The sequence below is a fragment of the Escherichia sp. TW09308 genome (genome assembly GCF_000208565.1).
GTDB lineage: Bacteria > Pseudomonadota > Gammaproteobacteria > Enterobacterales > Enterobacteriaceae > Escherichia > Escherichia marmotae.
Genome location: NZ_AEME01000001.1, coordinates 2,874,823 through 2,932,493 on the forward strand (window position 1 = coordinate 2,874,823; position 57,671 = coordinate 2,932,493).

The following is a 57,671-nucleotide window of genomic DNA, read 5'->3' on the forward strand; positions in this document are numbered from 1 at the left end:
GCCGCGGCAGCAAAACCGAGGAAGAGATGGCGGATTAAATAGCGACTGAAAACATTCATCGGGAAAATTTCTGCAGCAAAGAGAAGTCGCGAGCAACCAGCATCAACAGACCTATTAGCATGAGTCCGGGCACTAACCACAAACCAGGAATGAGGGGAATCGCGCCGTTAGCCACCAGGGTGCGGCAGACGTCGCCGCCATAAAAAATGGCAATAAACAGTAATGTCAGTGGCAGTAACGTAGAAAATCGCCCCTGCCGCGGTTTTACCCGGCTTAAAGAAATAGCCAGCAGTGCCATCAACAACGCCGTCAGGCCACGGCTTTGTCGCCATTGCAGCTCGGCATGATCGGCAGGAAAGACAGAGTGTGCCAGTTCCGTGACCGATTTCGCTTTGCGTTTGACGTTAGGGCTTTGATCCAGCGGATTCAGATGTAATTGCAGATTACGGTAAAGCTGTTCGTTGTCATCACGGCCCTGATGATCGAGAAGATAGGCAGTTCCGTTATGCAACATAACGGTAGGTTTCTCGGGTGATGGGTCGACCACATCGACCGAACGGGCGCGGAAAATACGTGTTCGATTGGCGGTAGAAGTATAAATCAGCGCATCGGTCAGGCGGTTATTATCTTGATCAACCGTCTGAGAGAGGATCATTCGTCCGTTATCGTTAGTGTTAAATTTCTTTGCCCGCAACTGGCGAACATCCAGCTCCGACTGCGACTGTTGCTCCAGTTGATAAATCTGCGCATAAGCCCACGGCCTGCCATACATCGACAACAGAGTGACAAAAATACTTAGCGGTATCGCCAGGTAAAGAACGGCTTTGTACAAACGCGCCGGACTGCCTCCCGCCGCAGAGATAGCGGTAATTTCTGAATCGGTATACATCTGCCCAAGCGTCACGCCAACCGACACATACAGGCCAACCGGTAATAACATCTCCAGTGCAATCAGCACCTTGTAGAAAACGATATCCAGTACAACATCAAGCGCTAAGGTTCCATTTGCCGCTTCGGTCAGATAACGCTGTGCGGAGTAGCTGGCAAAAATAAAGATCAGAAAACCGATGATAATCAGCACCAGACGGCGCGTACCACGCATGATGTAGTGCTCAACCAACTTCATCTCACTAACGCCCTCAATCCTTTGAATTTTTTATTCATTGATCAGCTTATGTGCCAACGCAATAACATGATCTACTTCTTCCGGCACCAGGCTACCGTCCTTTGCCCACTGGATTTGCCCGTATTTATTCAGCACCAGAATGGTTGAACTCTGCTCCGGCAGTTGCCAGGCAAGACGTCCCAGACCATTGGCGTCAATAACAAATTGCGCCCACGGATAGCGGCGTTTATTTTTTTCAATTTTACCTGCCACGAAATAACCGGTGCCAAAGATGGCATCATCGGTGTTCACTATGGTGGTGGGCTGAAAACGATCCTGAGGGAAATTTGCTATTTCTACTGCTTTGATTAGCAATGAGTTCTTTTTCTTTGCCGACTTTCGCCCGGCAATATACTGGATAATACGAACTTTTCCCGCCAGTTGCGTGCTATTCCACTTTTGGTAGTGAATCTCTTCGTTATTAAGCAGCAACTCACCGCCTTCCTGGATATAAACAGGGGGAACCGGTTTTCCTGTGACGAAATTGTGTGCCTGCGCACCAGGTAATAAGAGCATGATAATCAGTGCGACAATCAAACGAGATAACATCATTACCCCGGTTATAGCGGAAAACGCGAAATCAGCAGTTCTAAACGCTGACGAATATCGCTATCGAGTGCCACTGGTGCATCATACGACTGGCGATTTTCCATATCGTCCGCCACCATGTCGTCGTGCTTATCTCCCATCAGGCCATTAATGGCTGCGAGAAAGCGGGAAATCTGCAACGCCTCTTTATTTTCAGGATCAAGCGATCTTAACGTGTCGTAATAAGAAACCTGCTGGCTGATGATTTTTCGCACATCATGAAATTCCCTGCCTGTAAGCTGTGGTTTGGCAACAATCTCCTTCAGAATGTGCATTTGCTTCTGGCGATAAGCGATAAAGCCGTTCACGCTTTCTAACTGGCTATGGCGTAATAAATAACTCACCAGCCACCATACAAGAGGGCTTAAATAAATACGTAACAAGTTTCCGTAATACGACACGATATTTTTCTTACCGTTACGAAAACCGTCCTGAAAACGCCCAAGAAAAACCGTCGTTTTGCCGAATAAGAATCCCGCCCGGTGTTTTTTTAAATACAACCGTTGGGCAAAACGTAGATGCTTGTAGCGCGCTCGCATGTATTTAAACTGTTTGCGCTCGTCTGTCGTCAGCTCATCGCCTTTGGCTTGTTTGCGGATTAAATGCAGTAACTCCTGACGATTAACACCATTCAGCCAGAATTGCAGACATAACGCATAGTTATCCTGAATGATTTCAGCAGTACAACGCAAAGCAATTGTCGATGGTAAACTGACCCACTCATCAATAACATCATCTTCCTCAACCGCAACAAATAAACGCTCGCTCGCCTCAAGCGGGAAATATTTTCTCATCATCAGGATTTCTCTCCGGCTGCGTTATAACGCAATGAATGGCGCTGAAAAAACGCCTTTAAGGTCGGAATTAATGAGAGCGCCACATCCAGACATTGACCGCCGAAATAGGCAAACGCCGCTCCCAGCACGCCAAACAGATGGCAGAACATGAACAGCAACACGATGTAGCCGATTGAAGCGATGGTTTGCGCCACGAGAAAAGCGCGTTGTTTCCCCGCCATCAGCAGCAATGATTCCTGCGGGAAACCCAGCATCGAAATAACAATCGCGCCCAACATGACCTGAATCAGGTCATATGCTTCGAGATATTTAACGCCAAATACCAGCGAAATAAGTGGTTTACCAACGATCAACACCGCAAGCGCAACCAGAATGCCGATCCCGCCCGCCAGCAAGCCGGACTTCACGCCTAACAACCACGGTCTGGTGGTTCGAGGATCTAAACGCATCACTTCAGGGTAAAAGCTCTTACCCAGCAAACTGGCGGGCGTTCCGGCAGCGTCAAAGAATGTCATAGCGATTTTAAATAATCCGGCGGCCGCTGGCCCTAACACGATCCCCACCAGCACCGTGCTGCACGAGTTACGCGCCGACCAGATGGAGTGAGCAATGTTGGTTGACCAGACAAAACTCCACGCGCCTTTAATGTGTCTGGCAGACTCAAACAGATTTAATTTGAAGGCGTTATGGATATTTCTACGACGCAGTTCACGCGCAGCAAACCACCAGTACATCGTGCCACCAACCAGATTCGAGGCGTACCAGGCGATCACGAAGCCCGCAAAACCAAAGTCAAAATACCAGGCAATGACGCTTCCCGCCGCACGCAGAAAAGGTTTCGTCGCCTGCTGCACCGCGATTAAGTCGAAGCGATCCACTGCGCGCAAAATGCCGGTCGGCGTGGAGGAAGCCATTGAGGGGATAAGCGTGCAATAGAGCGCCGCCAGCCAAAAACTTTGCTCATCCAGACCTAACGAGTGAGAAAGAAATGGCAGCAAGGCAATGCCGCCGACAATCGCCACCGCACCACTGACGATATCCAGCGAAAAGGAAAAAGAGACAACATTGCGAAATTGTTGGGGATTATTATTGGTTAAGGCTGGCGTGCCATACTGCACTACCAACTGCCATGTCTGAAACTTAATAAAATCACTGATCGACTTGGCATACGATTGCACAATCACCAGTACGCCAAACATGGCTGGCGTCATCCCTTTCCCTGCGCATGAAAGCGCCAGTAAACCCAGCAAAGCGCTCACGACATTGCTGGAGCCTAACCAGGCGCTATTGCGAATAATGGTGCGAAATGCGCCATCTGCAAACCAATGTTTGATGTTAAAACCCGCCAATTCAGCCAGACCTTATCGTTGAAAATGAAAAACAGCCCGCCAGCCTTAAGTTAAACGTCGGCGGTCAGAAACGATGGCAACCAGAGAAACCGCTTTCTGTGCCTGTTCCAGCACTTCGCTGTAGGGCGCTCTGGAATCAATCTCAAGAATTTTTGTGCCGTTATAGCCAATCTTCGACATGACACCGATTTTGTCCTGCAACTCGGCATAGTCATGGTCAGGCTTGCGGGAGATAGCAGTATCAATATCAATACCCAGACGAATGATTAATTCCGGGCGGTATTGCGCCATTTGTTGGTATAACTGCCGCTCACGCTGCGCCAGGAACATGTTGATTTTCCCGGCCGCACGTTCGACGCCAATCCCAGGACCGTCATAATAGAAACCGGAAATTTCAGCCTGCGGAAAGCGATCGCTGACCACCAGAACACCACTTTGCGCCAGTCGCTGAACTTTGCGCAGATTTGCCATTCTTCGCAGCGAAAAGCCGTACATAATCGCCGCCGCCCAAAGCGCCGGAGATTGGGTTTTCATACTTTGGGTTTTGGAGGATTTTGCCGCCAGTCTCCGCTCCAGCCAGACACCAACAAACGGTAAGCGTTTAATTTTGTCGCCGTCTTCGCCCGAGAGCAGCCCCAGATAGCGGCGCTCGGTTTGCCAGTGCTGTTGCAGTGATTTCACCAGATCGGTGGTCAGCGTGGATTTCCCCGTGCCATCACACCCGACCACCGCAATCAGCCCTGGAATGTAGTTGGGCTGCGGCGCAGTTGTACTATTAGCAGTTTGCGTGTGTAGTGCATCCATTCGTTAAATTATCCCTTATCCATTTTGGTGATCAGGAAAGCGCGGCGTGAATTGAGCGTAGTGACACTTGCAGGACTTCATCGGCGGGTTGCCGCCCATCCAGTTCAAGGATCTTTGCGCCATTGAACGTCAGTTGTGGCGTGACGGCGATTTTTTCCTGTAACGCCGCCAGTTGATGGTCGGGCTTACGCGAAAACGCCGTCTGTTCATCAATAGCAAGACGAATCAATAACACAGGTAAATAAGACGCCATCCACTGGTATAGTTTCAGTTCGCGCTGCCTTAACATTTTTATCCAGCCGTTACCGCCAGTAGTTTTTGCCAGTTGCGGGCCATCAAAGCGAAAACCCGGCACTTCAACCTGCGGGTAGCGATCTGTAATGAGCAGATAGCCTTGCTGGCTTTTGCGCAACATTTTGCGAAACTTGTACGCCCGCCAGCAAGAAAGCAAATAAATAACCAGCGCGGTAATATTACCGGGCGGCGTTGAAGGCTTTTCATGCACATGTGCCGCTTTGCCTCGCAAATAACGGCCAAAAGGTGTACCAATAATGGGGAGCTGTGAAATCCACTCACCAATTCGCCCGGACGATTGCCCGAGATAAATGTGTTCTGTTGGCATTTTTGCTGCCAGTTCATTCACCAGGCTTGCCGTGAGGGTCGATTTACCCGAACCATCACATCCCACAATGGCAATAACGCGCACTGGCGTGGAATTAATTATTGACATATTACGTTGATTCACGAAAAACCCGGCAGCAAATAATGTATTGAATATTACGTGGTCCGTGCTCAGAATATCCGTTCAACCTTATTGTGACAATGGTTAATTGTGGTATTACCCTGAATTACGCTTTCATAAAAACATATTAACCAAATAAATATTTTGGGTGGATATTTAAATTTAAGGATATATTCATGCAATCAATAACCTCTCCGTTAATTGCCGTTATCGGCAGTGATGGTTCAGGCAAGTCAACGGTGTGTGAACATCTCATTACCGTTGTCGAAAAATATGGTGCCGCAGAAAGAGTTCATCTCGGGAAACAAGCAGGGAATGTGGGGCGAGCAGTAGTCAAATTGCCCTTAATGGGGAAATCACTTAATAAATCTATTGAACGCAATAAAGTGAAAACGGCGAAAAAATTACCGGGTCCCGTTCCGGCGCTGGTAATTACAGCATTTGTCGCCCGTCGCTTACTACGCTTTCGCCATATGCTTGCCTGTCGTCGTCGCGGGTTAATTGTTTTAACCGACCGTTATCCGCAAGACCAAATTCCTGGCGCTTACGATGGTACGGTATTCCCGCCTAACGTTGAAGGCGGTCGTTTTGTCTCATGGCTGGCAAGTCAGGAACGTAAGGCGTTTCACTGGATGGCGAGCCATAAGCCTGATCTGGTCATCAAACTCAATGTCGATCTGGACGTTGCCTGCGCGCGTAAACCCGACCACAAAAGGGAATCGCTGGAAAGGAAGATAGTCATAACGCCGCAGTTAACCTTTGGCGGTGCACAACTGGTTGATATCGATGCCAATCAGCCGCTGGAGCAGGTGCTGATTGATGCGGAAAAAGCGATTAGGGATTTTATGACGGCACGAGGTTATCACTAGTCAGAAGTGATAATGCCCGATCGCAGGGAGCGGGCATTATCAGGAAGGTTAAATAAGCTGCAATGCTATCCAGTACAGACTACCAGACAGAAAAATTGCCGCCGGTAAGGTAAACACCCATGCCATCAGGATACTGGTTACCGTTTTACGCTGTAACCCACCGCCATCCACTACCATCGTCCCCGCCACCGCAGAAGAGAGTACGTGCGTTGTGGAAACAGGCATACCGATGTAACTGGCAAGACCGATAGACACTGCCGCCGTCATTTGCGCCGCCATGCCTTGCGCATACGTCATGCCACGCTTACCAATTTTCTCACCGATGGTCATCGCCACACGACGCCAGCCAATCATGGTGCCGATACCGAGCGCCAGTGCTACCGCCATGATAATCCACACCGGAGCGTACTCAATGGTGCTTAACATATCGCTGCGCAGTTTTTTCAGCAGGTTCTGGTCTTCTTTGCTAACGCCTGGCAGTTTCGCCAGTTTCGCGGAAGTATCAGAGATGCAAAGCATAATGCGCCGCAACTGACTGCGTTGACTTACGTTTAACGGCTCGTAGCTTTCCATATTGCCCGGCAGCATCGTTTTGACACGAGCAATCGCATCAAAAGTATTTGCTGGATGACAGTGGAACTCCGTCGCTTGCGTGCCTTCAGTTGATGCCGCAGGCAACGGGGGTTCCATCGCAATCAATTTCTGCGGCAGTTCCGGATGCTGTTGCAGATAGTGTTCGAAGTTGGTCACTGCATCGCGAGTACGGGTAATTTCATAGCCGGAAGCATTCATATTGACGACAAACCCGGCGGGCGCAATCCCCACCAGAACCAGCATCACCAGGCCGATCCCTTTCTGTCCGTCGTTCGCGCCGTGCGAAAACGCTACGCCCGCAGCGGAAACAATCAGTGCAATGCGCGTCCAGAATGGCGGCTTACGTTTACCTTTTTTCTTTTTGCGATCTTCAGGAATGCGGTGAATACGGTCACGCTTTTTCGTTCCGCTCCAGAAACGGCGCAGCAGGAAAATCAACCCTCCCGCAATGACAAGACCGACGATAGGGGAGACAATCAGCGAGGAGAAAATCTTGGTCACTTCACGCAGGTTTAACGCATCCATCACCGATGAGCCGGTTAACAGCGCGTTGGTTAAACCAATGCCGATAATAGCGCCAATCAAGGTGTGCGAACTGGAGGCCGGTAAACCAAAGAACCATGTTCCCAGATTCCAGATAATCGCCGCCAGCAGCATGGAAAAGACCATCGCCAGACCATGAGTTGACCCCATATTCAGCAACAAATCGGTTGGCAACATATGGACGATGGCATAGGCGACGCTAAGTCCGCCAAGCAATACACCAAAAAAGTTAAAAAATGCTGCCATCACCACAGCAAGTTGTGGCTGCATGGCACGGGTATAAATAACGGTTGCGACCGCATTCGCTGTGTCATGAAAACCATTAATTGCTTCATAGAACAACACAAACGCCAGAGCAAGTAATAACAAAAGCCCCGTATATACATCAAGGCCAACAAATAAATTTAGCATATATTAGATTACGCCATTTTGAATTTACGAACGAACGCATTATCAGTGACTTTAATGGCATGGGCAAAGTGAAATATCGCTTTTTAGTGATAAAAACAATGTTATTTCTTTAGGATCAGGGAATAAGTCACCATTCAGAAATCACGGAAAGAATTCATGACAAAGAATTTCAACCCCTAATATATTTATATTATGAATTTATTAATCTAAATAAATCCACCCGATAAATGTTTTGATTATTACACAAACAATTTTCCGCACTGGTTATTTCCATAATCAGTGCGGTTTATGGCAAAGTTTATTACTCTTTCACCACAATTAACGGTTCAATATCACTCTCTTTCTTGATGACCAGTGATTCATCTCCGCGCAAGCAAGTCCCACCGTAGTTACCGCCAACAGTAAAGGTACATACCTGAATGTATTTACCGTCCACTTTTGGCAGACACCACAACTGCTGGTAAATGTTTTTCTGCTCGGCAAATTTACCGCTGGTTTTGTCCAACACCTCTTCATGATGGCTGACGAGGTCGATATTGCTGCCACAGCGACCGGCAATCGGCTTCACGGCGTAACCGGTTTTCACCAGCTCATCATTAACGGTGAAATCGGTATCCAGCAGGTAGCGATGGTGCGGGAACAACGACCAGAGGATCGGCAGAATCGCTTTGTTGCCAGGGATCACCGTCCACAGCGGCTCAAAGACCAGTACTTCCGGACGCAGCAGAACGTCTATCAGGCGCACTTCATTTTGCGGATGGCCGGTACGGATCGGCACCGCAGCAAACTCACGGTCGCTGACTTCGCGAATCTGATCAAACGCGGTTTCCCATGCCCAGGTTTTCCACACGCAGTTAACCAGTCGCCCTTCCCCATCAATCAGTTGCCCGGCAGCATCCCAGCGCAGCTCGTCTAACCCGCGCAAGATACGCGTTTCAAAGCCCGCCTGTTGCAGCGCCTGCTCCATAAACTGCGCGTGATAGTTCTCCTCGATATCTTTGTCCTGCATGATATGGACAAACGGACGTGCACGACTGTGTTTCCAGGCACCAGCCAGTTCGTTAATCAGCCCTTCAGCCGGATTGAAGCCGTTGCCTTTATAGCCTTGCTCCGCCCAACGTTCGAGGATCAAGCCCGCTTCAGTATGACAGGAGGCAGAATCGGCGTTGTATTCGTAGACTTTCAGGCCACGCTCATCCATGCAGAAATCCATACGACCGGTGATCATATGGTGACGGCGACGCTGCCAGGAGAGACGCAAACGCGGCCAGAGGATTTTCGGAATGTCGAACAGCGCCAGCAGATTGTCATCTTTCAGCACCTTGTCGGTGGCGTGGAGATACATCAGGTGCAGTTCGTTGGTGGCTTTAATCAGCTCCTGCTCGGCACTCTCGGTAATGGTGTAATAATGATACGGATCCTGATTGATCACTTGACCGTTCGCCTGCACGTAGGCGTTTTGTAGCGGATCTTTTTCATCCAGCCATTTGCCGTCAAACTGGCCTTTGTTTTCCAGCCGCGCCCCGCTGATTTTCAACAAATCACCTGCAATTTCCGGCTGCGGTAAACTGTGTTCGGTATCTTCTGTCTGGATCATCCAGCCCAGGATGGTGGTGTCATCGAAGGTGTCTTTCAGGGTATAGCAGCCGTTTTCGACCACCATTTCCAGCTCACGCGTCCACTGTTGCCCTTGCGGCAATGGAGAATGAATCACGTTCTGTTCCGCAATACGGACTTTATTGCCGCGTAATTGGGTAATGATGGCGACATGGCCGGTGTCTTTAAATTCACCGCCCTTATCCCAAATAAGAAGCGCTCCTGCGACCGGCGCACGCGGCGAGCCGTTAGGAAATGCCTGCAATGGCAGGATGTTGTCGTTAACCACTTCACGCAGGAAGCGCAATGAGAAAATCTCCCACGCCATGCCCACATCGGTGAAGACCACACCGTAATTCAAAAAGAGAAAACGGCGAGCAAATTCAACACATTGCCATTTGTGGCCCATATATTCATCGTCGATATAGCTACGGAATACGGCGTCATCTTCGTATTCCTGCGGATCGAGAGAACTGTAATCTGAAGAGTAGATTGCTACACCACCGGGGGCGTAGCCCAATAATGTCCCGAACGGGGCATCCTGGCTGGTCGTTCCTTTGCTCATCACTTTACCTTTAACAATACAACCTAAGCAGTTGGCGTAATTGTTGTGCTCTGATTACCTGCTCAGCGACATTAACCGGACAGAGGTCTGACTTATCATACACCTCAACGCAGCGGCTGGTGCAAAGGGTTAAAAAATTCACAATCTGTACAGCAAGCGAGCTGCTACACTGCTTCAACACTACCACTCAGAAGGCAATTCAGTATGACAGACAATACTTATCAGCCCGCGAAAGTCTGGACGTGGGATAAATCTGCTGGCGGCGCGTTCGCCAATATCAATCGCCCGGTTTCTGGTCCGACGCATGAAAAAACGCTGCCTGTTGGCAAGCACCCGTTGCAACTTTATTCGCTGGGTACGCCAAACGGTCAGAAAGTAACGATTATGCTCGAAGAGCTGCTGGCGCTGGGCGTCACCGGCGCAGAGTACGATGCCTGGCTGATTCGCATTGGCGATGGCGATCAATTCTCCAGCGCTTTTGTCGAAGTGAACCCGAACTCGAAAATCCCGGCACTGCGCGATCATACGCATAATCCGCCGATCCGCGTGTTTGAGTCAGGTTCGATTCTGCTTTATCTGGCGGAGAAATTTGGCTACTTCCTGCCGCAGGATCTGGCGAAGCGCACTGAAACGTTGAACTGGCTGTTCTGGTTACAGGGTGCTGCGCCGTTCCTCGGTGGTGGTTTTGGTCACTTTTACCATTACGCGCCGGTGAAAATTGAGTACGCCATTAACCGCTTTACTATGGAAGCCAAGCGTCTGCTCGACGTGCTGGATAAGCAACTGGCGCAGCATAAGTTTGTGGCGGGCGATGAGTACACCATTGCTGATATGGCAATCTGGCCGTGGTTTGGCAACGTGGTGTTAGGCGGCGTGTATGATGCCGCAGAGTTTCTTGATGCGGGTAGTTATAAACACGTGCAACGCTGGGCGAAAGAAGTGGGTGAACGTCCGGCGGTGAAGCGTGGGCGTATTGTTAACCGCACCAACGGACCGCTGAATGAGCAGTTGCATGAGCGCCATGACGCCAGTGATTTCGAGACAAATACAGAAGATAAGCGTCAGGGGTAATGGTTAGCGTTCGTCGCAGCAAGCCCTCCAGACCGATGTAGGCCGGATAAGGCGTTCACGCCGCATCCGGCAATCAGGCAATCAGGCAATCAGGCAATCAGGCAATCAGGCAATCAGGCACAATGCCTGATGCGACGCTCGCGCGTCTTATCAGGCCTACGAAAGCATCCGACTTTAATTATCACGCGCTGGTAATGTCGTAATCCATATTGCGCAGCGCGTCTAATGTGGCTTTGGCTTCATCTTCATCGATGATGCTCATGGCAAACCCGACGTGCACCAGCACCCACTGACCCAGCAAATCAGCCGGATTGCCTTCGCAAATCAGGGCGATATTCACGTCGCGCTTGATACCACAAACTTCGACCTGCGCAAGTTGGTGAATATCTTCACCGACGGCCAGCACCTGGCCAGGAACGCCAATACACATTGTTAACTCCGGTTATTCAACTTCAATACTTTTGACGATCAGCGAATCGCCGGTATCGACACGCAACCGCTCGCCATGACAGAGCGGACACTGCGCATCGTGCTGATGAATCTCCACTACCTGGCTGCAATCCCAGCACCAGGCCTGGGCGGGTTTATAGACGATATGTAAATCGCACCCTTGCGCCACCGTTCCCTGGCAGACAATTTCAAAACTAAAACGAACCGCGCTCTCCTCAACGCAGGAGAGCGCGCCAATTTCCAGCCACACGGCGGTGACGCGCTTAACATCGTGCTGCTCCGCCTGCCGTTGGATAATTTCAACGGCGCTCTGGCAAAGCGACAACTCATGCATTTTCATCACTCCTGCGGCCAAACAGCAGGGCGCGACGCCCTGCGTGTGGCACATCCGGATTCGTGACTGGCAGCGAAAGGATCATTCGCGCGCAGTCATCCGTCAGGCGTTTGCCCTCTTCAATCGACATGCTGTGCGAAAGCGGCGACATCAGCGAGCAAGAGAGGTATTGCGAAACACCGTCCAGTTCGCCAACGGTAAAGGTCATAGTGCCATAAGGCAGTTGCAGACCGATCTTCTCACTCACTTTGCGCAGCGGCCAGAGTTGATCCGGGCCGGGGAAGATCACTGCACTCAGCATCCACGGGGTGATCACACACCCCGTCCACTGACCTTCGAACAGCGTAAAATCGGAAACATACACCGGCATGGAAGGATGCAGAAACGAGAGGTCGTGCATCGAACGCCGGGCAATTTCTTCAAACGCTGCCTGTACTTGCGCCTTTGGGGAGGTCTGGAAACCAGCAATCTCCTCAGTCATGTGCTGCCTCCCGCGGGATGGCTTCCACGCCTGATTCGCGCAGCGCAGCCAGAACCCGCTCAAGCGCAGGTTCAATCATTGCTTCGACCGTCGGCGTTAAACCGATGTGTGGCTCCAGCGATTCCGGGATCACGCCGACCAGAGTCAGCTTTTTCGGAAACTCGCCGGTGAAGCGCAGGGCCGACAATACGTCGGCCAGGCCAAGCTGATGCGGAGAGATTTTGTTGGTAAACAACGCCGGAACTTCTTCGTCCCGCAGGATCATCATCGTTCCCGGCGCGTTCTTTTTCGACACAATGGCATCGGCAATGATCAGATGATCGCGATTTGCCATGTCGCCAAGCAGTTCCATTCCCGCCGTGCCGCCATCGAGGATCTCAACATAATCCGGCAGAATGTATCGTTGCTCTAACGCTTCAACAATCCGCACGCCGATGGCTTCATCGGTCAGCAAAATATTGCCGACCCCTAAGACTAAAATACGCATTACAGAACCTTCACTGAAACCACTTCGTTGCCGTCGGCATCCACTACGTGAACCGCACAGGCCATGCACGGGTCGAAGGAGTGAATGGTACGCACCACTTCCAGCGGTTTATTCGGATCGGCAATCGGTGTACCCACCAGCGACTGTTCATACGGACCGACGTCATCATTGAAGTTACGCGGGCCAGAGTTCCAGGTGGATGGAACGACCGCCTGGTAGTTGCTGATGATACCGTCTTTAATCACCATCCAATGGGAGAGCATACCGCGCGGCGCTTCAAGGAAGCCAACGCCTTTGAACTCGCCCGTTGCCGGAATGTTCGGCTTCACGAACGTGGTGTGGTCGCCTTTGCCGATATTAGTGATCAGTGCACTGTATTGATTTTGCAGGATATCCTGCAATTCGCAGCAGTGAACGGTACGACCAATAATACGCCCCAGCGTGGAGTGCAGTTGCGCCACTTCCAGCGTGTTGCCCGTCAGTTTCTGATAAATCGCAACGATTTCATTCAGTTTGTTCTGGGTAGACTCGCGTCCTGCCGCCAGTTTCACCAGCATGTTCGCCAGCGGCCCCACTTCTACCGTTTTGCCGTAGAAAGTCGGTGATTTCACCCAGGAGTATTTACCGTCGTCAGACCAACCGTCGTAAGCCGGAATGGTTGTGCCTTCCCACGGTGCCTGCGGTGCTTCGTCTTTATACCAGGAGTGTTTCGCGCTTTCCTGAATCCCTTTGATCAGGTATTCATCGGAATGGGAAGTAATCGGACGATACGAGGACAAATCCGCGTTTTCGATATATCCGCCAGGGAACAGGAAGCTACCGTTTTTGCTGTCGGTCGGGAATTCCGGCACACTCAGGTAGTTCACCGCACCTTTACCGCGCTCCAGCCATTCCGGATAAAACGCCGCGATAACGGCAGTATCAACCTTATAAACCTGCTCAACAAAGTCGCTCAGCTTGTCGATGAAGGACTTGATGTACATCAGGCGCTCAAGGTTCAGTACGCCCAGACCGTCGAGGTTGATCGGGTTAGCGACCCCACCTACCGCCAGGTTCTGAATGTGCGGCGTTTTACCGCCCAGCAGCGCCACCACTCGGTTTGCGTCACGCTGGCACTCCAGCGCCTGTAAGTAGTGAGCTACCGCAATCAGGTTCACTTCCGGCGGCAGTTTCATTGCCGGATGTCCCCAGTAGCCATTGGCGAAAATACCCAACTGACCGCTGGCAACCAGATCTTTGATCTTGTTCTGAACTTTGGTGAACTCTTCCGGGCTGTTCAGGTGCCAGGTCGAAACACCTTTCAACATTTCAGAAGCTTTAGTCGGATCAGCTTGCAGTGCAGAAGTGATGTCCACCCAGTCCAGCGCCGAAAGCTGATAGAAATGGACGATATGGTCATGCGTGGTATGCGCAGCCAGAATAATGTTACGGATGTATTGCGCGTTAACCGGAACGTCAATGTTCAGCGCACTCTCTGCCGCACGAACAGAAGAGAGCGCGTGAGTGGTGGTACATACGCCACAGATACGTTGCACAATCATCCAGGCATCGCGCGGATCGCGGTTTTTCACGATCTCTTCCATGCCGCGCCACATGGTTCCGGAAGCCCATGCTTTCGAAACGACGCCATTTTCGATTTCGCAATCGATGCGTAAATGCCCTTCAATACGGGTTACCGGATCAATAGTAATTCTCTGGCTCATGCTTTGCTCGCCTCATGACGATTATGATCGTTTTGTTTTAAAGGAGGAAGTATCGGCAGTAGACGAATGAGTACGATGTAAGCGCAAATCTCAATAGCCACAAAACCAATAGAAATCAACAGTTCTTCCCACGTCGGGAAGTAGGCGTAACCGCCGCCCGGGTTGAATGCCACCAGCGAATAGGTCAGACGCCAGGTTGCACAACCTAACAGTGCGCTCAGTGCCGACAGGAACAGCATACGTGAATCATTACGCAGCTTCGCCACACGCAGAACGACCAGCGGGAAGAGCATCAGCAGGACTTCAATCCAGAACATGACGGAGTAGAAGTCACCGGCAAACGCTAACGACAGCTTGTCGCGATAGATTAACTCGCCAAAGCGCAGCACGATGAAAATCGCCAGCAGCACGCTGATGGTGTTGGTCAACTTGACGAACAGGCTCTTCTCATCCGGCCCGTTGCCACGCAGACCCGCCTGCACCAACGAACCTTCAAAGATGACTATCGAGAAGCCCATGATGAACGCCGTCAGCAGCGAGAACAGCGGCAACATTTCATAGCTCTGCCACAGCGGATGCACTTTGTAGCCCGCCGAGATCATCAGTGATCCCATGGAAGACTGGTGCATAGTCGGCAGCAGCGCGCCAAGCGCGATGATAAAGAACATCACCTTGTTCAAACGCTTGAGCGATACCTTCCAGCCCAGACGTTCAAACAATGCAGGAGCAAACTCCAGAGCCATCACACCGATGTAGATGGTCATACAAACCGCCGTCTCGAACAGTACCGAGTTCACGTTGAAGTGACCCGGAATGTAGAAGTACGGCAGGTTCCAGTAACGACCGACGTCGATGGTAATCGACAAGCCACCCAGTGAGTAACCGAACAAACTTGCCAACAGCGCCGGACGCACCAGCGGATGGTATTGTCCACGGTTAAAGACGTATACCGCCCACGCCAGCGCCCAGCCGCCACAGGCGAAACCGGTGCCGATCAGCAGGTCAAACGCAATCCACACGCCCCACGGGAAACCGCCATTCAGGTCGGAGACAGAGCCCAGACCGAACACCAGACGCTTCACAATCAGGAGCATACAAATGACGATTAACGGTCCAAAAATCATGACCGGTTTACTGATGATTTTGCCGCCCAGCGGTTGTGGATCATGACTCATGATCGTCTCCTCCGTCGTGATGGTCGTTTTTGGTGTTGCGACGAACCAGCACGGTTAAGCCCGCCAGCACAGCCAGTGGTAGCATCATGCCTTTATACAGGGTGTGTTGAATATTTTCGGAACGCGCGCCGGTAGAAAGATCGTCCAGCTTCGGCAAGTCGAGATTTTCATAAGGAACCCCCGTCAGTACCAGAACCTGAGTACCGCCGCCCTCTTTCTCGCCGTACAGATGCGGATAATATTTCGGCACTGTGTGCAGGTAAGTGTCGCCAGATTTCAACGTCTGACGCGGATAGTGGTATTCGCTGCCAGGCTTCAGCGCCAGGCGTTTTTTCGCCTCAGCCATCAGCTCTTCACGCGTACCAAAAATCACCGCGCCCGCCGGACACACTTCTACGCAGCCAGGTAGACCGCCTTTATCGAGACGCTCCACACCTTTCTGGTTACACAGCTCACACTTATGCAGCGCACCAAACGGGTTGTTGTAGTCGTACTTCGGCACATTGTACGGGCAGGCGACCATGCAGTAACGGCAGCCGGTGCACACGTCTTTGTCGTAATGGACAATGCCGGTTTTCGGATCTTTTTTCAGCGCAGAAACCGGGCACACGGAGACACAGTTCGGATCGACGCAGTGCATACACTGTTTCTTAATGTACGCATAGCCATTCTCTTCCTGGTCTTTGTTGACGCCAGTGCCGCTGGTCCACACCTGGATGATGTTATTGGTGTACGGCGACAGTTTGTCGTTGTTCGACCACGTCTGTTCCCCTTGCGGGTTACGTTCCGGGAAGTTGATATCCTGACACTTAGTCACACAAGCCTGGCAGCCTACGCACAAGGTCGAGTCATACAACATTCCCAGCGATCCCGGAATTGGCGGGCGGTTTTCAGCAGCCGCATGGCTGACAGACGGCAATGCGCCCGTCAGCAATGCCCCGCAGGAGGCTGCTTTAATAAAATTACGTCTGTTCACGGTTATTCTCCCCGTGAGTCAGCGTTATCTTTCTTTTGCTGACGACCCAGTTCACGCACCGCCATCACGCTGACACCGGCAACCAGCCCAACCACACCGCCAAGCAAACCGATAGCGCCCGCAGAAACGTTGCCGCCCTCTTTAGCGTTAACGTCCGGTTTCTGTGAACGCGGCGTCTGGTTTTCGACGTTGGCAAGCTGATGGATGCCTTTATGGAAGCCGATACCTTCTTCGTTACAGCCGTAGCACGGGTGACCAATCGCCACCGGCCATACACCGCCAACGTCGCAGAATTGCAGTGTGGAGCAGTTACCGTAAGTTTCCGGTCCTTTACAGCCGAGGTGGTACAGGCACCAGCCTTCGCGATGGCCATCATCACCAAACTCTTTGGCGAAACGACCAGCATCGAAGTGCGGGCGACGTTCGCAATGTTCGTGAATCAGACGCCCATAGGCGAAGGTCGGACGGTTTTTGTTATCCAGCTTCGGCGGTTTACCGTAAGTGATGATGTGCGCAACGGTCGCAAGGAAGTTGTGCGGGTTCGGCGGGCAGCCTGGAATGTTGATAACGGTTTTGCCCGGCAGAACTTCTTGCAGGCTGACCGCACCGGTTGGGTTAACCCCAGCAGCGGCGACACCGCCCCACGCGGAACAGGAACCGATAGCGATAATTGCGGCAGCACCTTCTGCCGCTTTGCGGATGTGATCCACAATCGGCTCACCGGCGACCATGCAGTAAATACCGTTATCTTTTAATGGGATGGAACCATCCACAACCAACACATACTGCCCTTTGTATTTCTCGAGCGCGTTATGTTTGTTCTCTTCAACCTGATGGCCGAAAGCGGCGGAGAGCACTTCGTGATATTCCAGAGAGATAGTCTCCAGCACGAGGTTTTCTACCGTTGGATGCGTTGCACGAAGCAGAGATTCCGTACAACCAGTACATTCCTGCGCGCCAATCCAGATAACCGGCGGGCGCTGCGGGTTAGTGACCGATTCGGCCATCTCTGCGGCGGCTTTGCTACTCAACCCCATGGTGGCGGCTAATGCTGCACAAAGCTTCATGAAATCACGGCGATTAATGCCGTGAGAATGGATGAGGGTGTTATCTCCAGTCATTTATAGTTATTCCGTTGCGAAGACCTGGCATATATTTTGCCTCAACCGCAAAATCGATAATGCGATCGATGCGCCATTTACCACACATTTATTATGGTTATCATTGTAATGATACTGCGGCGGGGCGCTAAAACGAAGGGGAAGGAGCATTAGTGTAATTAATTAAAGCAAGATAATACGTATGTTTGATCAATTTTCGAGGCGATAACCAGCCATAAAAAAGCGCAAAGTAGAACAGGAATTATTCTCACGAAAGAAATCCATTACCATCTCTTTATCCAGCCCATAACGCCGCGTCAGAATGCCTGCTTCCCAGGCGCTAAGCTGACGATCGCCGGTCTTTTCATACATCCGGTGCGAGTAGCCTAATACAAAACCGCGTTTATAATCGGCGCAGAATTTCGTCACATTAACCGCACTGTCGGCATGTGTTGCTTTTAATCCCGCCATTAAGCCTTTACCAAAATGGTTATTCATAATTTATCTCCAATCGCCATATATGAATCTATATAGCGATATTTTAGGCAAAGTACGACTTTTACGCACGCTATTTTTTCCTGTATGTGAAAGACGTTATCCAGTAAGAGATAAACGCATCAAGAGAGATATTTGTCGAACCATTTCAGCGTTCTTTGCCAGGCAAGATCGGCGGCAGATTTGTCATAACGGGGAGTGGAATCATTATGGAATCCGTGATTAACCCCCGGATAAATATACGCCTCATAGACCTTATTATTCGCTTTCAACGCTGCCTCATAAGCGGGCCAGCCTTCGTTAATTCGCGTGTCCAGTTCGGCGTAGTGGAGCAGTAAAGGCGCTTCAATTTTCGCCACATCGGCGGCCAGAGCCTGGCGACCATAAAACGGCACCGCGCAGGCCAGTTCCGGATATGCCACCGCTGCCGCGTTCGATACCCCACCGCCATAGCAAAATCCGGTTATACCTACCTTGCCAGTGGCTTGCGGATAGCGTTGCATAAACTCAATCGCGGCAAAGAAGTCATTCATCAGTTTGGTTGGATCGACCTGCTGTTGCAGCTCGCGGCCTTTGTCATCGTTCCCGGGATAGCCGCCAACGGAACTTAAACCGTCAGGAGCGAGGGCAATATATCCTGCCTTCGCCACTCGCCGCGCCACATCTTCGATATACGGATTCAGCCCGCGATTCTCATGCACCACCACTACGGCTGGCGTTTTGCTGTTCATCTTCGCAGGTTTCACCAGATAGCCGCGCACCTCACCATGACCATTTGGCGAAGGATACGTGATGTACTCCGCAACAATATCCGGATCGGTAAACTCCACCTGGGTCGCCCATGCGTAATTTGGCCTGAGCAAATCAAACAATGCTAATGCCGTCATCCCGCCCACTGCATACTTCGCCGCAATATTGAGGAACTCACGTTTCGATATTTTCCCGTGAGCGTAATAGTCGTAGTAGTCCAGCAACTCTTGTGGGAAATCTTTAGCGGTCAGACGCGGCATCGTCTCACTCCTCAACTGGTGTTTTTTTAAGCAAAGCATAAGCACGTGTTTTTGCCCAGTTTTTCGTCACACTGTGAGCGATGCTACGGGATCTCCCCTGGCAAATCGCTAGACTAGAAACATCGTTTCGAAATTGAACAGTGGAAAGGAGATGTCATGGTCTGGTTAGCGAATCCCGAGCGTTACGAGCAGATGCAGTACCGCTATTGCGGAAAAAGCGGTTTACGCCTGCCCGCGTTATCGCTCGGTTTGTGGCACAATTTTGGTCACGTCAACGCGCTGGAGTCACAGCGTGCGATCCTGCGTAAAGCCTTTGATTTGGGCATTACGCACTTTGATTTAGCCAACAACTACGGCCCGCCTCCTGGCAGTGCGGAAGAGAACTTTGGCCGTCTGCTGCGGGAAGATTTTGCCGCTTATCGTGACGAGTTAATCATCTCCACCAAAGCTGGCTACGATATGTGGCCCGGCCCGTATGGCTCTGGCGGGTCGCGTAAATACCTGCTCGCCAGCCTCGACCAAAGCCTGAAACGTATGGGGCTGGAGTATGTCGATATCTTTTACTCTCATCGCGTCGATGAAAATACGCCGATGGAAGAAACCGCGTCGGCGCTGGCCCATGCGGTGCAAAGTGGTAAGGCTCTGTATGTCGGGATATCGTCTTACTCGCCAGAGCGAACGCAAAAAATGGTCGAGTTGCTACACGAGTGGAAAATTCCGCTGCTAATTCACCAACCTTCGTACAATTTACTGAACCGCTGGGTGGATAAAAGCGGTCTGCTGGATACCCTGGAAAATAACGGTGTGGGCTGCATTGCCTTCACTCCGCTCGCCCAGGGATTGTTAACCGGAAAATATCTCAACGGTATTCCTGAAGATTCTCGGATGCATCGTGAAGGGCACAAAGTTCGCGGCCTGACGCCGAAAATGCTTACCAACGCCAACCTCAACAGTCTGCGTTTATTAAATGAAATGGCACAGCAGCGTGGTCAATCTATGGCTCAAATGGCATTAAGCTGGTTGCTGAAAGATGATCGAGTGACGTCGGTATTGATTGGTGCCAGCCGTCCGGAGCAACTGGAGGAGAACGTACAGGCGCTAAATAATCTGCTGTTTAGTGCCGAAGAACTGGCGCAGATTGACCAACATATCGCTGATGGCGAGCTAAATCTGTGGCAGGCGTCTTCCGATAAATAACGTGTTAATACCGGGCGCGAGAACCGCGCCCGAATAAGATCAGTGATTATGACGGGTGAGTCGGTCAAGATAGCCCATCACAAATGCAGAGAGCACAAACGTCAGATGGATAATGACGTACCACATCAGTTTGTTATCCGGGACATTTTTCGCATCCATAAAGACGCGCAGTAAGTGAATGGAAGAGATTGCCACAATCGACGCCGCCACTTTATTTTTCAGCGACGTAGCATCCATTTTCCCCAGCCAGTTCAGCTTCTCTTTGTTCTCGGAGATATCTAACTGCGAGACAAAATTCTCATAACCGGAAAACATTACCATCACCAGCAAACCGCCAACCAGCGTCATATCTACCAGCGACAGTAACACGAGGATCAAATCAGATTCCGCTATCGAGAAGATATTCGGCAATACGTGAATAATCTCCTGAAAGAACTTCAGCGCCAGGGCAACCAGCGCCAGCGAAAGGCCAAAGTACACGGGGGCAAGCAGCCAGCGAGAAGCATACATTGCATTTTCAAGAAAACGTTCCATACATTCCTGTCGTGTAGTTAAAACGGGCAACAGTATATCGTAATTGAGTAAACAGCACGCAACAGCCAATCAACATATACGTTAATCCTTTGTCGAATAAATCCGACGTTTAGGGATCTTCCTGGTTACCTTATTAACCAGGAAGCGATTCCATTGTTGCCGAAAGGCTCCGGTATCATAACCACTTCGTCAATCCAGGCGTATCAGCCAAGCCCACACTTGCTGGATTATGCTGCAACGAAAACGGCGATTCTTAACTACAGCCGTGGTCTGGCGAAACAGGTCGCGGAGAAAGGGCTACGTCACTGCGGAAGTGCACGGCGTGTGCGGCGGTGAGCATTTAGGCTGAAAAAATGCCCGGTTGTGAGAAGCGACCGGGCATCATTGTGCTTTTAACTCTTGCCTGATGCGGCGAAAACACCTCATCAGGCCTGCAAACTCATGAAAATTCAAAACGTTGCAATAGATTTTGTAGGCCGGATAAGACGCGCCAGCGTCGCATCAGGCATTGAGCACCGAATGTCGGATGCGGCGTGAACGCCTTATCCGGCCTACAAATTCATGCAAATTCAATATATTGCGATAGAGTCTGTAGGCCTGATAAGCGCAGCGCATCAGGCAATTCTGCGTTACTTCGCTTTGGCAGTTTCTTCGCCAACCAGACCTATCTTCAGGTAACCCGCCTGATGCAGCGTATCCATTACCTTCATCAACGTCTCGTAATCGACGGTTTTGTCCGCGCGGAAGAAGATGGTGGTATCTTTCTTACCTTCGGTTAACGCATTCAGTGCCGTAACCATCGTTTCATCGGTGACAGGATCGTTACCGATGAACATCGAGTTATCCGCCTTCACCGACAGATAAACCGGTTTTTCCGGGCGCGGCTGCGGCGTGCTGGTAGAAGCAGGCAAGTTCACCTTCACATCTACCGTCGCTAACGGTGCCGCCACCATAAAGATAATCAGCAGAACCAACATCACGTCGATAAACGGCGTCACGTTGATGTCGTGCATTTCGCCGTTATCGTCGAGGTTTTCGTTAAGATGCATTGCCATCGGACATTATCCTGCGCGTAATTTTTGTGCGACACGAACCGGATGCGCAGCGGCGCTGGCTTCCAGATCCAGATCACGGCTTTGCAGCAACAGCACCTGCGCTGCGACATCACCGAGCATCGCTTTAAAGCCGCCAATCTGACGTGCGAATACGTTATAGATAACAACCGCCGGAATTGCTGCCACCAGACCGATTGCCGTTGCCAGCAGCGCTTCTGCGATGCCCGGTGCAACAACTGCCAGGTTGGTAGTCTGCGTTTGCGCAATACCGATAAAGCTGTTCATGATGCCCCAGACTGTACCAAACAGCCCCACAAACGGCGAAATCGCGCCGATGGTTGCAAGGTAGCCGTTACCGCGCCCCATTTGACGCCCCACTGCGGCGACCCGACGTTCAAGACGGAAACTGGTGCGCTCTTTAATACCGTCGTTATCGTCGCTGCCTTCTGACAGTTCCAGCTCGTTCTGCGCTTCATTGAGCAAATGCAGACTTAAGCTTTTGCTACCAAAATCAGCGGCGATATCGTTGGCCTGGTTTAAGGAGCGAGCTTCAGCCAGCAGTTGCTGTTCACGCTTCAGGCGACGCTTCTGGTTGAAGAACTCAACGCTCTTGCTGAAGAAGATTGCCCAGGTGACTACGGAGGCCAGAATCAGCCCAATCATCACGCACTTAACGACAATATCGGCGTGCTGATACATACCCCAGACGGAAAGATCCGTCTGCATTAAATTATTACCCACTGTGTATCTCCAGGACGCAAGTCACAAAATCTGCGCACAATAATATCAAAACGACGTCGAATTGATAGTCGTTCTCATTACTATTTGCATACTGCCGTACCTTTGCTTTCTTTTCTTTGCGTTTACGCAGTAAAAAAGCCACCAGCACAACATTTGCGAAAATTTTCTGCTTTATGCCAATTCTTCAGGATGCGCCCACTATTATTCATGCTAGTTTAGACATCCAGACGTATAAAAACAGGAATCCCAACATGGCAAACAAACAACTTGATACTCAACTGGTCAATGCAGGACGCAGCAAAAAATATACCCTTGGCGCGGTAAATAGCGTGATTCAGCGCGCCTCTTCGCTGGTCTTTGATAGTGTGGAAGCAAAAAAACACGCGACGCGTAATCGTGCCAATGGTGAATTATTCTATGGCCGCCGCGGAACGTTAACGCACTTCTCATTGCAAGAAGCGATGTGTGAACTGGAAGGTGGCGCAGGCTGCGTGCTGTTTCCTTGCGGGGCGGCAGCCGTTGCCAATTCCATTCTCGCCTTTGTCGAACAAGGCGATCATGTGTTGATGACCAACACAGCCTACGAACCGAGTCAGGATTTTTGTAGCAAAATCCTCAGCAAATTGGGCGTAACGACATCGTGGTTTGATCCGCTGATTGGCGCGAATATCGTTAAACATCTGCAGCCAAATACCAAAGTGGTGTTTCTGGAATCGCCAGGTTCCATCACTATGGAAGTGCATGATGTTCCGGCGATTGTCGCCGCCGTGCGCAGCGTGGTGCCAGATGCCATCATTATGATTGATAACACCTGGGCTGCCGGAGTGCTGTTCAAAGCCCTCGATTTTGGTATCGATATTTCCATTCAGGCCGCCACCAAATATCTTGTGGGTCACTCAGATGCGATGATCGGCACCGCGGTGTGCAATGCCCGTTGTTGGGAGCAACTGCGGGAGAACTCTTATCTGATGGGGCAGATGGTCGATGCCGATACCGCCTATATGACCAGCCGTGGCTTGCGCACTTTAGGCGTGCGTCTGCGTCAGCATCATGAAAGCAGTCTGAAAGTTGCGGAATGGCTGGCAGCGCATCCGCTGGTTGAGCGGGTTAACCACCCTGCTCTGCCGGAAAGTAAAGGCCATGAGTTCTGGAAACGAGACTTTACAGGTAGCAGCGGACTATTTTCCTTTGTGCTGAAGAAAAAACTCAACGACGAAGAACTGGCGAACTATCTGGATAACTTCAGTTTATTTAGCATGGCCTACTCGTGGGGCGGCTATGAATCGTTGATCCTTGCGAATCAGCCGGAACATATCGCAGCCATCCGCCCACAAGGAAAGATTGATTTCAGCGGCACGTTGATTCGCCTGCATATTGGTCTGGAAAACGTCGACGATCTGATTGCCGATCTGGACGCGGGCTTTGCACGAATTGTGTAACATTGCCAAATTTGGACAATTTTGCAGACATTTAATTGTGATTAGTCTTAAATTGTTGCGTCCGGGATCAAGGCGTCCCGGACGATTCAGGAGTACAATAGGCAAATAAAGGCTTAAACGCTGTTCCACAGGAAAGTCCATGGCTGTTATTCAAGACATTATCGCTGCGCTCTGGCAACACGACTTTGCCGCGCTGGCGGACCCTCATATTGTTAGCGTTGTTTACTTTGTCATGTTTGCCACGCTGTTTTTAGAAAACGGCCTGTTGCCCGCCTCGTTTTTGCCAGGCGACAGCTTGTTAATACTGGCTGGCGCACTGATTGCCCAGGGGGTTATGGATTTTCTGCCAACAATCGCGATTCTGACTGCCGCAGCCAGTCTGGGCTGCTGGTTAAGTTATATTCAGGGACGTTGGTTAGGTAATACCAAAACGGTGAAAGGCTGGCTGGCGCAGCTTCCGGCTAAATATCATCAACGCGCCACCTGTATGTTTGACCGCCACGGTTTGCTGGCTCTGCTGGCTGGGCGTTTTCTCGCATTTGTCCGCACGCTGCTGCCAACAATGGCGGGGATTTCCGGTCTGCCAAACCGTCGCTTCCAGTTTTTCAACTGGCTAAGTGGACTGCTGTGGGTCAGCGTGGTGACCAGTTTTGGTTACGCCTTAAGCATGATCCCGTTCGTTAAACGCCATGAAGATCAGGTGATGACGTTTCTGATGATCCTGCCAATTGCCCTGTTAACCGCAGGCCTGTTAGGCACGCTGTTTGTGGTAATTAAAAAAAAATACGGTAACGCCTGACATTTTCCTCTGTTCCCGGCAGCAATGCCGGGAACGCATTTAACTCCCCTGCATCGCCCGCATTCTTGCTGCATCTTCACCCGGCGTCACACCGAAGTAACGTTTAAATTCGCGGCTGAACTGTGATGCACTTTCATAACCTACACGCATCGCTGCCGCACTGGCTTTCATGCCATCGTGGATGATCATCATTCGCGCCTTATGCAGCCGGTAGTTCTTCAAATACTGCAAAGGCGAGGTGCTGGTGACAGATTTAAAATTATGATGGAAGGCAGAAACACTCATATTGGCTTCTGCCGCGAGTTGCTCGACGCTTAGATTTTCGGTGTACTTATTCTCAATACGTTTCAGCACGCGGCTAATCAGACTGAAATGCGTCTGGCGACTGACCAGCGCCAGTAATGCTCCGCCGCAAGGTCCGGTCAGCACGTAGTAAAGAATTTCGCGGATGATCTGCTTGCCGAGAATGCGCGCATCCAGCGGTCGCTCCATCACATCCAGTAACCGCTCCGCCGCACATAAAATCTCTTCTGACAGCGTGGCGGAGTTTATGCCGCTGGCTGCCATCGACGGTTGAAAATGTTCATCCTCGCCAATGTCCATCAACAGTTCCTGTAACTGCAAAATATCAACATTGAGACGTAAGCCCGCTAATGGCACCTCCGGCGTAGCGTAAGTTTCGCACTCAAAGGGTAATGGCACCGTCAGTAGCAGATATTCATTGGCATCATAACGAAACACTCGTTCATTGATATAACCGATTTTATGCCCGGAAAAGAGAATTATGATGCCTGGCTCGTACATTACCGGCGTACGTGCCCCGGGATTCTCACCAAACAGCAAGCGCACATCAGGCAACAGTTCTGACAAACTATTTTCTTTATTTTTCAGATTATTAATTTTATCCGTCAGCAGTCGGCAAATCTCTTCACGTTTCATATCGTGTAATTTCTTAGGATTAATGCGGCAATTTGATTGTGCGCAATTTTGTACTATTTCTCCAGCACTCTGGAGAAATAGGCAAGACATTGGCAGAAATGAGCATTGAGAGCCACGGCGCTGGCGACCACAATGACAAACATCAGGCAGACTGATCTCTGCCCTCATATTGGCCCAGCAAAGAGAGCAAGTAATGAACAACTTTAATCTGCATACCCCAACCCGCATTCTGTTTGGTAAAGGCGCTATCGCCGGTTTACGCGAGCAAATCCCTCACGATGCCCGCATATTGATTACTTACGGCGGCGGTAGCGTTAAAAAAACCGGCGTTCTGGATCAAGTACTGGATTCCCTGAAAGGCATGGACGTGCTGGAGTTTGGCGGTATCGAACCAAACCCGACTTATGAAACGCTGATGAACGCCGTGAAACTGGTTCGCGAACAGAAAGTGACTTTCCTGCTGGCGGTTGGTGGCGGTTCCGTACTGGACGGCACCAAGTTTATCGCCGCAGCAGCAAATTATCCTGAGAATGTCGATCCGTGGCACATCCTGCAAACGGGTGGTAAAGAGATTAAAAGTGCCATCCCAATGGGCTGCGTGCTGACGCTGCCAGCGACCGGTTCAGAATCCAACGCAGGTGCGGTGATCTCTCGCAAAACCACCGGTGACAAACAGGCGTTTCATTCTGCCCACGTTCAGCCGGTATTTGCCGTGCTCGATCCGGTTTATACCTACACCCTGCCGCCGCGCCAGGTGGCTAATGGCGTAGTGGACGCCTTTGTACACACCGTAGAACAGTATGTTACCAAACCGGTTGATGCCAAAATTCAGGATCGCTTCGCAGAAGGTATTTTGCTGACGCTTCTCGAAGATGGCCCGAAAGCCCTGAAAGAGCCAGAAAACTACGATGTGCGCGCGAACGTCATGTGGGCAGCGACTCAGGCACTGAACGGTTTGATTGGCGCGGGCGTACCGCAGGACTGGGCAACGCATATGCTGGGCCACGAACTGACTGCTATGCACGGCCTGGATCACGCGCAAACGCTGGCTATCGTCCTGCCTGCGCTATGGAATGAAAAACGCGACACCAAGCGCGCGAAACTGCTGCAATACGCTGAACGTGTCTGGAACATCACCGAAGGTTCCGATGACGAGCGTATTGACGCCGCAATTGCCGCTACCCGCAACTTCTTCGAGCAATTAGGCGTGCCGACGCGCCTGTCCGACTACGGTCTGGACGGCAGTTCTATCCCGGCATTACTGAAGAAGCTGGAAGAACACGGCATGACCCAACTGGGCGAAAATCATGATATTACGCTGGATGTCAGCCGTCGCATTTACGAAGCAGCCCGTTAAGCTTTTTCCTCCTCAAACTTTCGTTTTTGGGTATTTCGTCCAGACTTAAGTTCACAACACCTCACCGGAGCCTGCTCCGGTGAGTTCATATAAGGAGGAACATATGACTAATCCAACCGTTATTAAGCTACAGGATGGCAATGTCATGCCCCAGTTGGGACTGGGCGTCTGGCAAGCAAGTAATGAGGAGGTAATCACCGCGATTCAAAAAGCCCTGGAAGTGGGATATCGCTCGATTGATACCGCCGCGGCCTATAAAAACGAAGAAGGCGTCGGCAAGGCACTGAAAAATGCCGCACTTGCCAGAGAAGAGTTGTTCATCACTACCAAACTGTGGAACGACGACCACAAGCGTCCCCGTGAAGCCCTGCTGGACAGCCTGAAAAAACTCCAGCTTGATTATATCGATCTCTACTTAATGCACTGGCCCGTTCCCGCTATCGACCATTATGTCGAAGCATGGAAGGGAATGATCGAGCTGCAAAAAGAGGGGTTAATCAAAAGCATCGGCGTCTGTAACTTCCAGATCCACCATTTGCAACGTCTGATTGATGAAACTGGCGTGCCCCCCGTGATTAATCAGATCGAACTTCATCCGCTGATGCAGCAACGCCAGCTTCACGCCTGGAACGCTACGCACAAAATTCAGACCGAATCCTGGAGCCCGTTAGCGCAAGGCGGAAAAGGTGTCTTTGACCAGAAAATCATTCGCGATCTGGCGGATAAATACGGCAAAACTCCAGCACAGATTGTCATCCGCTGGCATCTGGATAACGGCCTGGTGGTGATCCCAAAATCAGTCACACCTTCACGCATTGCCGAAAACTTTAATGTCTGGGATTTCCGTCTCGACAAAGACGAACTTGGTGAAATCGCGAAACTCGATCAAGGTAAACGCCTCGGTCCCGATCCCGACCAGTTCGGCGGCTAACGCACAAATTCTCCCGGTGGCGGTAATGTTCCGCTACCGGACTTTTCAGAAATCATTTATTCCCCTCGCCTCCCGCCCGTTGTTACTCTCCTCCGTTCAGAAATGCCACATTTAAGGACATGATCATGCGGAGCTGGAAGCTCTTAAAGCAACAAAGCATCTACAATATGGATAAACGCGACGGTGAGGTAAAAAACAGATGAGACAAATACTTCTTCTGTTTTTGGCTGTTTTTGCAAGCTTCACGACTCAGGCACAATCACCATCGCTAACCGCTGAACAAACAGTTCGCCTGATTTATCAAAACTATAAATCGGATGCCAGTGCGCCTTATTTCGGTGCAACAGGAGAGCAGGCAATAACATCTGAACGCATACAAAAGGTGCTAACCCTGAATGATAATCTCACTCTACCGGGCAATATTGGCTGGCTGGATTACGATCCGATTTGTGACTGTCAGGATTTTGGCGATCTGGTGTTAGAAAGCGTAGCGATTACCCAAATAGACGCCGACCACGCGGATGCCGTTGTGCGCTTTCGTGCCTTCAAAGACGATAAAGAAAAGACCACGCAAACGCTGAAAATGGTGGCCGAAAATGATCGCTGGGTCATTGACGATATTGCCAGCAATCATGGTAGCGTCTGGCAGGCAGTTAATAGCGAGAATGAAAAAATCCTGGCAACGCTGGCATCGCTGCAAAAAGAACAGCCAGAAGCTTTTGTCAGTGAACTATTTGAGCATATTGCCGATTATAGCTGGCCCTGGACGTGGGTTGTTTCCGACACTTATCGTCAGGCCGTTAATGCCTTCTATAAAACTACCTTCAAAACTGACAGCAACCCCGATGAAGATATGCAAATCGAGCGGCAATTTATTTACGATAATCCGATCTGTTTTGGCGAAGAAACGCTATTTTCTCGCATTAATGAAATCCGTGTACTGGAGAAAACCGCTGATTCCGCCCGCATCCATGTTCGTATTGCGCTGACCAATGGCAACAGCGAAGAGCAGGATTTGGTTTTACAGCGGCGCGAAGGGCTGTGGGAAATTGCAGATTTCATCCGTCCGAATAGCGGAAGTTTGCTTAAACAGATTGAAGCGAAGACTGCGGCCAGATTAAAGCAGTGAGTTGAATAGGAATAATAAATAAAAGGGAACACTATATGAAAACGATTTTCACCGTGGGAGCTGTTGTTCTGGCGACCAGCTTACTAAGTAGCTGCGTCAATGAACAAAAGGTCAGTCAACTGGCGGGTAATGTACAAACATTAAATGCCAAAATCGCCCGACTTGAGCAGGATATAAAAGCATTACGCCCGCAGATCTACGCCGCCAAATCCGAAGCTAACAGAGCCAATACACGCCTTGATGCGCAAGACTATTTTGATTGCCTGCGCTGCTTGCGTATGTATGCGGAATGATAAAAATATCCCCGGTAGCAATTCTGCTACCGGGGATAATTAACTTAACGACCAACAGCCACTTTTGGGCGTTTCTTCGCCCCTGCATTCACCGGGCGAGATTGCGCGGGTGGCGCTTTCTTTGCTCCGGCAGGTGTCTGGCGCTGGGTCGCCATTGGCGTATGTTTGGTCAACGCCGGACGGGGTATTGCGGTTCTGGCGACGGGCCTCGCGCATCTCTTCAATGGTTGGCGCAGGCACTAAGCAATCGCGACGACTGCCAATCAGATGCTTTTTACCCATCGCTTCCAGCGCCTGGCGGATTAACGGCCAGTTTGCCGGATCGTGGTAACGCAATAACGCTTTATGCAAACGTCGCTGCTTGTCGCCCTTCGGTACGAAGACGTCTTCGCTCTTATAACCAATCTTCGCCAGCGGGTTTTTGCCGGTGTAATACATGGTGGTCGAGTTAGCCAACGGCGACGGATAGAAGTTCTGCACCTGGTCGAGACGGAAGCGGTGTTTTTTCAGCCACAGCGCCAGGTTCACCATATCTTCATCACGCGTACCGGGGTGTGCGGAGATGAAATACGGGATCAGATACTGCTCTTTGCCTGCCTGTTTCGAGTAGGTGTCGAACAGCTCTTTAAAGCGGTCATAGCTACCCATGCCCGGCTTCATCATCTTCGACAGTGGCCCTTCTTCGGTATGTTCCGGCGCAATCTTCAGATAACCACCGACGTGATGGGTCGCCAGCTCTTTGATGTAGCGCGGATCTTCTACGGCGATGTCATAGCGCACGCCGGAGGCGATCAGGATCTTTTTAATGCCTTTCAGATCGCGGGCACGGCGATAGAGATTGATCGTCGGCTCGTGGTTAGTGTCCATATGCGGACAAATATCCGGATACACGCACGACAAGCGGCGGCAGGTCTGCTCGGCGCGTGGCGATTTGCAGCGCAACATATACATGTTGGCCGTTGGCCCGCCGAGATCGGAAATCACGCCCGTAAAGCCCGGAACGGTATCGCGGATCGCTTCAATCTCATTAATGATCGAGTCTTCCGAACGGCTCTGAATAATGCGCCCTTCATGCTCGGTAATAGAACAGAAAGAACAGCCGCCAAAGCAGCCACGCATAATATTGACCGAGAAACGGATCATTTCGTAAGCCGGAATACGGGCATTACCGTAAGCCGGATGCGGCACGCGCTTGTACGGCAACGCAAAGACGCTGTCCATCTCTTCGGTAGAAAGCGGAATGGCTGGCGGGTTGATCCACACATAGCGGTCGCCATGTTTTTGCATCAGCGCACGAGCGCAGCCTGGGTTGGTTTCGTGGTGCAGAATACGCGAAGCATGTGCGTACAGCACTTTATCGCCCTTCACTTTCTCGAATGAAGGCAACAACACGTAGGTTTTTTCCCACGGTTTCGGACGCGGCGGCTGCACAGTAACGGCTTTCGCTTCCTGTTTTTTCGGTGTCACCGGTTTGTTATCCGCGCACGGCAAATCTTCGCCATACGGATGCGGGATCGGGTCAATTTTCCCGGGAGTGTCGAGACGAGTAGAATCCACGCCACTCCAGCCAGGTAGCGCTTCTTTCACGATAATCGCGGTATTACGTACATCGCGGATTTCACTAATCGGCTCGCCCATCGCCAGACGATGCGCCACTTCCACCAGCGGACGCTCACCGTTACCAAACATCAGCATGTCGGCTTTGGAATCTACCAGCACCGAACGGCGCACGGTGTCAGACCAGTAATCATAATGCGCGGTACGACGCAGGCTGGCCTCGATACCACCGAGGATCACCGGTACATCTTTCCATGCTTCTTTACAACGCTGGGTATAAACCAGTGTCGCGCGATCCGGACGCTTACCCGCGACATTATCCGGGGTGTAGGCATCGTCATGGCGTAAACGACGATCGGCAGTGTAACGGTTGATCATCGAGTCCATGTTGCCTGCAGTCACGCCGAAAAACAGATTCGGTTTGCCCAGACGCATAAAATCATCTTTGCTGCTCCAGTCCGGCTGGGCGATGATCCCGACACGAAAGCCTTGCGCTTCCAGCATACGACCGCAAATCGCCATCCCGAAGCTCGGGTGATCAACATACGCGTCGCCAGTAACCAAAATGATGTCGCAGCTATCCCAGCCAAGTTGATCCATCTCTTCACGAGACATCGGCAAAAACGGTGCCGGTCCAAAACAGGCGGCCCAGTACTGCGGCCAGGAGAACAGGTCGCGATCCGGTTGGATCAGGGAGATAGAGCTCATTTTGCTTCCAGAAATGGTAAAAAAATAATCAAAGGTCGGGGATTATAAGCCGGAACGAAAGAGAAATCGAAAGGTATTCCATACTCGCCCTCCTCGGGCGAGTATGGAGATTAAGGTACCGGATTAACCAACAGTTGCCCGATGGAACCGCGATCCGCCATTTCCAGCGTCTGGCTATTAAAGTAGAACGGGAAATGCGCCCAGGAAGGCTGACCGAAATAGACAAGCAGTTCCACTTGCCCATCAACCCATACGGTGTCTTTCCAGCCTCTGTCTTCCGGGAATGGCATCGCGCCGTTCACGTTACGGATCTGGAACATCACGCCTTCAATATGGAATGATTGCGGCTCATCTGCCCGCACCGTCCAGCGTTCCCACGTACCTTGCTGCGCGGTGACATCAATACGATTGACGTCCCACAACTGCCCGTTGATGCCAGGATCGTCACCCAGGCTAATATCACGGCTGCGAATCGGAGAGCCGGCCATTATTTCGGTCGGTAACAAACGCATCGGCAGGCTGTCTGTCACCAGCGGCAGAAGACCGGTCGGGCGCAGCGTCAGCACCAGCGTGGAAACCAGAATGCTGGATGGCTCAAAGAAGCCACGAATACGATCAACAATGCTCGCCGCTTCACCACAGGTGATCGACACTTCATCACCGTTGCTCATATCCACCAGAATCTCACGACGCTCGCCCGGTGCCAGCGAAAGCTGTTTCACCGACACGGGTGCAGGCACGGAACCCCTGGTCGCCAGAAATCACGTGCAACGGACGTCCGTCACTCATCTGTAATTGATAACGACGGGAGTTCGACGCGTTCAATAAACGCAGGCGCACCCAACCGCGCGAAACTTCAACATACGGGCTTTGTACGCCATTGACCAGTAGCGTATCGCCAACAAAACCGCCGCTTCCCGGCTCGTTGTATTCCGGCGTGCCAAAGTTATCCAGCCGTTTATCCTGGATAATGACCGGAAAATCATCCACTCCATAATGATTAGGGATTGGCAGCGACTTGCTGACTTCATCTTCCACCAGCCACATCCCGGCAAGGCCGTTATAAACCTGCTGTGCCGTGCGGTTCGGTGTGTTGGCGTGATACCACAGGGTCGCGGCGCTCTGACGAATTGGCAGCACAGGTGCCCAGTCAGCATTTGGCGACATCATGCGTGCAGGCCCCCCCATCAGCGGGCCTGGCACCTGTAGCCCGGCGACTGTCATTGAGACATTTTCTGTCAGTCGGTTGCTGTAAATCAGCTTAACATCATCGCCCTTCCAGACGCGGATAGTCGGCCCAAGGTAGCGACCATTGATACCCCAAACCGACGCGCGCGTTCCTGGCGTAAATGACCAGTGCGCACGTTGTACTGTCATAAACAGCGGTTGCCCACGGCGAGATTCAAGCAGCGGCGGAACGGGCAGCGGTTGCTGTTGCCCGGCTGCGCTTGCCTTCAGGGGGACTGCTCCTGCACACAGTGCAATCCCCGATGCCTGAATGAACTGACGCCGACTGAGTGACATATTTGCTCCATGTAAAACTGGCTAAAGTAATACCGTGCAGGAAAACATTCCCGCAAAAACAGACTGCCGACTTAAACTTTTCCGGCGGCTTCGCGCTCTGCGACTTCTTTATCGAGCTCGGCTATTTTTTGTTCCATTATCGAACGACAATGGGCAGCCAGCTCGCGAACCTGATCTTTACCATATTGACTGACGTCAATTGGCGGCAGCATTTCTACGATCACTAAACCATTATTCAGTCGGTTAAGATTAATCTTATTCGAAGTTGTGGAAACACACACGGGAATAATGGGGACGCCTGCCGCAATCGCCGCATGAAATGCCCCTGTTTTAAACGGCAGCAGGCCACGACCACGGCTGCGCGTTCCTTCCGGGAACATCCAGATGGAAATACGGCGTTTTTTGAAGTGATTCACCACTTCCGCGATAGTGCCGTGCGCTTTAGTACGATTGTTTCTGTCGATCAATAAGTTGCCAGTTAACCAGTACAACTGACCAAAAAAGGGGATCCACAGCAAACTCTTTTTACCCACAGTGACTGTCGGTGGCTGCACGATATTCGATGCCGTCACCATGTCATAGTTGTTCTGGTGGTTAGCGATATAGATAGCATTACCATAACTTTCAGCATCAGCGGGTTTGCGACACTCAACTTTAAGGCCGAACAGCGGCGCAAGACGACCAAACATATGCCCAAAGGTGGCCACATGCTTCGGATTTCTCGGGCTGAACAGACAGTAAATGGAGCCGAAAACACAGACTAACAAGCTGTAAATCACGGTAATAATAAGACGAAAGATATATAGCATAACACCCTCTGAAGATCTGAGAGACTGGCATTGTACGTCACCTGAAATCAGGTTAGGGCATTGTTAAAAGCCGCTCTCTGGAAAAGCGTATTGTTAATCGCAACGCATGAATAAACAACGGTTTCAAGGGAATTTTTATCGTTTCCTGGGGCTGATTACGCTGCCGGATGACGACTTAACGTTCCATCCGGCAGTCCTTGCAAACGGGAGAAAGCCCCCTCCGGCATATTACTCTTCGCTATCGCTGCTGCTGGCGCGGAGAGGCGAATCAATCTCGACACGGTCGATACGCTGCAAACCACGCATCAAGGTGCCGCGACGGCCACGCTCACCGGTAACTTTCAGCAATTCTTCCGGGCGCAGTTTGATTTTGCGTTTCCCGACATGAATGGTCAGGGTACTTTGCGGCGGCAGTACATACAGGTGTGCCAAACCATCCTCGCCCCGCGCGGCTTCTGCCGACGGAATGTTGATGATCTTGTTGCCTTTACCCTTCGACAGTTGCGGAAGCTCGCTTACCGGGAACATCAACATGCGGCCTGCCTGAGTGATTGCCAGCAACATATCAGAAGCATCTTCAATGACTACCGGCGGCATGACATGCGCATTTTCCGGTAAAGTGATCAATGCCTTACCTGCACGATTACGCGCCACCAGATCGTTAAAGGTGCAGACAAAACCGTAACCCGCATCGGAAGCCATCAACAGTTTCTGATCGTCGCTTTCCATCAGCATATGGTCAACGGTAGCACCTGGCGGCAACGTCAGTTTGCCAGTAAGCGGTTCGCCCTGACCACGCGCCGACGGCAGCGTAATTGGGTCGATGGCATAGCTGCGTCCGGTAGAATCAACAAACACCACTGGCTGGTTGCTCTTGCCTTTCACCGCAGCTTTAAAGCTGTCACCCGCTTTGTAGTTCAAACCTGGGGCGTCAATGTCGTGGCCTTTAGCGCTACGCACCCAGCCCATCTGCGACAGCACGATGGTAACGGGTTCAGACGGCAGCATGTCGTGCTCACTCATTGCTTTCGCTTCTTCGCGTTCCTGCAACGGTGAACGGCGATCGTCACCATATGCTTGCGCATCGGCCTGCAACTCTTTCTTCAGCAGATTATTCATCTTGCGCTCGGAAGCCAGAATGCTCTGCAACTGGTCACGCTCTTTTTCCAGCTCGTTCTGCTCACCGCGAATCTTCATCTCTTCCAGTTTGGCGAGATGACGCAGTTTCAATTCGAGGATCGCTTCCGCCTGGGTTTCCGTGAGGCCAAAACGCGACATCAGCGCCGGTTTCGGTTCATCTTCATTACGAATGATCTCAATCACTTCGTCGATATTGAGAAACGCCACCAGCAAACCTTCCAGGATATGCAGGCGCTTGAGGACTTTCTCCAGACGATAGTTCAAACGGCGGCGCACGGTATCGCGACGGAATACCAGCCATTCGGAGAGGATTTCCAGCAGGTTTTTCACCGCCGGACGCCCATCCAGACCGATCATATTAAGGTTAATGCGATAGCTCTTTTCCAGATCGGTGGTGGCGAAGAGGTGATTCATCACCTGATCCATATCCACGCGATTAGAGCGCGGCACAATCACCAGACGGGTCGGGTTCTCGTGGTCGGATTCATCGCGTAGATCGTCAACCATTGGCAGCTTTTTGTTACGCATTTGCGCAGCAATTTGCTCCAGTACGCGCGCACCAGAAACCTGATGCGGTAAGGCACTGATGACCACCGCGCCATCTTCTTTCTTCCACACTGCGCGCATACGCACAGAACCACGACCATTTTCGTAGATTTTGCGGATCTCCGCCCGGGAGGTGATGATTTCCGCTTCGGTCGGGTAATCCGGCCCCTGCACAATATCCAGTAACTGATCGAGCGTGGTTTTCGGCTGGTCGATTAAGGCGATTGCTGCCTGTGCGACTTCGCGCAGGTTATGTGGCGGAATGTCCGTTGCCATCCCGACAGCAATACCGGTGGTGCCGTTAAGCAAAATATTCGGCAGGCGGGCAGGCAGCATTTTCGGCTCCTGCAAGGTGCCGTCGAAGTTTGGCACCCAATCCGCCGTCCCCTGCCCCAGCTCGCTCAATAACAGCTCGGAATATTTCGACAGACGGGATTCGGTGTAACGCATTGCCGCGAACGATTTCGGATCGTCCGGCGCGCCCCAGTTCCCCTGACCATCAACCAGCGGATAACGGTAAGAAAACGGCTGCGCCATCAGAACCATCGCTTCATAGCAGGCGCTGTCGCCGTGCGGATGGTACTTACCCAGTACGTCACCGACGGTACGGGCCGACTTTTTAAATTTGGCGGTAGCATTCAGACCCAGCTCAGACATCGCATACACAATGCGGCGCTGAACGGGTTTCAGACCATCACCAATAAACGGCAACGCACGATCCATGATGACGTACATGGAGTAGTTTAAGTAGGCGTTTTCCGTAAATTCATGTAGCGCAAGGCGCTCTGCCATATCGCTCATTAATTCTGATTCCTCAACTTATTCGCCAGCCTTCAAAGGGGCAATATTGCCGGAGATACTACATTATCTGTCGCGTCGAGTCACAGGAGATCAGCGTGAATAGCGCCGCCGGACGTGCTCCGACGGCGATAAAGGCATCAATGTGCCTTGATATACAACTCTTTGCTGTAGACATAATCCTGGGGATTATGCAGCGGGAAACCGCCAACGTAAGGTTTAAGCAATTTGATCAGCGGCTGATAGTAGATGGGAATGAGCGGTGCCTGCTGATTAATGATCATCTCTGCCTGCTGATACAACGCATTACGCTTTGTCGCGTCAGTGGTCTGCGCCGCCTGATTTAGCAACGCGTCATACTGCGCATTTTTCCAGTGACCGACATTCTCTTCACTATCGCTTTTGAGCGTGTTCAGGAAAGTGGAAGCATCATTGTACGTCGCATCCCACGACTGCCGCGATAGCATGAAATCACCGGCTCGCCGGGTATCAAGATAGGTTTTCCACTCCATCGTGCGCAGCGTCACCTGTGCACCAAGCCATTTTTTCCATTCGGAAGACAACGCAATTGCCGTTTTTTCATGCAAATCATACTTGTTGTAGAACAGTTCAAAGCGTAGCGGATGAGATGCATCGTACCCCGCTTGTTTGAGCAAGGCTTTTGCCGTCGCCACGCGCTCACTCATCGGCTTTTGCAGTTCATCAAACGTCGTCGCGTTAAAGCCTTCTACCTCTGGCGGCGTCAACGTGGTTGCAGGCGTTCGCAACCCGAGTATCTTTTGCGCAATTAACGGCCTGTCGACCGTCAGATATAGCGCCCGCCGGACACGAACATCGTCAAACGGTGGTTTCTGGATATTGAAATTGTAATATTCACTGTTCAGACGCGGGATAATTTGCAACTCACCAGGCAGTGATTTTTCAATAGCAGGAATTTGTTGTGCCGGAACCCAGGTGAGATCGACTTCACCCGCACGATAGCGGTTATAGCCGGTGACTGAATTATCCAGTGCCAGATACTCAACCTGCTGCAATACCGTATGTTGTGCATCGCGGTACTTTGGATTTTTGCGTGCGGTAATCTTTTCGTTAACCACCCATTTATCAAGCACAAAAGCACCGTTGTAAACCATATGCTCTGGCTTACTCCAGCTATCGCCATACTTCGCAATCATATGATGCGGAACCGGAAACAGCGTCGGCCAGGCTAGCATTGTCGTAAACCACGGTACGGGCTGCTCAAGCGTGACTTCAAAAGTGCGGTCATCCGTCGCTTTCACGCCTAACGATGAGACATCCGATTTTCCCGCCGCGATAGCCGCTGCATTTTTAATATGCGCCTGCGCCAGATAGCCAGCAAAAGGGCTTGCCGTTTTGGGGTCAACCGCGCGCTGCCAGCCGAGGACAAAATCCTGAGCTGTCAGAGGCTGACCATCAGACCACTGTAAGCCGTTGCGTAAATGGAAAATATAGCGTTTGCCGCCATCTGACACTTCCCAGGATTCAGCCTGGGCAGGTTGCACTTTACCTTCGCCGTCCATCCATACCAGACCTTCAAACAGATCCAGCACAATCTGCGCGGCGGTATTCTCCTCAACCTTTTGCGGGTCAAGCGTGCCGGGGTCGCTATGATTGTTGTAACGAAAGAGCTGTTGCGGGGCGAGCGGTGTGTTGGCGGGAACGTCAGCAGCATAGAGAGGAGCCGCACTTACCAGGCTGACCAGCCATAATAAATTTCGCGTATACATGGTATTCCTTACCGGAGAAATTATAAGCCTGACAACAATACGCCAGTGGCATTGTTAGCTCAAACTTATCGCGAGTGATTTGGCTCACACTCCGGAAAAGATCCCCCTTCACATTAACGGCACATAAATATCCGTTTCCAGCCGCTTCTCTGACATCCCTTCGGCCAGGTTGGTGTAGTGAAACAATATCGGTGCGTTACGCATTTTCTCGCCGCTATCAGGAAGCCAACGGCGAATGATGGCCCGGATAGTGTGAGATATGTTATCCAGGTCGCCAGAATGACGGGCAACCGCATAACGCCCTGCGGTGAGTTCGCCATTACTCACACCATAACGATTCTCCGGAACAGGCTCGTTAACGCTGCCGCAAATATCAAAGCGAAACGCGTCTGGCGCAGTGGTGGCAGGATCGTCCCAGGCGACGCCAAAAGTCTGGCTTTGGTTAACGGGAGATAACCCCGTGTCTTTGCGCCACATGATAAATTTCGCCACGCTGTAGTTGAGCAACTCAGGGCTACAGCGATGCGGCAACATCGCCACGCGGGTTGATGGGAAATCGATAATATTTACGTCCAGTGCACGGTTTTTCATGTTGCTCCCTGCGAAATTATTCCCGGGAACGCGTCCCGGGAGCAGTAACAATTACGGATTGACTTTACTGATCTGTTTCACGTCAATCTCAACAGAGTTCCAGTCTTTATCCACTTCCCCCTGAATCTCAACCGTATCTTTCGGCGTAACTGTCACGCCGTTCCAGCGTTTGTGGTCGATATCGACATTGATGGTGCCGCTGGCATCTTTGAACACATACAGATCGTCAGAGATGCGCTCAACGATATTGCCACGCAGAGTTACCCAGGTGTCGTCACGCAAAGATTTCGCGTTTTCTACGTTAGTTACGCTGCCGTTCGGCCCCTGGAATCCTCCGGTTTGACTTTGTGTTGCCGATGGGCCAGAAAAGCCCCCCTGCTCTGCTGCCATAACCGGTGCGCTACACAGGGCCATTACTGCAATTACTGCTGCGAATTTTTTCATGTTTGTTACTCCCTTTGATGTCTGTTTCCAGGCATTAAACAAGATAGTCCTTAACAACTTCTTAAGGAAAAAAAGAAAATTTAGTACTGTACAGAGCGCGTTACAACACGGTTTACTGACAACGAATACAGCTATCGCAGGGATGAAAAGATGCGAATTTTACTGATAGAAGATGACATGCTGATTGGTGACGGCATCAAAACAGGTCTTAGTAAGATGGGCTTTAGTGTTGACTGGTTTACGGAAGGTCGTCAGGGAAAAGAGGCGCTTTATAGCGCACCTTATGACGCGGTGATCCTTGATCTCACCTTACCGGGAATGGATGGCCGCGATATTTTGCGCGAGTGGCGGGATAAAGGTCAGCGTGAGCCGGTACTGATCCTGACCGCGCGCGACGCACTGGCGGAACGCGTGGAAGGTTTGCGTCTGGGGGCCGACGATTATCTGTGTAAACCTTTTGCATTGATAGAAGTGGCCGCCAGGCTGGAAGCGCTGATGCGCCGAACCAACGGCCATGCCAGCAACGAGCTACATCACGGCAACGTCATGCTCGACCCGGGCAAACGGATCGCCACCCTGGCAGGTGAATCCTTAACACTCAAGCCAAAAGAATTTGCCCTGCTGGAATTACTGATGCGTAACGCTGGTCGTGTTCTACCACGCAAACTGATTGAAGAAAAACTGTATACCTGGGACGAAGAGGTCACCAGCAATGCCGTCGAAGTACATGTGCATCATCTGCGACGCAAACTCGGCAGTGACTTTATTCGCACCGTTCACGGTATTGGCTACACATTAGGTGAGAAATGAAATTTACCCAACGCCTTAGTCTGCGAGTCAGGCTGACGCTGATCTTTTTGATTCTGGCCTCGCTGACCTGGGTTGTCTCCAGCTTTGTAGCCTGGAAACAAACGATTGATAATGTCGATGAGTTGTTCGATACCCAGTTAATGCTGTTTGCCAAACGATTAAGTACGCTCGATCTTAACGAAATTAATGCGGCAGATCGTATGGCAAGAACGCCGGATAAATTCAAACACGGCCATGTGGATGACGATGCCCTGACATTTGCCATTTTTACCCGCGACGGCAGAATGGTTCTTAACGATGGCGATAATGGAGAAGATATTCCCTATAGCTATCAGCGTGAAGGTTTTGCTGACGGGCAACTGGTGGGTGATAAAGATCAATGGCGCTTTATCTGGATGACATCACCTGACGGTAAATATCGCATCGTTGTCGGCCAGGAATGGGAATACCGTGAAGACATGGCGCTGGCGATCGTCACCGGCCAGCTCATCCCCTGGCTTGTTGCGCTACCCATCATGTTAATCTTCATGATGGTGTTACTGGGTCGTGAGCTCTCGCCACTGAACAAACTAGCGCTGGCGCTACGTATGCGCGATCCCGACTCGGAAAAACCACTCAACGCCGCGGGCGTACCCAGCGAAGTGCGTCCGCTAGTCGAGTCGCTGAATCAACTGTTCGACCGTACACATGCGATGATGGTGCGTGAACGGCGCTTTACCTCTGACGCCGCTCACGAACTGCGTAGCCCATTAACGGCGCTGAAAGTTCAAACCGAAGTTGCGCAACTCTCTGACGATGATCCGCAGGCACGGAAAAAAGCACTGACGCAATTACATTCGGGGATCGATCGCGCCACCCGTCTGGTTGATCAACTGCTCACACTATCGCGGCTCGACTCGCTGGATAACCTTCAGGACGTCGCGGAGATCCCACTTGAAGATCTCCTGCAATCGGCGGTGATGGATATCTACCACACGGCGCAGCAGGCAAAAATTGACGTGCGGCTGACGCTCAATGCCCACGGCATCAAACGCACCGGACAACCGCTATTGCTAAGTCTACTGGTACGAAATCTGCTGGATAACGCAGTACGCTACAGTCCACAGGGCAGCGTAGTAGATGTCACTCTGAATGCAGATAATTTCACCGTAAGAGACAACGGCCCCGGCGTGACGCCAGAGGCGCTGGCGCGAATTGGCGAACGTTTCTACCGCCCACCAGGACAAACCGCTACCGGCAGCGGGCTTGGGCTATCGATTGTCCAGCGAATCGCAAAATTGCATGGCATGAATGTTGTGTTTGGGAATGCGAAACAAGGTGGATTTGAGGCGAAAGTGAGCTGGTAGTAGTGAGACTTTTGCAAAATTCGCAAAAGACTTTGCACATTTTGCTAATTTCACCGCACCGCTCTGTGACGTACTATTGTCGGTAAACGTCTCTCCTTGAGGATAAAAAATGAGCAACATTCTGATTATCAACGGTGCGAAAAAATTCGCCCACTCCAATGGTCAACTGAACGACACCCTGACCGAAGTCGCGGATGGCACGCTGCGCGACCTCGGGCATGATGTCCGCATCGTTCGCGCTGAGAGCGACTACGATGTCAAAGCCGAAGTACAAAACTTTCTCTGGGCTGATGTGGTGATCTGGCAGATGCCTGGCTGGTGGATGGGCGCGCCGTGGACGGTGAAAAAATACATTGATGATGTGTTCACCGAAGGTCACGGCACGCTGTATGCCAGCGATGGTCGTACCCGCAAAGATCCGTCGAAAAAATACGGTTCTGGCGGTCTGGTACAGGGTAAAAAATATATGCTCTCGCTGACCTGGAACGCCCCAATGGAAGCCTTCACCGAAAAAGATCAGTTCTTCCACGGCGTTGGCGTTGACGGTGTGTATCTACCGTTCCATAAAGCAAACCAATTCCTCGGCATGGAACCGCTGCCGACATTTATCGCTAATGACGTGATAAAAATGCCTGATGTTCCCCGCTATACTGAAGAATATCGCAAGCATCTTGTGGAAATTTTTGGTTAACTAGAGCTCTGGCTTTAGAAGGAGTTAACCATGATTACAGTAATCGCAGAAATCCGTACTCGCCCTGGCCAACATCACCGTCAGGCGGTATTGGATCAGTTTGCTAAAATCGTTCCAACAGTTCTGAAGGAAGAAGGTTGCCACGGCTACGCGCCAATGGTGGATTGCGCTGCTGGCGTGAGTTTCCAGTCTATGGCGCCGGACTCTATTGTGATGATTGAGCAGTGGGAAAGCATCGCGCACCTTGAAGCGCATCTGCAAACCCCGCACATGAAAGCATATAGCGAAGCCGTAAAAGGCGATGTGCTGGAGATGAATATTCGTATCCTGCAGCCGGGACTTTGATGTTCCTGAAAAGAGGCCGGTGTTGCTACCGGTCTCAGGCCTGATTAGCCATTCTTTCTTCCCGTTTTCAAACCCCGATGGAAATCGTTAATTCGCTTAATGGTTTTAACCGCACGCTGCGGCACCGCTGAGGCCACCGACCAGACAATCATTTCCAGGCACAACAATACCGTACCATGTAGCGGCGTTTTCCCCTTTTCATCCCCGCGCGGAACGTGGATGACGATACTGGCGTCTTTACTAAAACGCGAATCCAAAGCGTTTGTCAGCAAAATAACCGGGATCCCCAGCCGTTTCGCTTCACGCAGCGTTGTCAGCCCTTCCCGGTGTGCAGATTTTTGCGCCATCATGATCAGCACATCGCCACGCTGAAGCGCGATCAATTGCTCGGCAAGGCCAATACCCGTACGGTTTAGCGCCGTGGCGGGCAAGCCAATGCGGTTGAATAGCCGCGCGGTATAATCCGCCAGAATACCCGAAGCGCCAATGCCAAAAATAGCAACTTGCCGCGCCTGCACCAACAAGGCTACCGCTTGCGCAAGCGAGTGGCGGTTTTCAGGCTCTGACAGGACATTGCAGGTATACAGATGCCCTTCAAGAACAAAGTCGATTGCGGTGTTAACATCGCTCGTCAAGTTACTCACCGTCGTAGACATCTTTTCGCTGGAGCTAAGGGTTGGGCCAAGCCACTGTTCCAGAGTACGTTTCAGATCGCGCAGCCCGGCAAACCCCAGAGCCTGTATAGCCCGAATTACTGTGGCATCGGAAGTGTTTAACGTGGCCGCAATTTCCATCGCCGTTTGCTCGAGGACCACTTCACGGTGCTCATTAATGTAGCTGGCGACGGTTCTTAACCCTGGCGTTAACTGACTCGCACGAGTACGAAAACGCTCCCCAAAAATATCAACCCGCGTTTTGTCTTTCTGGATCATTTGGCCTCCGGTAAAGGTCGCCCCGCAATTTGTGATTGTATCTGCGCAGCCATCAATCCCAGAGATGCAAAGGAGTTAGAAATCGCCTCTTCACGCGAAATCAACACATAACGTCCGGAACGACAGGCTGTCAGAAACTGACACCATCCCGGCATGACTTTTTCCATTGCTGCCAGCTCGTCCTGAGGTTTACCACCAGAATCACCGCGCCAGGTTGCAAAAACAAAATCGGCATCCAGTTCAGGCAAACGCTCCGCGCTCACATCCATTCGCCCACCTTCAGGAATGCTCTCAATCAGCGGCGGAAAGCGAAAACCAGCATCGCGTAATACCCGCCCCAGCGAATGATAGCTATGCATCACATTAATTTTTCCCTGATTTGCCTGAATCACCGATACCGTTATTTTTTGACTGTCCAGCGTCGCCTTCAGCGCATTGATTTGCGCCTGATAGCGGCGTTCAAGTATCGCCAGCCGCGCCTGTGTTCCTGTAAGTTCGGCCAACTTGCGGTAGATTTCTGGCGCGCCCCCTTTGAGATGATCAATGCTCACCGTGGGCGCAATTTTCTCCAGTTGTTCAATGGGCGTATTACGGGTCGGTTCTGTGATGATCAGGTCCGGCTTTGCCGCCACAATCGCTTCAATATCAATATCGGCTGTTCCAATGAAGGCGATCGATGAATTATCGAAATCAACACCTGTCAGTAACGCACCTGATCGAATGAAATGGCTACCGTCAGGCCGTGTACGCCCGTGGCTGGCGACAGGAGGTACACCGAGTTCAATCAGAGGAATGGTGATATCAAGATCGTGTAAAGAAACGATTCTCTTTGGATGTGCAGGCACTGTGACTTTGCGCCCTAAATCATCGGTAAACACCTGAACAGGCTCTGTTGCACGAGCAAAAAATGACAACAGTATCAGCAGAGAAAAAAATAAACGCATATAACTCCCGTTAAAAACTGTTCCTGCGTTGCCAGAGAAGTAGCAGAAAGAATGGTCCACCAATCAGTGAGATAACGATTCCTGCAGGGAGTTGCAAAGGCAAAAAAGCCAAACGACCAATGCTATCCGCCAGAATGACTAACAACGCCCCCGATACGGCGCTCCCCAGCAGTAATGTCGTCTGTCCACCACGCAGAATAAAACGTGATATATGAGGTGCTATCAGCCCGACAAAGCCGATGTTGCCAACACAAGAAACGCAGACGGCTGTCAGGATTATTGGCGCGGCTACACGCAACAACGCCAGACGAGAACTATTCACGCCTAATCCGGTTGCAACCTGATGACCAAGCAGAGCGATATCCGCAGTCCGGGCTGTGAACAGCAATAAAAGAGCGGCTGGCAACATCCAACAGGCTGAAATACCGACTAACATCCAGTTGGCTGCATGTAGGCTTCCCGATAACCACATCAATGCAGTTTGTACGTCACGAACATCTGCTGTGGTCATAAATACACCGATCCCCGCGGCGAAAAACCAGGAAACGCCAATGCCGATCAAAACAAATCGCGGGCGGGAAATATCGCGTGCACAGAAAATCACCACTAACGCAACGAATAAGCCGCCAGCGAGGCCAGCCACTGGACGCCAGAACATCCCCAGCATTGGAAACTGGAAAATCAGCCACAGCACTGCCACGCTACATCCTTCCTTGACCCCGATAAGACCGGGATCAGCAAGGCTGTTACGAGCAATAGACTGCATTGCGGCTCCCGCCATACCTAACATGGCTCCGCATAGCAACGCCATGATGACTCTCGGCAAGCGAATATCCTGCACAATATAACGAGTGTCTGTGTTCACATTTTCTGGAGAGAACAACGCTCGTCCGACTTCCGATGCCGGGACAGAAAAAGAACCATGCATCAGACCGAATATCAGTATTCCAACAGCAAACAGAGACAGTCCACCAAGCAACACCAGATTTTTAGGGCGTACCAGTGTCGAAAACTCACCAACACGTAGCGGGCGTAACCCAACGTTCATTATCCGGCTCATTTGAACATCCTCGTCGCCATAATGACAAAAACAGGTGCACCAACTAATGCCGTCATGACACCTGTCGCCAGCTCATGGGGCATGAAAAGCGTCCTGGCAATAATATCTGCCAGTAATAGCAGTAAGGCTCCGACACAAGCTGAAAGAGGTAGCAGAACGCGCAGATCCGTTGATACCAGACGCCGGACAATCTGCGGTACGAGCAAGCCGACAAAACCAATCGGACCAGCAATCGATACGGCCGCGCCACAGAGCAACGCGATCGCAATCAGAGTGAATGTTCGCGTGCGTAGTACCGAGACGCCCAGGCCCTGCGCCATGCGATCGCCCAGTGCCAACATGTTAAGAGAGGGCGCAAGATAAAGAGCTAATACAAATCCCCCCAGAGAAAACCAGGCGGACGTACCAAGCGTCGCCCAATCCAACCCCGCTAAATCACCCGCTAACCATGTCCGCATCGCCAACAACGTTTGTTCGTCAAGAATCAGGATTGCAGCCGTTATTGAGGAAACGAACGCCGATAGCGCCACGCCGCATAAAGTGACTTTCATTGGCGTTAACCCTGAACGCCCTGCGGAAGAGAGCAGCAATATCAGCAGGAACAGTACCGCGCCTCCCGCTGATGCCAGCAATGGACGCCCAACAGGAAATGCCAGTCCTAGTGCACTGGCAGCAACGACAGCCAGGGCGGCTCCGGCATTTAAGCCTAAAATATGTGGCTCCCCCAATGGGTTACGAATGACAGCCTGCAACAAAGCACCAGCAACACCAAGAGAAGCACCAGTAAGCAATGCTGCCGCCAAACGCGGCAAACGGAGTCTTATAATCACGTTGTGATCGAAGTTTTGCGGTTCAAAATGGAAAAATGCCTGCAACACCGTTTGTGGTGCAATAAATCGGGCACCAATCCCAGGATATACAACGCATCCCACCAGCAGTAAGGTGAGGAAAAAAACAGTAACCAGCCCCGTGCGCATCATACTTTTTCTACACCACGAAACGGCATGAAAAACGGTTTTCCCGTCAGAGGATTTATTGATGCGTGAACATCAACGTCAAAGACAGCTTTCACCAGCTCAGGCGTGCAATGCTCCCCCTCATTCAACACACGCACCACTTTCCCCTGGCGTAAAAATATCAGCGTATCGCCATAATTGACGGCAAAATTCAGATCATGCAACACCACAACGACTGTACGCCCGTGATGGCGCGTTAAGTCATGTAATAACTCAAGAATTTCAACCTGATAACGTAAATCAAGCCAGGTTGTTGGTTCATCCAGCAGGATATAAGGCGTCTTTTGCGCCAACACCATCGCAATCCAGCACCGCTGGCGCTGCCCACCAGAGAGTTTTTCAACAGGTAAATGCGCAAACTCCTGCGTACCGGTTAATTTCAGGGCCTCTTCTACCGCCTGCTCGTCAGCGTCGCTCCATTGACGTATAAAATTCTGCCAGGGAAAGCGCCCGCGCGACACCAGTTCATAAACGGTTAAGCCCTCCGGCAATAATGGCGACTGCGGTAAGATCCCAAGTCTGCGGGATAACGCTTTCGTTGGTTGCTCGTGAATCGCTTTGCCATCAAGCAATATCGAGCCGCCCATGGGTTGCAATATACGCGCAATGGTACTGAGCAACGTCGACTTTCCACAGCCGTTTGCCCCAACCAGAACGGTCATTTTCTCTGTGGGAACGGAGAAAGAAACACCATCAACAATGATGTTCTTGTGATACCCGGCAGAAACATTGTCGAGGATCAGCCCCTGCCCTTTTGCGTTATGTGCCACGTGTACGCCAACTTAATCAAAGACAAACAAAAATAAAACTCATTCTCCTTTGAGAGTTTGACGCCACAAAATGTAGTAGTCAAGAAGTTAAAAGCCACACAAAAACAAGGTAAATAACAGGTAAAATATTTTTGAAAATAAAAATAAAAACATTAAATATCAATGAGTTAAAAACAATCAACCTGCATTAAATCATCGTGAAAACACCTGTAGCATTTTTTCGTTATTTCTCATTTACTACTACATTATTGCATGATTGAATGATTCTCAATTACATATCCGATGGCGAAATAACAAACGGATAGTGCTTAGTGAGCAACAAGAAACAATTTTCACTCGCGACAATCCGCGAGTTTTTGGGATAAAAGACTAAATGGCTAAGTTCACACCTTCATTCTCAGGAGTCAAAGGTCGGGCGCTCTTTTCACTGCTCTTTGCGGCACCGATGATTCATGCAACAGACACTGTAACGACCAAAGATGGCGAAACCATCACGGTTACCGCGGATGCGAATACCGCAACTGAGGCGACCGACGGTTATCAGCCTCTGAGCACCTCCACGGCGACATTAACCGATATGCCGATGCTGGATATTCCGCAGGTGGTCAATACGGTTAGCGATCAAGTTCTGGAAAATCAGCATGCGACGACGCTGGATGAGGCGCTTTATAACGTCAGTAACGTGGTGCAAACCAATACATTAGGCGGGACTCAGGACGCTTTTGTACGTCGTGGGTTTGGTGCAAACCGGGATGGCTCCATCATGACCAACGGCCTGCGAACCGTACTTCCTCGCAGTTTCAACGCCGCAACAGAACGTGTGGAAGTGCTAAAAGGCCCGGCCTCCACGCTGTATGGCATTCTCGATCCTGGTGGGCTGATTAACGTCGTGACAAAGCGCCCGGAAAAAACGTTCCATGGTTCTGTCTCAGCCACGTCCTCCAGTTTTGGTGGTGGTACAGGGCAACTTGATATCACAGGTCCCATTGAAGGCACTCAACTGGCCTACCGCCTGACGGGGGAAGTGCAGGATGAAGACTACTGGCGGAACTTCGGTAAAGAGCGCAGTACATTTATTGCCCCATCACTCACCTGGTTTGGTGATAATGCAACAGTAACCATGCTCTATTCACATCGGGACTATAAAACGCCATTCGATCGCGGAACAATTTTCGATCTTACGACGAAACAGCCCGTAAACGTTGATCGAAAAATACGTTTCGACGAACCGTTTAATATTACAGATGGTCAGTCCGATCTGGCGCAACTCAACGCAGAATATCATCTCAATAGCCAGTGGACTGCGCGCTTTGATTACAGCTACAGCCAGGATAAATACAGCGATAATCAAGCTCGCGTTACCGCGTATGATGCAACAACAGGAACGCTGACACGGCGTGTTGATGCAACTCAGGGCTCTACTCAGCGCATGCATTCTACTCGTGCGGATCTGCAAGGGAATGTCGATATCGCTGGATTCTATAATGAGATTCTGGGCGGGGTGTCATATGAATATTATGATCTTCTGCGCACAGATATGATTCGCTGTAAAAACGCTAAAGATTTCAATATATACAACCCTGTTTATGGCAATACCAGCAAATGTACAACGGTCTCGGCATCGGACAGTGATCAGACGATCAAACAGGAGAGCTACTCAGCTTATGCTCAGGACGCGCTCTATCTGACCGATAACTGGATTGCCGTCGCCGGGATCCGCTATCAGTATTACACACAGTATGCGGGTAAAGGCCGTCCTTTTAATGTCAATACTGACAGCCGCGATGAGCAATGGACTCCCAAACTGGGGTTGGTCTACAAACTGACGCCATCGGTATCCTTATTTGCCAATTATTCGCAAACATTTATGCCGCAATCGTCAATTGCCAGCTACATTGGCGATCTTCCCCCGGAATCATCTAATGCTTACGAAGTCGGGGCAAAATTCGAGCTGTTCGATGGTATAACCGCAGATATTGCGCTGTTTGATATCCATAAACGCAACGTGTTGTATACCGAAAGTATTGGTGACGAAACCATCGCCAAAACGGCAGGCCGCGTTCGTTCAAGAGGGGTAGAAGTCGACCTTGCGGGAGCATTAACTGAAAATATTAATATTATTGCCAGCTACGGCTATACCGATGCTAAGGTTCTGGAAGATCCTGATTATGCAGGAAAACCATTGCCGAATGTTCCTCGTCATACCGGTTCGCTATTCCTGACCTATGACATTCATAATATGCCTGGCAATAACACGCTGACGTTTGGCGGTGGCGGACATGGCGTAAGCCGTCGTTCAGCAACCAATGGGGCTGACTACTATCTGCCGGGCTATTTCGTTGCCGATGCCTTCGCCGCATATAAAATGAAATTGCAGTATCCGGTCACTCTGCAATTAAACGTCAAAAACCTGTTTGATAAAACGTATTACACCTCTTCCATAGCCACAAATAATCTGGGTAATCAGATTGGCGATCCGCGTGAAGTGCAATTCACGGTGAAAATGGAATTTTGATAAAAAAAGCCCGGTATGTTTACCGGGCTATATTTTATTCTCCTGGCGGGAATTATCAGACCTCAATCTCCGCCATATCACCTTTCTCTTGCAACCAGTTACGGCGGTCTTCCGAGCGTTTCTTCGCCAGCAGCATGTCCATCATCGCGTCAGTACGCTGATCGTCTTCATCATCGATGGTTAACTGCACCAGACGGCGAGTATTCGGATCAAGCGTGGTTTCGCGCAATTGCATCGGATTCATTTCGCCCAGACCTTTAAAACGCTGGACGTTAGGCTTGCCTTTTTTGCGTTTTAACTGCTCAAGCACGCCCTCTTTTTCTTCTTCCGTCAGCGCGTAATAAACCTCTTTCCCGAGGTCAATGCGGTAGAGCGGTGGCAGAGCAACGTAAACGTGGCCGTGTTTCACCAGCGTGCGGAAGTGCTTTACAAACAGTGCGCAAAGCAACGTAGCAATGTGCAGGCCATCGGAGTCCGCATCCGCCAGGATACAGATCTTGCCATAACGCAACTGGCTAAGGTCGGCGCTGTCAGGATCAATACCGATCGCCACTGAAATATCATGCACTTCCTGCGAGGCCAACACTTCATCAGAAGAGACCTCCCAGGTGTTAAGGATCTTACCTTTCAACGGCATGATCGCCTGATATTCACGATCGCGCGCCTGCTTGGCAGATCCACCTGCGGAGTCACCTTCCACGAGGAACAGTTCGGTACGATTGAGATCCTGCGCGGTACAGTCAGCCAGTTTGCCAGGCAACGCCGGGCCACTGGTCAGCTTTTTACGTACCACTTTCTTCGCCGCACGCATACGACGCTGGGCGCTGGAAATCGCCATCTCCGCCAGCAATTCAGCAGCCTGGACGTTCTGGTTCAACCACAGGGTGAACGCATCTTTCACCACGCCAGAAACGAATGCCGCACATTGACGCGAAGAGAGACGTTCTTTGGTCTGCCCGGCAAACTGCGGATCCTGCATTTTTACTGACAGCACATATGCGCAGCGATCCCAGATATCTTCCGCTGACAGTTTCACGCCGCGCGGCAGAATGTTGCGGTATTCACAGAACTCGCGCATCGCGTCCAGCAGGCCCTGACGCAGACCATTAACGTGCGTCCCGCCCTGCATCGTTGGGATCAGGTTGACGTAGCTTTCGGTCAGCAGTTCGCCACCTTCCGGCAGCCACAAGAGCGCCCAGTCCACCGCTTCGGTATCGCCAGAAAAATTACCGATAAACGGTTTTTCCGGCAGCGTCGGCAAGCCATTTACCGCTTCCGCGAGGTAATCATTCAGACCGTCCTGATAGCACCAGCGTTGTTCGGTATTGTTGATCTCATCTTTAAAAGTGATCTCAACGCCGGGGCACAGTACCGCTTTGGCTTTCAGCACATGCGTAAGGCGCGAAACAGAAAAACGCGGGCTGTCAAAGAAGGTTTCATCCGGCCAGAAATGTACGCTGGTGCCGGTATTGCGTTTACCGCAAGTGCCGACAACCTGCAAATCCTGTACTTTTTCGCCATTTTCAAACGCGATGTTATAAATCTGGCCATCGCGGCGCACGTTGACTTCTACGCGCTTTGACAGGGCGTTAACCACCGAAATCCCCACGCCGTGCAGGCCGCCGGAGAACTGATAGTTTTTATTGGAGAACTTACCACCCGCGTGCAGACGGCAGAGGATCAATTCGACCGCCGGAACACCTTCTTCCGGGTGAATATCCACCGGCATTCCACGGCCATCGTCAATGACCTCCAGCGACTGGTCAGCATGTAAAATAACGTCCACGCGTTTTGCGTGACCGGCCAGTGCTTCATCGACACTGTTATCAATAACTTCTTGCCCCAAATGGTTTGGGCGAGTGGTATCGGTATACATCCCCGGGCGGCGGCGAACCGGCTCAAGCCCGGTGAGTACCTCAATGGCATCAGCGTTATAAGTTTGCGTCATGGTTTAAGTTAGCAATTCGAGTTGATCGTCAGAGATGGTGCAGACCAAGAAAATCGACGATCGGGTTGAAATAATCTTCGAAGCCCGTGAATGCGTGGTTGCCGCCTTCTATTACAGTCTGGCGGCAGGAGGCGTAGTACGCCACCGCCTGGCGGTAATCCAGCACTTCATCTCCCGTCTGTTGCAGCAGCCAGATAAGATCCGGTGCTTCCAGTGGGTCAATCTGCATGACTTTGAGATCGTAAATATGGCGTGACTCTAGCACATATTGCTGCCCGGTGTAGGGGTTCTCGTTCTGACCGAGATAGTCCGTCAGCAGTTCAAACGGGCGCACAGCCGGGTTTACCACTACCGCTGGCAGCATAAAACATTGCGACAACCAGGTAGCGTAATAACCCCCAAGTGACGAACCAACGATACCCAGCGAATCACCACCATGTTCCAGCACAATGGATTCCAGCAGTTCTGCCGCATCGGAAGGATACGGCGGCAACTGCGGAATAATCATCTCAACGTCAGGGTGATGCTCCGCCAGCCAGTTTTTCAACAAGCTCGCTTTCGCTGAACGCGGCGAACTGTTGAATCCATGCAAATAAAGAAGCGTTGACATCAGTAGCCTTCTGAAGCGGTATCTGGTTGGAAACGAGTGTCCGCCAGGCGGTGCACTTCGGTAGTCAGGGTGCCATCGGCATGGAGTTCCAGCGTACGCCAGCCTGGGGCAATAGTGTCCAGCGTAAAGTTGGAACAGTGTGGTTTAAACTGCACACAGGTTGACGGCGTTGCCAGCAGGCGGCGACCATTCCAGTCGAGATCGAGTTCCTGATGGATATGTCCGCACAACAGATATTTGACGTGCGGAAACTTCACCAGCACGTTATCCAGTTCACCCGCGTTACGCAGACTGTGCTGGTCAAGCCAGCTACAACCCGCAGGCAACGGATGATGGTGCAGCAGCAGCAAAGTATGACGTTCTGGCGCATCGGCCAGTTTACGTTCCAGCCAATCAAGCTGAAACTCGCTCAACTCGCCGTGCGGTACGCCAAACACCTGGCTATCCAGCATCAGGATTTGCCATTGCTCACCAATAAACACACGCTTCGCCGGGGAGATACCCGCATCCTGTAATGCGCTGTACATCGCAGGCTGGAAATCATGGTTACCCGGCAGCCAGACGCAGGGCGCACGAAAGCTTGCGATGCCTTCTGCAAAGTGCTGATAGGCCGCAGAGGATTGATCCTGTGCCAAATCACCTGTCGCGACAATCAGGTCGAATTCGTGCTGGTGTGGGCGAATCGCCTCCAGCACCGCCTGATAGCTCTCCCAGGTGTTTACCCCCAGCAGGGCTTCGTGCTTTTGTGCAAACAGGTGAGTGTCGGTAATTTGTAAAATCCTGACTCTGGCCTCACCAGCCAGAGGAAGGGTTAACAGGCTTTCCAAATGGTGTCCTTAGGTTTCACGACGCTAATAAACCGGAATCGCCATCGCTCCATGTGCTAAACAGTATCGCAACCAGTCCGCTAAAAACTGATTAATTTGATGCTTTTCGTCGCGTTGATGCAACTTTTTATTAGGATAATCATACCGCGCTTTAAAGCGAAAAATCTGCTGACTTGAACACACTTCAGCCACCATCGCGTCATGATACAGACGCACCGTCATTGACGGAAGGCTCCAGTAACTGATTGCAGGTGCAATCTGTTCAATTGTCACCAGGGTAGTGTATCGGGTCGATTCCACAATCGTTAACCGATATTGTGCGTTTGCCACCTGATAGCTTACAGTTTCGCCGGGTGCGTCATTGCGCGGCAACAAACGGCGCAATTGTGAAAAGTTCATCTCGCACAGGCGCATCATTTCAGGAAAGTCAGGTGTGTAACGCTTCATTTATGCCCACTCATTTTTTAACGCTTGATGATGCAGTTGCAGCCATTGCAAAGCGATGACCGACGCTGCGTTGTCGATTTTCCCCTCTTCTACCCACCGGTATGCCTGTTCCCGGCTTACCACATGAACGCGAATATCTTCGTTTTCATCAGCCAGACCGTGAATACCGCTTGCGGTCGTGGCGTCCACTTCGCCCACCATAATTGACGAACGCTCACTGGTGCCGCCCGGGCTTGCCAGGAAACTTAACACCGGTTTGATCCGTTTGACTATCAGTCCCGCCTCTTCAATCGCTTCGCGACGGGCGACATCTTCTACGCTTTCACCTTCTTCGATCATCCCGGCAACCATTTCCAATAACCAGGGCGTTTCGCTGGTGTCATAGGCGGCAATCCGAATCTGCTCAATCAGCACAACTTCATCGCGTACTGGGTCAAAGGGTAGCAAGACTGCGGCGTGCCCGCGCTCAAAAATTTCCCGCCGGACCTCATGACTCATTTGTCCGTTGAATAGACGATGGCGAAATCTATAAAGATCTAATGAAAAAAAGCCGCGATAAAGTGTTTCTCGTGCAATAATTTCTACATCGTTTTTGCCAAATGTAACGGGCAGGTTGTCTGGCTTAAGCATTGTTAATGTCCTGACACTAATAGTGAATTAAATGTGAATTTCAGCGACGTTTGACTGCCGTTTGAGCGGTCATGTGTTAAATTGAGGCACATTAATGCCCTATGGCACGTAACGCCAACCTTTTGCGGTAGCGGCTTCTGCTAGAATCCGCAATAATTTTACAGTTTGATCGCGCTAAATACTGCTTCACCACAAGGAATGCAAATGAAGAAATTGCTCCCCATTCTTATCGGCCTGAGCCTTTCTGGGTTCAGTACGTTGAGCCAGGCCGAGAACCTGATGCAAGTTTATCAGCAAGCACGCCTTAGTAACCCGGAATTGCGTAAGTCTGCCGCCGATCGTGATGCTGCCTTTGAAAAAATTAATGAAGCGCGCAGTCCATTACTGCCACAGTTGGGTTTAGGTGCAGATTACACCTACAGCAACGGCTATCGCGACGCGAACGGCATCAACTCTAACGCGACCAGTGCGTCCCTGCAGTTGACCCAGTCCATTTTCGATATGTCGAAATGGCGTGCGCTGACCTTGCAGGAAAAAGCGGCCGGAATTCAGGACGTCACTTACCAGACCGATCAACAAACTCTGATCCTCAACACCGCGACCGCTTATTTCAACGTGTTGAATGCGATTGACGTTCTTTCCTATACCCAGGCGCAAAAAGAAGCGATCTACCGTCAGTTAGATCAAACCACCCAACGTTTTAACGTGGGTCTGGTGGCGATCACCGACGTGCAGAACGCCCGCGCACAGTACGATACCGTGCTGGCAAACGAAGTGACCGCACGTAACAATCTCGACAATGCCGTTGAGCAACTGCGTCAGATCACTGGTAATTACTACCCGGAACTGGCGGCGCTGAATGTTGAAAACTTTAAAACCGACAAACCACAGCCGGTGAACACTCTGCTGAAAGAAGCTGAAAAGCGTAACCTGTCGCTGTTACAGGCACGTTTGAGCCAGGACCTGGCACGCGAGCAAATTCGCCAGGCGCAGGATGGTCACTTACCGACTCTGGATTTAACGGCCTCTACCGGAATTTCTGACACCTCCTACAGTGGTTCGAAAACCCGTGGTGCGACCGCAGGCCAGTATGACGACAGCAATATGGGCCAGAACAAAGTGGGCCTGAGCTTCTCGCTGCCGATTTATCAGGGCGGAATGGTTAACTCGCAGGTGAAACAGGCGCAGTACAACTTCGTGGGTGCCAGCGAGCAACTGGAAAGCGCACACCGTAGCGTCGTGCAAACCGTGCGTTCCTCCTTCAACAACATTAATGCATCTATCAGTAGCATTAACGCTTACAAACAAGCCGTTATTTCCGCCCAAAGCTCATTAGACGCGATGGAAGCTGGTTACTCGGTCGGTACGCGTACCATTGTTGATGTATTGGACGCCACCACGACGCTGTACAACGCCAAGCAAGAACTGGCGAATGCACGTTATAACTACCTGATTAACCAGTTGAATATTAAATCAGCTCTGGGTACGTTGAACGAGCAGGATCTGCTGGCATTGAACAATGCGCTGAGCAAACCGGTTTCCACTAACCCGGAAAACGTCGCGCCGCAAACGCCGGAACAAAATGCTATCGCTGATGGTTATGCACCTGATAGCCCGGCACCAGCCGTTCAGCAGGTATCCGCACGCACTTCCACCAGTAACGGTCATAACCCTTTCCGTAACTGATGGCAACGACGGGGCTTCGGCCCCGTCTGAACGTAAGGCAACGTAAAGATACGGGTTATCTGCCGCATTCTTCCCCCTTCTCGCTTCAATTTCGACCAGCCATCCTCTATTCTGATGGGTATTTACCACTGGTCCCGGAAGACAAAAATGAAACGGACAAAATCCATACGCCACGCATCGTTCCGCAAAAACTGGAGCGCACGCCATCTGACACCTGTCGCTCTTGCTGTTGCCACTGTTTTTATGCTGGCGGGCTGTGAAAAGAGTGATGAGACCGTGTCTCTGTATCAGAACGCTGATGATTGTTCAGCCGCAAACCCAGGCAAAAGCGCAGAATGCACCACCGCGTACAACAATGCGCTGAAAGAAGCCGAACGTACCGCGCCGAAATACGCCACCCGTGAAGACTGTGTTGCCGAATTTGGCGAAGGTCAATGCCAGCAGGCACCTGCCCAGGCAGGCATGGCACCAGAAAACCAGGCGCAGGCCCAGCAATCCAGCGGAAGCTTCTGGATGCCGCTAATGGCAGGTTACATGATGGGTCGTCTGATGGGCGGCGGAGCGGGTTTTGCACAGCAACCGCTGTTCTCCTCAAAGAACCCTGCCAGCCCGGCTTACGGTAAATATACCGACGCAACCGGTAAAAACTATGGCGCAGCCCAGCCAGGCCGCACCATGACCGTACCGAAAACAGCAATGGCACCAAAACCAGCGACCACCACCACCGTTACCCGCGGCGGCTTTGGCGAGTCTGTTGCCAAACAAAGCACCATGCAGCGTAGCGCAACCGGCACCTCTTCTCGTTCAATGGGTGGTTAATACCGATGGAAAGAGTCAGTATTACCGAGCGCCCGGACTGGCGCGAAAAAGCCCACGAATACGGTTTCAATTTTCACACCATGTACGGCGAGCCGTACTGGTGTGAAGATGCCTACTACAAGTTGACCCTCGCCCAGGTTGAAAAACTGGAAGAAGTTACCGCCGAACTGCACCAGATGTGCCTGAAAGTGGTGGAAAAAGTGATCGCCAGCGATGAGCTGATGACCAAATTCCGCATTCCAAAGCATACCTGGAGCTTTGTACGTCAGTCATGGCTGACCCACCAGCCGTCGCTTTATTCACGTCTTGATCTGGCGTGGGACGGTACAGGCGAACCTAAGTTACTGGAAAATAACGCTGATACGCCAACATCACTGTATGAAGCAGCGTTCTTTCAGTGGCTCTGGCTGGAAGATCAGCTTAACGCTGGCAACCTGCCGGAAGGCAGCGATCAGTTTAATAGCCTGCAAGAAAAGCTGATTGATCGCTTTGCCGAGCTACGTGAACAGTATGGCTTTCAGTTGCTGCATCTCACCTGCTGTCGCGACACGGTGGAAGATCGCGGCACTATTCAGTATTTGCAGGACTGCGCGACCGAAGCTGAAATCGCTACCGAGTTTCTGTATATCGACGATATCGGTTTAGGTGAAAAAGGTCAGTTCACGGATTTACAGGATCAGGTCATCGCTAA

The 57,671-nt window shown here is 51.2% G+C and carries 55 protein-coding genes and 3 pseudogenes (2 of these 58 only partly in view); 18 read left to right on the forward strand and 40 right to left on the reverse strand.

All coding sequences use genetic code 11. The annotated features are described in order from the left end of the window. The 7 genes in view from lptG to ESM_RS0113695 are tightly spaced (at most 45 nt apart) and all read right to left on the reverse strand, a layout consistent with a single transcriptional unit that may run on beyond the window. On the reverse strand, positions 1-59 hold the 5' portion of the coding sequence (gene lptG, locus ESM_RS0113665; protein ID WP_010378780.1) for an LPS export ABC transporter permease LptG. Its footprint begins 1,021 nt before the window's first position; 59 of the gene's 1,080 nt are visible here — the first part of the coding sequence; the start codon lies at positions 57-59; its stop codon lies beyond the left edge, outside the window. After that, positions 56-1,126 (reverse strand): LPS export ABC transporter permease LptF, encoded by a 1,071-nt coding sequence (gene lptF, locus ESM_RS0113670; RefSeq protein ID WP_000779618.1) that lies wholly within the window; start codon positions 1,124-1,126, stop codon positions 56-58. The genes lptG and lptF overlap by 4 nt, the downstream gene beginning before the upstream one ends. 30 nt (positions 1,127-1,156) lie before the next feature. Beyond that, positions 1,157-1,714, reverse strand: coding sequence for a YtfJ family protein (locus tag ESM_RS0113675; protein WP_000952663.1), 558 nt, complete (start codon positions 1,712-1,714; stop codon positions 1,157-1,159). 11 nt (positions 1,715-1,725) lie between these two features. Beyond that, positions 1,726-2,550: a hypothetical protein gene (locus tag ESM_RS0113680; protein WP_000985002.1), complete on the reverse strand. Its 825-nt coding sequence runs from the start codon at positions 2,548-2,550 to the stop codon at positions 1,726-1,728. Beyond that, the gene (locus tag ESM_RS0113685) at positions 2,550-3,899 is read right to left on the reverse strand and encodes a lipopolysaccharide biosynthesis protein (protein ID WP_000896902.1); all 1,350 of its coding nucleotides are present in this window, start codon (positions 3,897-3,899) and stop codon (positions 2,550-2,552) included. Before ESM_RS0113685 ends, ESM_RS0113680 begins: the two co-directional genes overlap by 1 nt. A gap of 45 nt (positions 3,900-3,944) precedes the next feature. Beyond that, positions 3,945-4,703: a hypothetical protein gene (locus ESM_RS0113690; RefSeq protein WP_000339328.1), complete on the reverse strand. Its 759-nt coding sequence runs from the start codon at positions 4,701-4,703 to the stop codon at positions 3,945-3,947. Between the two features lie 31 nt (positions 4,704-4,734). Next, positions 4,735-5,448 carry a dTMP kinase gene (locus tag ESM_RS0113695; protein WP_001076225.1) on the reverse strand — a complete coding sequence of 238 codons (714 nt, stop codon included), beginning with the start codon at positions 5,446-5,448 and terminating at the stop codon, positions 4,735-4,737. Between the two features lie 173 nt (positions 5,449-5,621). Between ESM_RS0113695 and ESM_RS0113700 the strand changes: the two genes are divergently transcribed. Next, positions 5,622-6,314, forward strand: coding sequence for a dTMP kinase (locus ESM_RS0113700; protein WP_001190811.1), 693 nt, complete (start codon positions 5,622-5,624; stop codon positions 6,312-6,314). Between the two features lie 48 nt (positions 6,315-6,362). Here ESM_RS0113700 and pitB read toward each other — a convergent pair whose 3' ends face one another. After that, on the reverse strand, positions 6,363-7,862 hold the full coding sequence (pitB, locus tag ESM_RS0113705; RefSeq protein WP_000933317.1) for an inorganic phosphate transporter PitB: 1,500 nt from the start codon (positions 7,860-7,862) through the stop codon (positions 6,363-6,365). A 301-nt stretch (positions 7,863-8,163) separates the two neighbouring features. Beyond that, positions 8,164-10,023 carry a bifunctional glutathionylspermidine amidase/synthase gene (gene gss / locus ESM_RS0113710; RefSeq protein WP_001517098.1) on the reverse strand — a complete coding sequence of 620 codons (1,860 nt, stop codon included), beginning with the start codon at positions 10,021-10,023 and terminating at the stop codon, positions 8,164-8,166. Between the two features lie 204 nt (positions 10,024-10,227). Between gss and yghU the strand changes: the two genes are divergently transcribed. Beyond that, positions 10,228-11,094 (forward strand): glutathione-dependent disulfide-bond oxidoreductase, encoded by an 867-nt coding sequence (yghU, locus tag ESM_RS0113715; protein ID WP_000131797.1) that lies wholly within the window; start codon positions 10,228-10,230, stop codon positions 11,092-11,094. Between the two features lie 181 nt (positions 11,095-11,275). Here yghU and hybG read toward each other — a convergent pair whose 3' ends face one another. From hybG to yghX, 10 genes are all read right to left on the reverse strand, one after another. Continuing rightward, positions 11,276-11,524, reverse strand: coding sequence for a hydrogenase maturation factor HybG (gene hybG / locus ESM_RS0113720; RefSeq protein WP_000334894.1), 249 nt, complete (start codon positions 11,522-11,524; stop codon positions 11,276-11,278). A gap of 12 nt (positions 11,525-11,536) precedes the next feature. Further along, a complete protein-coding gene (gene hypA / locus ESM_RS0113725; RefSeq protein WP_000544957.1) occupies positions 11,537-11,878 on the reverse strand; it encodes a hydrogenase maturation nickel metallochaperone HypA in 342 nt (113 codons plus the stop codon). Then, positions 11,871-12,359, reverse strand: a complete 489-nt coding sequence (gene hybE / locus ESM_RS0113730) for a hydrogenase-2 assembly chaperone (RefSeq protein ID WP_000134011.1) — start codon at positions 12,357-12,359, stop codon at positions 11,871-11,873. Before hybE ends, hypA begins: the two co-directional genes overlap by 8 nt. After that, positions 12,352-12,846, reverse strand: coding sequence for a HyaD/HybD family hydrogenase maturation endopeptidase (locus ESM_RS0113735; RefSeq protein ID WP_001221943.1), 495 nt, complete (start codon positions 12,844-12,846; stop codon positions 12,352-12,354). The genes hybE and ESM_RS0113735 overlap by 8 nt, the downstream gene beginning before the upstream one ends. Further along, positions 12,846-14,549: a hydrogenase 2 large subunit gene (gene hybC / locus ESM_RS0113740; RefSeq protein ID WP_000083056.1), complete on the reverse strand. Its 1,704-nt coding sequence runs from the start codon at positions 14,547-14,549 to the stop codon at positions 12,846-12,848. The genes ESM_RS0113735 and hybC overlap by 1 nt, the downstream gene beginning before the upstream one ends. After that, entirely contained in the window at positions 14,546-15,724 is a 1,179-nt protein-coding gene (gene hybB, locus ESM_RS0113745; RefSeq protein WP_000017694.1) for a Ni/Fe-hydrogenase cytochrome b subunit, read from the reverse strand. Before hybB ends, hybC begins: the two co-directional genes overlap by 4 nt. Continuing rightward, entirely contained in the window at positions 15,714-16,700 is a 987-nt protein-coding gene (gene hybA, locus ESM_RS0113750; protein WP_001081870.1) for a hydrogenase 2 operon protein HybA, read from the reverse strand. The genes hybB and hybA overlap by 11 nt, the downstream gene beginning before the upstream one ends. Positions 16,701-16,702: 2 nt before the next feature. Beyond that, positions 16,703-17,821, reverse strand: a complete 1,119-nt coding sequence (gene hybO / locus ESM_RS0113755) for a hydrogenase 2 small subunit (RefSeq protein WP_000145417.1) — start codon at positions 17,819-17,821, stop codon at positions 16,703-16,705. A gap of 189 nt (positions 17,822-18,010) precedes the next feature. Beyond that, a complete protein-coding gene (yghW, locus tag ESM_RS0113760; protein WP_001059136.1) occupies positions 18,011-18,298 on the reverse strand; it encodes a DUF2623 family protein YghW in 288 nt (95 codons plus the stop codon). 119 nt (positions 18,299-18,417) lie between these two features. Continuing rightward, positions 18,418-19,305 carry a YghX family hydrolase gene (gene yghX, locus ESM_RS0113765; protein ID WP_010378800.1) on the reverse strand — a complete coding sequence of 296 codons (888 nt, stop codon included), beginning with the start codon at positions 19,303-19,305 and terminating at the stop codon, positions 18,418-18,420. 156 nt (positions 19,306-19,461) lie between these two features. Here yghX and gpr point away from each other — a divergent pair, with 156 nt between their 5' ends. Further along, on the forward strand, positions 19,462-20,502 hold the full coding sequence (gene gpr / locus ESM_RS0113770) for an L-glyceraldehyde 3-phosphate reductase (protein ID WP_000262134.1): 1,041 nt from the start codon (positions 19,462-19,464) through the stop codon (positions 20,500-20,502). Between the two features lie 39 nt (positions 20,503-20,541). On the opposite strand, the gene ESM_RS0113775 is transcribed toward gpr, so the two are convergent. Next, the gene (locus ESM_RS0113775) at positions 20,542-21,036 is read right to left on the reverse strand and encodes a TIGR00645 family protein (protein WP_001517102.1); all 495 of its coding nucleotides are present in this window, start codon (positions 21,034-21,036) and stop codon (positions 20,542-20,544) included. 126 nt (positions 21,037-21,162) lie between these two features. On the opposite strand from ESM_RS0113775, the pseudogene ESM_RS0113780 reads away from it, so the two are divergent. Beyond that, a pseudogene (locus ESM_RS0113780) lies at positions 21,163-21,339 on the forward strand (SDR family oxidoreductase); the annotation flags it as partial. 326 nt (positions 21,340-21,665) lie between these two features. Here the strand turns inward: ESM_RS0113780 and exbD are convergent. Both exbD and exbB read right to left on the reverse strand, forming a co-directional pair. After that, positions 21,666-22,091 carry a TonB system transport protein ExbD gene (exbD, locus tag ESM_RS0113785; RefSeq protein ID WP_001240714.1) on the reverse strand — a complete coding sequence of 142 codons (426 nt, stop codon included), beginning with the start codon at positions 22,089-22,091 and terminating at the stop codon, positions 21,666-21,668. A gap of 6 nt (positions 22,092-22,097) precedes the next feature. Then, positions 22,098-22,832 carry a tol-pal system-associated acyl-CoA thioesterase gene (gene exbB, locus ESM_RS0113790; RefSeq protein ID WP_000527841.1) on the reverse strand — a complete coding sequence of 245 codons (735 nt, stop codon included), beginning with the start codon at positions 22,830-22,832 and terminating at the stop codon, positions 22,098-22,100. A 251-nt stretch (positions 22,833-23,083) separates the two neighbouring features. Here exbB and metC point away from each other — a divergent pair, with 251 nt between their 5' ends. Beyond that, positions 23,084-24,271 carry a cystathionine beta-lyase gene (gene metC, locus ESM_RS0113795; RefSeq protein ID WP_010378808.1) on the forward strand — a complete coding sequence of 396 codons (1,188 nt, stop codon included), beginning with the start codon at positions 23,084-23,086 and terminating at the stop codon, positions 24,269-24,271. Between the two features lie 139 nt (positions 24,272-24,410). After that, positions 24,411-25,070, forward strand: a complete 660-nt coding sequence (gene yghB / locus ESM_RS0113800; RefSeq protein WP_000268420.1) for a DedA family general envelope maintenance protein YghB — start codon at positions 24,411-24,413, stop codon at positions 25,068-25,070. Between the two features lie 39 nt (positions 25,071-25,109). On the opposite strand, the gene yqhC is transcribed toward yghB, so the two are convergent. Beyond that, the gene (gene yqhC / locus ESM_RS0113805; protein ID WP_016249216.1) at positions 25,110-26,009 is read right to left on the reverse strand and encodes a DNA-binding transcriptional regulator YqhC; all 900 of its coding nucleotides are present in this window, start codon (positions 26,007-26,009) and stop codon (positions 25,110-25,112) included. Positions 26,010-26,202: 193 nt separating this feature from the next. Between yqhC and yqhD the strand changes: the two genes are divergently transcribed. The 4 genes from yqhD to yqhH all read left to right on the forward strand — a co-directional run bounded on the left by yqhD (position 26,203) and on the right by yqhH (position 29,719). Then, entirely contained in the window at positions 26,203-27,366 is a 1,164-nt protein-coding gene (yqhD, locus tag ESM_RS0113810) for an alcohol dehydrogenase (RefSeq protein ID WP_001058791.1), read from the forward strand. A gap of 103 nt (positions 27,367-27,469) precedes the next feature. Beyond that, a complete protein-coding gene (dkgA, locus tag ESM_RS0113815) occupies positions 27,470-28,297 on the forward strand; it encodes a 2,5-didehydrogluconate reductase DkgA (protein ID WP_000184343.1) in 828 nt (275 codons plus the stop codon). A 199-nt stretch (positions 28,298-28,496) separates the two neighbouring features. Beyond that, positions 28,497-29,426, forward strand: a complete 930-nt coding sequence (locus tag ESM_RS0113820; RefSeq protein ID WP_001248952.1) for a YbjP/YqhG family protein — start codon at positions 28,497-28,499, stop codon at positions 29,424-29,426. A gap of 35 nt (positions 29,427-29,461) precedes the next feature. Beyond that, complete coding sequence (gene yqhH, locus ESM_RS0113825; protein WP_000848538.1) at positions 29,462-29,719, forward strand: lipoprotein YqhH; 258 nt, start codon at positions 29,462-29,464, stop codon at positions 29,717-29,719. Positions 29,720-29,763: 44 nt separating this feature from the next. On the opposite strand, the pseudogene ESM_RS01000000124915 reads toward yqhH, so the two are convergent. The 7 genes and pseudogenes from ESM_RS01000000124915 to ygiW form a co-directional block, all read right to left on the reverse strand. Then, positions 29,764-31,984, reverse strand: a pseudogene (locus ESM_RS01000000124915) (YgiQ family radical SAM protein). Between the two features lie 110 nt (positions 31,985-32,094). Then, positions 32,095-33,508: pseudogene (ftsP, locus tag ESM_RS01000000124920) on the reverse strand (cell division protein FtsP). Positions 33,509-33,579: 71 nt separating this feature from the next. Further along, positions 33,580-34,317 (reverse strand): 1-acylglycerol-3-phosphate O-acyltransferase, encoded by a 738-nt coding sequence (gene plsC, locus ESM_RS0113840; protein WP_000965727.1) that lies wholly within the window; start codon positions 34,315-34,317, stop codon positions 33,580-33,582. 228 nt (positions 34,318-34,545) lie between these two features. Beyond that, entirely contained in the window at positions 34,546-36,804 is a 2,259-nt protein-coding gene (gene parC, locus ESM_RS0113845; protein WP_001281917.1) for a DNA topoisomerase IV subunit A, read from the reverse strand. A 137-nt stretch (positions 36,805-36,941) separates the two neighbouring features. Then, positions 36,942-38,549: an ABC transporter substrate-binding protein gene (locus ESM_RS0113850; protein ID WP_000288650.1), complete on the reverse strand. Its 1,608-nt coding sequence runs from the start codon at positions 38,547-38,549 to the stop codon at positions 36,942-36,944. Positions 38,550-38,657: 108 nt separating this feature from the next. Further along, positions 38,658-39,140, reverse strand: coding sequence for an AraC family transcriptional regulator (locus tag ESM_RS0113855; protein ID WP_000796007.1), 483 nt, complete (start codon positions 39,138-39,140; stop codon positions 38,658-38,660). A gap of 51 nt (positions 39,141-39,191) precedes the next feature. Further along, positions 39,192-39,584 (reverse strand): OB fold stress tolerance protein YgiW, encoded by a 393-nt coding sequence (ygiW, locus tag ESM_RS0113860; protein ID WP_000712662.1) that lies wholly within the window; start codon positions 39,582-39,584, stop codon positions 39,192-39,194. Between the two features lie 150 nt (positions 39,585-39,734). Between ygiW and qseB the strand changes: the two genes are divergently transcribed. From qseB to ESM_RS0113880, 4 genes are all read left to right on the forward strand, one after another. Beyond that, a complete protein-coding gene (gene qseB / locus ESM_RS0113865) occupies positions 39,735-40,394 on the forward strand; it encodes a quorum sensing response regulator transcription factor QseB (protein ID WP_001221482.1) in 660 nt (219 codons plus the stop codon). Continuing rightward, on the forward strand, positions 40,391-41,740 hold the full coding sequence (qseC, locus tag ESM_RS0113870) for a quorum sensing histidine kinase QseC (RefSeq protein ID WP_000673336.1): 1,350 nt from the start codon (positions 40,391-40,393) through the stop codon (positions 41,738-41,740). The genes qseB and qseC overlap by 4 nt, the downstream gene beginning before the upstream one ends. A gap of 109 nt (positions 41,741-41,849) precedes the next feature. Continuing rightward, positions 41,850-42,431 carry an NADPH:quinone oxidoreductase MdaB gene (gene mdaB / locus ESM_RS0113875; protein ID WP_000065441.1) on the forward strand — a complete coding sequence of 194 codons (582 nt, stop codon included), beginning with the start codon at positions 41,850-41,852 and terminating at the stop codon, positions 42,429-42,431. A gap of 30 nt (positions 42,432-42,461) precedes the next feature. After that, the gene (locus tag ESM_RS0113880) at positions 42,462-42,776 is read left to right on the forward strand and encodes a putative quinol monooxygenase (protein ID WP_000633738.1); all 315 of its coding nucleotides are present in this window, start codon (positions 42,462-42,464) and stop codon (positions 42,774-42,776) included. Positions 42,777-42,820: 44 nt separating this feature from the next. On the opposite strand, the gene ESM_RS0113885 is transcribed toward ESM_RS0113880, so the two are convergent. Genes ESM_RS0113885 through ESM_RS0113905 form a run of 5 tightly spaced genes read right to left on the reverse strand, consistent with a single transcriptional unit; the run spans position 42,821 to position 47,498 of the window. Beyond that, on the reverse strand, positions 42,821-43,708 hold the full coding sequence (locus ESM_RS0113885; RefSeq protein WP_000614949.1) for a MurR/RpiR family transcriptional regulator: 888 nt from the start codon (positions 43,706-43,708) through the stop codon (positions 42,821-42,823). Further along, positions 43,705-44,652: an iron-siderophore ABC transporter substrate-binding protein gene (locus ESM_RS0113890; protein ID WP_001517110.1), complete on the reverse strand. Its 948-nt coding sequence runs from the start codon at positions 44,650-44,652 to the stop codon at positions 43,705-43,707. Before ESM_RS0113890 ends, ESM_RS0113885 begins: the two co-directional genes overlap by 4 nt. Before the next feature lie 10 nt (positions 44,653-44,662). Further along, a complete protein-coding gene (locus tag ESM_RS0113895; protein WP_032141510.1) occupies positions 44,663-45,700 on the reverse strand; it encodes a FecCD family ABC transporter permease in 1,038 nt (345 codons plus the stop codon). A gap of 8 nt (positions 45,701-45,708) precedes the next feature. Beyond that, positions 45,709-46,692 (reverse strand): FecCD family ABC transporter permease, encoded by a 984-nt coding sequence (locus ESM_RS0113900; RefSeq protein ID WP_000986425.1) that lies wholly within the window; start codon positions 46,690-46,692, stop codon positions 45,709-45,711. Further along, positions 46,689-47,498 (reverse strand): ABC transporter ATP-binding protein, encoded by an 810-nt coding sequence (locus tag ESM_RS0113905; protein WP_000940884.1) that lies wholly within the window; start codon positions 47,496-47,498, stop codon positions 46,689-46,691. Before ESM_RS0113905 ends, ESM_RS0113900 begins: the two co-directional genes overlap by 4 nt. Positions 47,499-47,871: 373 nt before the next feature. Between ESM_RS0113905 and ESM_RS0113910 the strand changes: the two genes are divergently transcribed. Beyond that, positions 47,872-50,013, forward strand: a complete 2,142-nt coding sequence (locus tag ESM_RS0113910) for a TonB-dependent siderophore receptor (protein WP_001051713.1) — start codon at positions 47,872-47,874, stop codon at positions 50,011-50,013. Between the two features lie 55 nt (positions 50,014-50,068). Here the strand turns inward: ESM_RS0113910 and parE are convergent, their stop codons facing one another. Genes parE through nudF form a run of 5 tightly spaced genes read right to left on the reverse strand, consistent with a single transcriptional unit; the run spans position 50,069 to position 54,475 of the window. After that, positions 50,069-51,961: a DNA topoisomerase IV subunit B gene (parE, locus tag ESM_RS0113915; RefSeq protein WP_000195279.1), complete on the reverse strand. Its 1,893-nt coding sequence runs from the start codon at positions 51,959-51,961 to the stop codon at positions 50,069-50,071. A gap of 28 nt (positions 51,962-51,989) precedes the next feature. Beyond that, positions 51,990-52,571, reverse strand: coding sequence for an esterase YqiA (gene yqiA / locus ESM_RS0113920; protein ID WP_000105733.1), 582 nt, complete (start codon positions 52,569-52,571; stop codon positions 51,990-51,992). Continuing rightward, on the reverse strand, positions 52,571-53,398 hold the full coding sequence (gene cpdA / locus ESM_RS0113925) for a 3',5'-cyclic-AMP phosphodiesterase (protein WP_000444754.1): 828 nt from the start codon (positions 53,396-53,398) through the stop codon (positions 52,571-52,573). The genes yqiA and cpdA overlap by 1 nt, the downstream gene beginning before the upstream one ends. 24 nt (positions 53,399-53,422) lie before the next feature. Beyond that, entirely contained in the window at positions 53,423-53,845 is a 423-nt protein-coding gene (locus tag ESM_RS0113930) for a DUF1249 family protein (RefSeq protein WP_000833390.1), read from the reverse strand. Beyond that, positions 53,846-54,475 (reverse strand): ADP-ribose diphosphatase, encoded by a 630-nt coding sequence (nudF, locus tag ESM_RS0113935; RefSeq protein WP_000917113.1) that lies wholly within the window; start codon positions 54,473-54,475, stop codon positions 53,846-53,848. Positions 54,476-54,679: 204 nt separating this feature from the next. Between nudF and tolC the strand changes: the two genes are divergently transcribed. From tolC to ESM_RS0113950, 3 genes are all read left to right on the forward strand, one after another. Continuing rightward, entirely contained in the window at positions 54,680-56,161 is a 1,482-nt protein-coding gene (gene tolC / locus ESM_RS0113940) for an outer membrane channel protein TolC (protein ID WP_000735302.1), read from the forward strand. 147 nt (positions 56,162-56,308) lie between these two features. After that, the gene (locus ESM_RS0113945; protein ID WP_000831543.1) at positions 56,309-56,980 is read left to right on the forward strand and encodes a DUF1190 family protein; all 672 of its coding nucleotides are present in this window, start codon (positions 56,309-56,311) and stop codon (positions 56,978-56,980) included. A gap of 5 nt (positions 56,981-56,985) precedes the next feature. Further along, on the forward strand, positions 56,986-57,671 hold the 5' portion of the coding sequence (locus ESM_RS0113950) for a glutathionylspermidine synthase family protein (RefSeq protein WP_000442874.1). 475 nt of this gene lie beyond the right edge of the window; only the first 686 of its 1,161 coding nucleotides appear in the window; the start codon lies at positions 56,986-56,988; its stop codon lies beyond the right edge, outside the window.

Bases quoted from the DNA above. Each gene is read 5' to 3' on its own strand.
- hybB (WP_000017694.1), bottom strand. From the start codon at position 15,724: ATGAGTCATGATCCACAACCGCTGGGCGGCAAAATCATCAGTAAACCG.
- ESM_RS0113735 (WP_001221943.1), bottom strand. From the start codon at position 12,846: ATGCGTATTTTAGTCTTAGGGGTCGGCAATATTTTGCTGACCGATGAA.
- yqiA (WP_000105733.1), bottom strand. From the start codon at position 52,571: ATGTCAACGCTTCTTTATTTGCATGGATTCAACAGTTCGCCGCGTTCA.
- ESM_RS0113855 (WP_000796007.1), bottom strand. From the start codon at position 39,140: ATGAAAAACCGTGCACTGGACGTAAATATTATCGATTTCCCATCAACC.
- ESM_RS0113890 (WP_001517110.1), bottom strand. From the start codon at position 44,652: ATGCGTTTATTTTTTTCTCTGCTGATACTGTTGTCATTTTTTGCTCGT.
- qseB (WP_001221482.1), top strand. From the start codon at position 39,735: ATGCGAATTTTACTGATAGAAGATGACATGCTGATTGGTGACGGCATC.
- lptF (WP_000779618.1), bottom strand. From the start codon at position 1,126: ATGAAGTTGGTTGAGCACTACATCATGCGTGGTACGCGCCGTCTGGTG.
- ESM_RS0113910 (WP_001051713.1), top strand. From the start codon at position 47,872: ATGGCTAAGTTCACACCTTCATTCTCAGGAGTCAAAGGTCGGGCGCTC.
- parC (WP_001281917.1), bottom strand. From the start codon at position 36,804: ATGAGCGATATGGCAGAGCGCCTTGCGCTACATGAATTTACGGAAAAC.
- yqhC (WP_016249216.1), bottom strand. From the start codon at position 26,009: ATGAAACGTGAAGAGATTTGCCGACTGCTGACGGATAAAATTAATAAT.
- ESM_RS0113885 (WP_000614949.1), bottom strand. From the start codon at position 43,708: ATGATCCAGAAAGACAAAACGCGGGTTGATATTTTTGGGGAGCGTTTT.
- qseC (WP_000673336.1), top strand. From the start codon at position 40,391: ATGAAATTTACCCAACGCCTTAGTCTGCGAGTCAGGCTGACGCTGATC.
- yghB (WP_000268420.1), top strand. From the start codon at position 24,411: ATGGCTGTTATTCAAGACATTATCGCTGCGCTCTGGCAACACGACTTT.
- ESM_RS0113930 (WP_000833390.1), bottom strand. From the start codon at position 53,845: ATGAAGCGTTACACACCTGACTTTCCTGAAATGATGCGCCTGTGCGAG.
- gpr (WP_000262134.1), top strand. From the start codon at position 19,462: ATGGTCTGGTTAGCGAATCCCGAGCGTTACGAGCAGATGCAGTACCGC.
- ESM_RS0113820 (WP_001248952.1), top strand. From the start codon at position 28,497: ATGAGACAAATACTTCTTCTGTTTTTGGCTGTTTTTGCAAGCTTCACG.
- ESM_RS0113945 (WP_000831543.1), top strand. From the start codon at position 56,309: ATGAAACGGACAAAATCCATACGCCACGCATCGTTCCGCAAAAACTGG.
- yghU (WP_000131797.1), top strand. From the start codon at position 10,228: ATGACAGACAATACTTATCAGCCCGCGAAAGTCTGGACGTGGGATAAA.
- parE (WP_000195279.1), bottom strand. From the start codon at position 51,961: ATGACGCAAACTTATAACGCTGATGCCATTGAGGTACTCACCGGGCTT.
- ESM_RS0113895 (WP_032141510.1), bottom strand. From the start codon at position 45,700: ATGAACGTTGGGTTACGCCCGCTACGTGTTGGTGAGTTTTCGACACTG.
- ESM_RS0113900 (WP_000986425.1), bottom strand. From the start codon at position 46,692: ATGATGCGCACGGGGCTGGTTACTGTTTTTTTCCTCACCTTACTGCTG.
- ESM_RS0113680 (WP_000985002.1), bottom strand. From the start codon at position 2,550: ATGATGAGAAAATATTTCCCGCTTGAGGCGAGCGAGCGTTTATTTGTT.
- yghX (WP_010378800.1), bottom strand. From the start codon at position 19,305: ATGCCGCGTCTGACCGCTAAAGATTTCCCACAAGAGTTGCTGGACTAC.
- ygiW (WP_000712662.1), bottom strand. From the start codon at position 39,584: ATGAAAAAATTCGCAGCAGTAATTGCAGTAATGGCCCTGTGTAGCGCA.
- nudF (WP_000917113.1), bottom strand. From the start codon at position 54,475: ATGCTTAAGCCAGACAACCTGCCCGTTACATTTGGCAAAAACGATGTA.
- ESM_RS0113880 (WP_000633738.1), top strand. From the start codon at position 42,462: ATGATTACAGTAATCGCAGAAATCCGTACTCGCCCTGGCCAACATCAC.
- dkgA (WP_000184343.1), top strand. From the start codon at position 27,470: ATGACTAATCCAACCGTTATTAAGCTACAGGATGGCAATGTCATGCCC.
- yqhH (WP_000848538.1), top strand. From the start codon at position 29,462: ATGAAAACGATTTTCACCGTGGGAGCTGTTGTTCTGGCGACCAGCTTA.
- ESM_RS0113675 (WP_000952663.1), bottom strand. From the start codon at position 1,714: ATGTTATCTCGTTTGATTGTCGCACTGATTATCATGCTCTTATTACCT.
- plsC (WP_000965727.1), bottom strand. From the start codon at position 34,317: ATGCTATATATCTTTCGTCTTATTATTACCGTGATTTACAGCTTGTTA.
- hybE (WP_000134011.1), bottom strand. From the start codon at position 12,359: ATGACTGAGGAGATTGCTGGTTTCCAGACCTCCCCAAAGGCGCAAGTA.
- ESM_RS0113775 (WP_001517102.1), bottom strand. From the start codon at position 21,036: ATGGAACGTTTTCTTGAAAATGCAATGTATGCTTCTCGCTGGCTGCTT.
- mdaB (WP_000065441.1), top strand. From the start codon at position 41,850: ATGAGCAACATTCTGATTATCAACGGTGCGAAAAAATTCGCCCACTCC.
- exbD (WP_001240714.1), bottom strand. From the start codon at position 22,091: ATGGCAATGCATCTTAACGAAAACCTCGACGATAACGGCGAAATGCAC.
- ESM_RS0113700 (WP_001190811.1), top strand. From the start codon at position 5,622: ATGCAATCAATAACCTCTCCGTTAATTGCCGTTATCGGCAGTGATGGT.
- ESM_RS0113690 (WP_000339328.1), bottom strand. From the start codon at position 4,703: ATGGATGCACTACACACGCAAACTGCTAATAGTACAACTGCGCCGCAG.
- hybO (WP_000145417.1), bottom strand. From the start codon at position 17,821: ATGACTGGAGATAACACCCTCATCCATTCTCACGGCATTAATCGCCGT.
- tolC (WP_000735302.1), top strand. From the start codon at position 54,680: ATGAAGAAATTGCTCCCCATTCTTATCGGCCTGAGCCTTTCTGGGTTC.
- hypA (WP_000544957.1), bottom strand. From the start codon at position 11,878: ATGCATGAGTTGTCGCTTTGCCAGAGCGCCGTTGAAATTATCCAACGG.
- metC (WP_010378808.1), top strand. From the start codon at position 23,084: ATGGCAAACAAACAACTTGATACTCAACTGGTCAATGCAGGACGCAGC.
- gss (WP_001517098.1), bottom strand. From the start codon at position 10,023: ATGAGCAAAGGAACGACCAGCCAGGATGCCCCGTTCGGGACATTATTG.
- pitB (WP_000933317.1), bottom strand. From the start codon at position 7,862: ATGCTAAATTTATTTGTTGGCCTTGATGTATATACGGGGCTTTTGTTA.
- hybG (WP_000334894.1), bottom strand. From the start codon at position 11,524: ATGTGTATTGGCGTTCCTGGCCAGGTGCTGGCCGTCGGTGAAGATATT.
- yqhD (WP_001058791.1), top strand. From the start codon at position 26,203: ATGAACAACTTTAATCTGCATACCCCAACCCGCATTCTGTTTGGTAAA.
- hybC (WP_000083056.1), bottom strand. From the start codon at position 14,549: ATGAGCCAGAGAATTACTATTGATCCGGTAACCCGTATTGAAGGGCAT.
- ESM_RS0113850 (WP_000288650.1), bottom strand. From the start codon at position 38,549: ATGTATACGCGAAATTTATTATGGCTGGTCAGCCTGGTAAGTGCGGCT.
- yghW (WP_001059136.1), bottom strand. From the start codon at position 18,298: ATGAATAACCATTTTGGTAAAGGCTTAATGGCGGGATTAAAAGCAACA.